This window comes from uncultured Ruminococcus sp. (assembly GCA_902785355.1).
GTDB lineage: Bacteria > Bacillota > Clostridia > Oscillospirales > Acutalibacteraceae > Ruminococcoides.
In genome coordinates this window covers 57,672-115,342 of record CACZYF010000003.1, presented here as the reverse complement: position 1 = coordinate 115,342, position 57,671 = coordinate 57,672, and the positions used below count along the sequence as shown (strand labels likewise).

Annotated in this window: 27 protein-coding genes and 1 pseudogene (2 of these 28 cut by a window edge); 22 read left to right on the top strand and 6 right to left on the bottom strand. The window is 48.9% G+C overall.

Annotated features, from left to right (window positions below):
- The 16 genes and pseudogenes from R2I50_RS01495 to R2I50_RS01425 all read left to right on the top strand — a co-directional run.
- A protein-coding gene (locus R2I50_RS01495) for an InlB B-repeat-containing protein (protein WP_316607308.1) crosses the window boundary here: on the top strand, positions 1-7,687 show its 3' portion. 365 nt of this gene lie to the left of the window's left edge; the window shows 7,687 of its 8,052 coding nt (coding positions 366-8,052); its start codon lies off the left edge, out of view; it ends in the stop codon at positions 7,685-7,687.
- 133 nt (positions 7,688-7,820) lie between these two features.
- Positions 7,821-8,549: a PrsW family glutamic-type intramembrane protease gene (locus R2I50_RS01490; protein ID WP_316607307.1), complete on the top strand. Its 729-nt coding sequence runs from the start codon at positions 7,821-7,823 to the stop codon at positions 8,547-8,549.
- 1,025 nt (positions 8,550-9,574) lie between these two features.
- The gene (locus R2I50_RS01485; protein WP_316607306.1) at positions 9,575-15,487 is read left to right on the top strand and encodes an InlB B-repeat-containing protein; all 5,913 of its coding nucleotides are present in this window, start codon (positions 9,575-9,577) and stop codon (positions 15,485-15,487) included.
- A gap of 66 nt (positions 15,488-15,553) precedes the next feature.
- Complete coding sequence (locus R2I50_RS01480; protein WP_316607305.1) at positions 15,554-15,718, top strand: hypothetical protein; 165 nt, start codon at positions 15,554-15,556, stop codon at positions 15,716-15,718.
- 13 nt (positions 15,719-15,731) lie between these two features.
- Positions 15,732-16,673 carry a leucine-rich repeat protein gene (locus tag R2I50_RS01475; protein WP_316607304.1) on the top strand — a complete coding sequence of 314 codons (942 nt, stop codon included), beginning with the start codon at positions 15,732-15,734 and terminating at the stop codon, positions 16,671-16,673.
- Positions 16,674-16,930: 257 nt separating this feature from the next.
- Positions 16,931-17,041, top strand: a pseudogene (locus R2I50_RS10110) (hypothetical protein); the annotation flags it as partial.
- Positions 17,038-17,709 (top strand): alpha/beta hydrolase-fold protein, encoded by a 672-nt coding sequence (locus tag R2I50_RS01470; RefSeq protein ID WP_316607303.1) that lies wholly within the window; start codon positions 17,038-17,040, stop codon positions 17,707-17,709. The pseudogene R2I50_RS10110 and the gene R2I50_RS01470, both read left to right, overlap by 4 nt.
- Positions 17,706-18,590, top strand: a complete 885-nt coding sequence (locus R2I50_RS01465) for a radical SAM mobile pair protein B (protein ID WP_316607302.1) — start codon at positions 17,706-17,708, stop codon at positions 18,588-18,590. Before R2I50_RS01470 ends, R2I50_RS01465 begins: the two co-directional genes overlap by 4 nt.
- A 477-nt stretch (positions 18,591-19,067) precedes the next feature.
- Positions 19,068-22,382 carry a fibro-slime domain-containing protein gene (locus tag R2I50_RS01460; protein WP_316607301.1) on the top strand — a complete coding sequence of 1,105 codons (3,315 nt, stop codon included), beginning with the start codon at positions 19,068-19,070 and terminating at the stop codon, positions 22,380-22,382.
- Between the two features lie 48 nt (positions 22,383-22,430).
- On the top strand, positions 22,431-23,867 hold the full coding sequence (locus R2I50_RS01455; protein WP_316607300.1) for a SpaH/EbpB family LPXTG-anchored major pilin: 1,437 nt from the start codon (positions 22,431-22,433) through the stop codon (positions 23,865-23,867).
- A 219-nt stretch (positions 23,868-24,086) separates the two neighbouring features.
- A complete protein-coding gene (locus R2I50_RS01450) occupies positions 24,087-24,983 on the top strand; it encodes a class C sortase (protein ID WP_316607299.1) in 897 nt (298 codons plus the stop codon).
- A gap of 1 nt (position 24,984) precedes the next feature.
- Positions 24,985-25,815 (top strand): sortase, encoded by an 831-nt coding sequence (locus tag R2I50_RS01445; RefSeq protein ID WP_316607298.1) that lies wholly within the window; start codon positions 24,985-24,987, stop codon positions 25,813-25,815.
- Between the two features lie 263 nt (positions 25,816-26,078).
- Positions 26,079-28,739, top strand: coding sequence for a hypothetical protein (locus R2I50_RS01440; protein ID WP_316607297.1), 2,661 nt, complete (start codon positions 26,079-26,081; stop codon positions 28,737-28,739).
- 234 nt (positions 28,740-28,973) lie between these two features.
- Entirely contained in the window at positions 28,974-29,264 is a 291-nt protein-coding gene (locus R2I50_RS01435; RefSeq protein ID WP_316607296.1) for a BrnT family toxin, read from the top strand.
- Between the two features lie 13 nt (positions 29,265-29,277).
- Positions 29,278-29,493, top strand: a complete 216-nt coding sequence (locus R2I50_RS01430) for a BrnA antitoxin family protein (RefSeq protein ID WP_316607295.1) — start codon at positions 29,278-29,280, stop codon at positions 29,491-29,493.
- A gap of 222 nt (positions 29,494-29,715) precedes the next feature.
- Positions 29,716-30,225 (top strand): helix-turn-helix transcriptional regulator, encoded by a 510-nt coding sequence (locus R2I50_RS01425; protein ID WP_316607294.1) that lies wholly within the window; start codon positions 29,716-29,718, stop codon positions 30,223-30,225.
- Positions 30,226-30,387: 162 nt separating this feature from the next.
- Here the strand turns inward: R2I50_RS01425 and glgB are convergent, their stop codons facing one another.
- The gene (gene glgB / locus R2I50_RS01420) at positions 30,388-32,286 is read right to left on the bottom strand and encodes a 1,4-alpha-glucan branching protein GlgB (RefSeq protein WP_316607293.1); all 1,899 of its coding nucleotides are present in this window, start codon (positions 32,284-32,286) and stop codon (positions 30,388-30,390) included.
- Positions 32,287-32,338: 52 nt separating this feature from the next.
- Positions 32,339-34,876 carry an EAL domain-containing protein gene (locus R2I50_RS01415; protein WP_316607292.1) on the bottom strand — a complete coding sequence of 846 codons (2,538 nt, stop codon included), beginning with the start codon at positions 34,874-34,876 and terminating at the stop codon, positions 32,339-32,341.
- Positions 34,877-35,242: 366 nt separating this feature from the next.
- Between R2I50_RS01415 and R2I50_RS01410 the strand changes: the two genes are divergently transcribed.
- From R2I50_RS01410 to R2I50_RS01390, 5 genes are all read left to right on the top strand, one after another.
- Entirely contained in the window at positions 35,243-38,062 is a 2,820-nt protein-coding gene (locus tag R2I50_RS01410; RefSeq protein WP_316607291.1) for a response regulator, read from the top strand.
- 59 nt (positions 38,063-38,121) lie between these two features.
- Positions 38,122-41,043 carry an amino acid permease gene (locus R2I50_RS01405; RefSeq protein WP_316607290.1) on the top strand — a complete coding sequence of 974 codons (2,922 nt, stop codon included), beginning with the start codon at positions 38,122-38,124 and terminating at the stop codon, positions 41,041-41,043.
- Position 41,044: 1 nt separating this feature from the next.
- On the top strand, positions 41,045-42,742 hold the full coding sequence (locus tag R2I50_RS01400; RefSeq protein ID WP_316607289.1) for an EAL domain-containing protein: 1,698 nt from the start codon (positions 41,045-41,047) through the stop codon (positions 42,740-42,742).
- A gap of 13 nt (positions 42,743-42,755) precedes the next feature.
- Positions 42,756-44,885, top strand: coding sequence for an HD domain-containing phosphohydrolase (locus R2I50_RS01395; protein ID WP_316607288.1), 2,130 nt, complete (start codon positions 42,756-42,758; stop codon positions 44,883-44,885).
- A 229-nt stretch (positions 44,886-45,114) separates the two neighbouring features.
- Positions 45,115-46,146, top strand: a complete 1,032-nt coding sequence (locus tag R2I50_RS01390; protein ID WP_316607287.1) for a diguanylate cyclase — start codon at positions 45,115-45,117, stop codon at positions 46,144-46,146.
- 189 nt (positions 46,147-46,335) lie between these two features.
- Here the strand turns inward: R2I50_RS01390 and R2I50_RS01385 are convergent, their stop codons facing one another.
- The 4 genes from R2I50_RS01385 to R2I50_RS01370 all read right to left on the bottom strand — a co-directional run bounded on the left by R2I50_RS01385 (position 46,336) and on the right by R2I50_RS01370 (position 55,528).
- Positions 46,336-47,994, bottom strand: a complete 1,659-nt coding sequence (locus tag R2I50_RS01385) for a recombinase family protein (RefSeq protein WP_316607286.1) — start codon at positions 47,992-47,994, stop codon at positions 46,336-46,338.
- Between the two features lie 883 nt (positions 47,995-48,877).
- Complete coding sequence (locus tag R2I50_RS01380) at positions 48,878-49,837, bottom strand: leucine-rich repeat protein (protein WP_316607285.1); 960 nt, start codon at positions 49,835-49,837, stop codon at positions 48,878-48,880.
- A gap of 108 nt (positions 49,838-49,945) precedes the next feature.
- Positions 49,946-50,104, bottom strand: coding sequence for a hypothetical protein (locus tag R2I50_RS01375; protein ID WP_316607284.1), 159 nt, complete (start codon positions 50,102-50,104; stop codon positions 49,946-49,948).
- Positions 50,105-50,122: 18 nt separating this feature from the next.
- Complete coding sequence (locus R2I50_RS01370; protein ID WP_316607283.1) at positions 50,123-55,528, bottom strand: glycogen-binding domain-containing protein; 5,406 nt, start codon at positions 55,526-55,528, stop codon at positions 50,123-50,125.
- Between the two features lie 576 nt (positions 55,529-56,104).
- On the opposite strand from R2I50_RS01370, the gene R2I50_RS01365 reads away from it, so the two are divergent.
- Positions 56,105-57,671, top strand: partial view of a hypothetical protein gene (locus tag R2I50_RS01365; RefSeq protein WP_316607282.1) — the 5' end (the start) only. The gene runs 5,684 nt beyond the window's last position; 1,567 of the gene's 7,251 nt are visible here — the first part of the coding sequence; its start codon is at positions 56,105-56,107; its stop codon lies beyond the right edge, outside the window.

Sequence of the window (57,671 nt, the reverse complement as noted above, 5' to 3'; positions counted from 1 at the left end):
GATCCAGCCGACAAGTATTTCGGGCTGGTTCAGGGATACTTGGGCGCTGGAGGAGATACAAGGGCTTGAGAACCTCGATACTTCGCAGTGTACAAATATGTCCAACGCCTTTACCGGAATGAGCAAGATGACAAGTCTCGATCTTTCGTGCCTTGACACCTCGAAGGTTGAGAATTTCACTAATTGCATCAACGCTTCCGCGCTTGAGTCCGTAAATGTTTCGGGCTTTAAATTCGATAGTTGTCAAACGGTATCAACCTTTATCAGGGGCAGTAATATCACCAGCATCAATTTGTCGAATATCGATATTACCAAGCCCAGAATGATAAAGTATTTTATCACGAGCTGTCCGCTGCTTGAGGAGTTGGACTGCACCTCCTTCAACCCGAGAAACGTCAGAGAATTACAGTACGCGTTCTACAATAACGCCTCACTGAAATCCGTTACCTTTGGTACTTTTCAGCCGGGTATTGATTATCCCGGAAACTTTAAGCCGAATGGTGATTTAGAGAATAACAACCTCTATTTTAATAATATGTTTGCCGACTGTACATCCTTGGAGGAGGTGGATTTTTCCACCTTTGAGATCCCGCCGGAAAAAACGCGTATTGAATATGCGAATATGTTTAACGGCTGTACGAGCCTCAGGGAGATCAAGAATATCGACAAGCTCTTTATCCCGAACTCCAACGCCGACAACTGGACGCACAGAATGATGTTCAAGAACTGTTCGTCCTTGGAAGAGATCGACCTAAGCAAGAACGAAATCTATATCAGAGGCGCTGAGATATTCTCAGGCTGTTCCTCGCTGAAAAGTCTGAATCTCAGCGGTATGGGAGTATCGGATAAATTTACGTCTTGGGATTATCAAAACAACAGAACCTTCAACAGCACGGTGAATACCGGACAAGCTGAGACCAATATTTTTGAAGGCTGCGATGAGCTGTCGGAGTTTACGTTCAGTCCGTATTATCCCCCGGCTAATCAGCAGGGCAGCGATCCGAAAAGAACTATGGGATACGGCAACAGCAGATCCATAGACCGCAAGTGGATAAAGATTGCGGATCCTGCCGATTATCCTTCAAAAATGAAGGATGGCAAAACGGCTATGCCCGATTTATTGCCCCTCAACACCAAATTGTCGACGGACGATTTGTTCTGCGACTTCCAGCCCCAGTACGCGGGCACTTGGGTAGCGGAATCGAAGATCACCCTGAACGCCAACGGCGGCACACCCAACCAGCAGTCGATCACCGGCGCAAGAGGCATGACGCTCAACTATGATGCCGACGATATCACCACACCGACAAGAAACGGCTATAAATTCAAGGGCTGGTATGCCGACAGAGAGAGTGACGAGAGCCAGCAGCTCGCGACCGGCGTTACCGCAGAGTCGTGGTCTTACTACGCTCACTGGGAGGACAACACCTACAACATCGTTTTGCACAATAACGAAACTCCCGAGCAAACCGAAACGAAACAAAATGTAAAGTATGCCCAATTCGTACCCCTCAGCGGAAAGACCTTCACCTCAAGCGATTCCGACAAGGTTTTAGTGGGCTGGAATACCCAGCAAAACGGCAGAGGCGTGGAATTCGCGGCGAATGAATCCGTCGATAAGCTCACCGCCGAGGACGGCGGAACGGTATATCTCTACGCGATGTGGGCTAAACCCGACGTGATCATCAACTTTGATTCTCACGGCGGCACTGCGATCGAACCCAGATACTATAAGCTCAAAGAGGAGGAGAACGTACCTTACGGAAACCTCAGTGAGCCGATGAAGGACGGCTATACCTTCATGGGATGGTACACGTTACCGAACGGTTACGGCAAAAAGGTCGTCACTCACGAGACCGATCCCAACACCGAGACCGCCTATGTTTCGCTGAGCACAACGCTCCACGCCTATTGGCAGAAAAAGCCCGACGTTACCTTTGACTTGCATGGCGGCACGATCGACAATGAGAGCACCTATGTAAAGGTCTGCGACTACGATCACGCGATCGGCACGATCCCGACCCCGGTCAACGGCAACCAGGCGTTTATGGGCTGGTTTACCAAAGCGGAAGGCGGAACGGAGATCACCTCCGCTACCAAGGTCACCGGCGACGTGACCTACCACGCTCACTGGGGCTGGCAGCCGAGGTTCGAGACCAACGGCGGCTCGTATATTAAGTACGAGGATTCTGACGGCACGCATTATGCCAATCCGAACTATCCCGTTCAAAGCAGCTCTTTATATAACCTCGGCACCCTGCCGGTGGTAGAAAGAAAGAATTATACCTTTGACGGCTGGTATATCGGCGATACCGACACGAAAAACAGTAATAACCAAGAGGTAAACTTATCTGTAAATTCTGTGTTCAAGGCGCACTGGAGTCTGAACCCGATCTGCACGATCACGCTCGACTATAACGACGGCGCTACACAGAACAAGACCATCAAGGTCTACAAGAGTAAAAGCGAAGACGATCAAAACATCATCGGCGAGCTCCCCGCCCCGACCAGAGCGGGCTACCGCTTTGACGGCTGGTATGACAGTCAGAATAATAAATACACCTATCAAAGCCGTTTGGATTCAAACGCTCCCGATACGTTGACGCTGACCGCCCACTGGACGGCGGAGAGTCATAAGGTGACCTTTGACCCCACCGACGGCGAGATGGTCGGCAGCACGACCTATACCGTCGCCGACGGCAAGACCCTGACCTATCTGCCCGGCGCGAACTATATCGAACAATCGGGCGGCGCGACCATTGTCAAGAAGTCCTTTGACGGCTGGTACACCGAGAAAAACGGCGGCGGCGACAAGCTCACGACGGCTACCCAAATCACCGGCGACGTGACCTATTACGCAAACTGGGTAGATAACCGCATATCATCCGATAACTACAATTCCATGATCCGCTGGGGTACACTGTCGGGCAACGACGTCACTAACCTCGGCGACACCCTTGTGTTCCATCCCTCGGCAAGCGGTAATATCTCGGCTCACCTGACGGTGGATTTTGCGCTGGAAAACCAGAACAACCAGCTTCCGGCAGGCTCTGTAAGAATCACTCTGCCTAAAAAGTTCTTTACCGGCTGGGACGGTTCGACCGATAAGACGACGACCGAGAGCACCTTCACGAATTTTGATGTAGAAACCTCCGATAACGGAGAATACTATATCTTGACGAACGCGACCACGTTCAAGAGCACCGTCCTCGAGCCTGTCTATACCGTCGACCCGATGGAGGTACCGGGCGGCTATGTCGATGAGAACGGCGTGTGCCAAAAATATTTCAACAAGGAATTCAATGTCAAGATCGAGCTGAAAAACGACAATAATGAATATGTCACCTTCCAAGAGAGAAATCTCAAAGTAGAGCTGCATACGGACGTGCAAACCTCCGTATATAAGGAGCAGGCGAGCGCGACCCTGAGCTGGAGCGACAGTTGGGGAGAGAGACCCTCCGACGCTGACGAGTACTTCTATGTCGTATGGACGCTGAACGCGAGCAACTTCAACAGCAATCAGCCTTATCAGCTGAAATGGACCGAGAACACCGTCCACGACGGCTCTGTCGTATATTCAAACGGTCTGGATAAATGGTCATCTGAATTTACCAAAGACGAAATTCACCGCCTTACGGTCGTTACAAAGCACCGCCGTGACGAAGCCATGGCGCAGGGCACGTGGGCTGAGGTCAAAAACGAAGCGATCCTGAATGTCAAGTGGAAATCAGGCTTTGAACAGCAGTTCAGAACGACCGGAGTTGCCAGCGCTTATGTTGGTGAGATTATTACCGGAGATGTCCGCACTCTTTCGAAAACGATTCCTGATGAGTATAATCAGGAGGCTCATTATGTGTATGGAGGTCAGGATCTGATCCTTAACAACGACGCAAATAACATTGCGCTGTTCATTTACCGCCTTTCCTATACAGAAAAAACGAATCAGGATAATCCGAATTGGACGAATGCGGGAGAAATGAGCGTTACGCCGCGAACCTATGTTCTCACAGATGGCGTAAAGGACAGAGGCGACGTCATAGTCACCGCCGAAAAGCCGACCGGCGCCAATACCCGCAGTAAATGGATCAAGGCGAATAATCAGGATACACTCGACGACGGCGACTATTACTTTACTTACCTCGATATCAACGTAACCGAGTATGATTCCGTTAATCTAAACGGCGACTGGGCAAATCCTTACGAAAACGATAACCTCTATGATTACGGAGATATCAAGGTATATTACAGAACGATGGGCTCAAGTAATTTTGAGCTGCTGAAAACCATTACCCATGATGAAATGGGCATCAGCACGGAGTCCGGCTCTGATTTTGAGAAAGGCTACGAAGCCAGAGTAGTCCTCCCCGGTGATACCGTCGGCTACAAGGTGGAATATACCTCGAGCCGCTACACCACGGATATCAAGGTCAATACCGGCCTCAAGCTGAAAAACACCAGAAAGATCCATTCTCTCGTTTCCACCCACGCCAATGCCGGCAGACATACGCTGATTAAAAACAAGAGCCTGATGACAGTTCAGCGTGAGGGCAAGACTGACATCACCGCCGATTCTACGGATCATGACGCATGGCTGAGCGCTTATGAGTTGACGCTGAGCGAGAGCGAGCTTTACGCGGCGAAGAGCTGCCTGAATGAAACAACCATCACCGATCCCCAAAAGTATTTTGTGACCGACTCCGTAGCCTCTACGGTCGAGTTCCCGGTCGCGATCACCGGCTGGGCGTACAGCAAGAACCAGCTCGGCTACATCAAGCGCGTCAAGTCCGGTATTTTCCACGATCTTCTGCCGCACGGCTTTATAGTAGACAGAAGCAAGATCATCGTCTGCGGCCGTACGGATGAACAGGCGAGAAAGCGCGGCAGCACTACGATCAACAGCCAGAAGTCGTCCGCTAACGCTACCAGCTACGGCGTGAAAGCAACAGAATTCCCCGGACAGATCTCCTCTGACTATTACTCCGTGACCTTCAAGGACAACTGGGAGGGCTCCGGCCAGACGATGATGATCATCAACATCAACTGTCCGGAGGACATGACAGCGACCGGCTTTGTCGTCTACTATAAGTGCAAGACGACGATCAACAACCTGCATATCAACGGCACAACTCCCAAGAATTATGTTGCCTTTACCGATACGACGGAGGATCAGAGCAAGCCGGAGAATAGGATCAATACAAAGAACTATCTCGATAGCGCTACCAGACGTCTCTTTGATCACGTTGATAACGAGCAGACCGCCTACAACTACAGCACGACCACGCTGAAAACCCCGAACGTTTACCAGTACGGCGCGGATTCCAACGTAATGACCGAGGGCGCGGATATCGCTAAGCACCAGGTCGTGGGTCTTAACACCGGCTATTCTTACAACATCTCTTATGAGGGCAATACGTCGACCCAGACGAAGGAGCTCGTAATTTATGACGTCATCGAAAGACAGATCGACGGCAGCGATTTCCAGTGGTTGGGTAAATTCCAATCCGTTGATATCAGCAGTATCAGAAACCAGTCCAGCGCTGATCCGAACGACGGAAAATGCGCTCCTGTCGTCTATTACGCGACAAAGCCCAAGAACGAATTCACCAAGGAGATGTTCGATCTTACACGAACGGATATCTGGTCAACGACTCCTCCCGCTGATATTACGAGCGTCACCGCGGTCGCCGTTGACTGCCGCAAGACCGACAGCGGAAAGGACTTTGTCCTCGGCGTTAAGAAGGGTGTCGATCTCACGATCAATATGCTGTCCCCCGACAACGAATCAAGGAGCGAGATCGAGACCTACAACGAGGCTGTCGTGAAGGGCTTCAATCAGGAAATCGGCAAAAATCTTGTCATGAACACCCTCACCAGCGTCACGCTCCGCTTTACAAAGCCGCAGTTCATCAAATCCGCTTTCCCGGCATCCGGCACACAGGATAAGCCCGAGAGCGTCGTTAACGGCAGCGTCATGGACTATATCCTCACCGTGACCAATCCCGACCCCGAGCTCCCGATGACAAATATCGTGATCGAGGATAAGTTCCCCATGGCGCTCTCGCCGAATAACTATTATACGGTCAAATTCAATGACGGCGCGACCATTCCGATCGACAATACCGCCCGCGTTACTTATTCCATCGAGACGGTCAAGAATGACAATAACGAGGATGTGCGCCTATTTACCGCGACGGTCGACGTGCTCAATCCCGGCGATACCGTAGAGATCACGATCCCGGTCAAGGTCGGATTGGAAAAAGGCACGCCTATCTCCAACGAGGCGAAGATCACCTCTATCAACGGCGTTCCGTATTCTAACATCGCCAGCAACAAGACCTATCATACTGTAACCGGCGTAAAGGCGAAGATTCTGAAGGTCAACGCCAAGGATGAGCCGCTTGCAGGTGCGACCCTCGAGATCTACGAGAAAAACGATACAAACTGTGATGAGCAGGGCAATCTGAAAGAAGACGGCGCAACCCCGATGACGCTTAAAAACGACGAGACTACATACGATGATACCTCGTTCACCTCTTCAACCGAGGTCAGCCACTTCGATATCGCGCCGGGTGAGTATATTCTTCACGAGTCCGCCGTCCCCGTGAACAGCGGCTACAAGCTCGCTGCGGATATCCCGTTCACCATCGACGTCGAGGGTATCATCTATGTGAACGGCGAGCCCGTCAACTACGTCAAGATGGTCGACGAGCCTGCTTATAAGGTCATCTTCCACGAGAACAAGCCCGGCGGCACGGCTGACGAAATCCAAAAGGTCTTCCGCATTTATGAGCCTATGGATCTTTCCGAAGGGAAGGTTACCCATTTCTACGATATTCCCGAGTGGGCAGGCGACGAGTACGTCTTTGCCGGATGGTATCATAACAATGATTATTCCGAATGTGATACACCCGACAGCGCTGCCGACACAGCGTCGAACTTCGAAAACGATAGTTTTGCCGAGCGAGACTCCGATTACCATCTCTACGCGAAGTGGATCAAGGTAGGAACGGTCGCGAAGTCTGACGAGGATACGAATATCATCAGCGGCTACCGCGGCTTCGGTTTAGCGGGCGTTCAGATTCGCGATCCTCAGATGTACGATGAAAACTATACGGAAGAAACTCCCGGCGGTCTGAGATTCATCACCTCGCTGAGCGAAGAACTCCTGAGCAGTATTGACGCGCTTTCATCTCAGGAGGTCATCACACCCGAGGGTAAAGTTAACGTGGAATATGGCTACGCGGTAGGTACCGAAGCCAATATCAATGCGTTTATCGCTCACTACAATATTGAGGATACCGCCGCGTACACACTGCAATATCAGGGAGAAAACGTCAACGGCAAGGATACCACGGGCATAAGTAGAGGCGCCGATACCGATTTCCGTTATATCACCAACGTCAACTGCACCAAGGGTACCGGACAAATCGCCAAGGATCACCGCAACTTTGCCGATTACAGATTATATACGCTTGTCGTTACCTATGAGGGCGATTCCGCTTCCAAAAAGGCGGAGAAGCTCGACGCAAGATCGTATATCCGCTACTATGACGCGAACGGAAAGCTGAGAGTTTTCTATAATACCTACAAGAAGAATACCTATTACGGGGGCTGTATGTGCAGCTTCAATCAGGTGAGCTCCATGGCACTGCCGGTACAGCCGCCTAAGGAAGAGCAGACGCCCTGATCCCGATACCGTGAATTATAAAGCCGGACAGACCGACGAGCCGTTCTGCCCGGCTTTTCCCTGAAAACATTGAATGATACCGAACAAAAGCCGTGTGCTTTGTTGTTCGCTAAGATAGAAAAGGAAGGTAAAAATGCTGTTATCAATTTTGTCCTTTTTACTTAGCATTGTGCCGTCGGTACTGATTTTTATTTTGCTCAGAAACAGACATAAGGATCATGTTTTATATAGAAAGAAATGTACCTTTTCCTTTGTCAGCGGGTTGATCAGCGTGCTGCCGATCATTCTCCTGTCCGCAATATTACATGTTTTGAGCTCGGTTTTGAAATATGCTTTTCTTCGTGATACCAACGTACTGGTGAATAAGGCGATCTACAATTTTATTGTATTGGCATTTGCCGAGGAGATCATCAAATATCTGGTTTTACGGTTTGTATTGAAAAGAAACCCCTGTGATTGTTCTTGGGCTGACGTCGTCGCATTTATGGTAATCATCGGTTCGGCGTTCGGACTGATCGAGGATGTTCCCTATGCTATCGGCGCGTCGCCGATCATCATGCTGGTGCGCGGCTTTACGATGGGACATGTCGGCTACGGCTTTATCATGGGATGGTTCTACGGCAAGCGGCTCAAAACCGGAAAGAAGCGCTATGGCGTGATCGCCGTTCTGCTGCCGTGGCTGATCCACGGATTGTACGATTTCTCACTGGCTCCGGAGCTTTTGGAGCTGAACGACAATTTAGCTGTTATAGGCGTTTCGCTGGCTCTGCTGGATATCATACTGCTCATTTTGATGATCCGGTTCTTTGTCCGTTCAAAAAAACAGGAGCGTTATCTTCAACCGGTCATCACCGCCGAATAAACGGATATATTCTCGCTAATCCGCCCGGATGTGTCCTGAAAGCCGAATCGGCGGAGAAAAAGAGCGGATAGTTAGGGGGTAAAAGCCTCTCTCCATGATTACAATACTTCAACAACACAGCCCGCCGCGGAAACGGCGGGCTGTTGGTATAGGCGTGATTATTTATATAACCCGACTAATCATTGATAAAAAGAATAGTGTTTATCGGCGATCAGCATGATACTGCTCTATTTTGAAATACCTGTTTTCTACATCAATAAAGGATAATCGGATTAGTATGCTTACTCAATTCCTAAAATATCAGAATACACTTGTTAACTTTTGGTTATTATGACGAATAGGGCTGTTAAGGCACCAAAATCTTCTAATATTATGTATATTGAAACGTTTTGGCAAAAGTGATAAAATATAATTGAAATATTATATACTATAGATAAAATTATAATATGAATAAGTATTACAGACTGTAGAAAAACCTAATAATTGTCATTTTGAGCGATCAGCGAAGAATCTGAAAGTATGTCATCCTGAACGAAGTGAAGGATCTTCATTTCCGTTAGATTAAACATGATAGGTGTAATATATTTAGATAGATTGCACTGTTAGATTCTTTGGGCAAGCCCTCAGAATGACAGCTTGAAAAACTTAGTTTCACTTTTTCGACAAGAATATTTTTTATGAATAAAAATTGTTTTTTCTGACATCTCCTCATTCTTCGAACGGAAAACCAAAAACGGCAAATAAAACTCTTGTCTTTTCTTCGTTATGAGGTGATAATCCGTGACAGGCAGACAGACGATAATTGTGCGCAATAACCGAATGGCGATGGCAGGATTTGCCGCGCCTAGGTTTATTGTGCATTTTTTTATTCAATAGTCATTGCGAAGCCCCTTTAGGGGCTGTGGCAATCTCAACCGCTTAAAAAGGGTAAAATACCCCGCTGCGGAAGTTTATTCATAAAAAAGGCTGTCCTTGAAAAGTATGTCCTCGAGTTTGCGGCAAAACAGGGAACAGGAGGTTTTGGAATGGATAATAACAGAACGAACCGATCGACACGGAAGTATTTGATCAAGCTGGTCAGTATCATCCTTATGGTGACGCTCTTGCTTGACCTTACCGCTGCTTATATCGGCGCCGATAGCTACTATACCGTTCGTGTCAACTATCTTTATGTAGACGGTACCCATGCGCACGATCCGTACATCGCGACCTTCCCTGCCGGTCATGCGGTCGACGTTACGGTCACGAATCCCGACGTCAGCGGCTACGACCCCATGATGCTGAACGAGGGCGAGACAGATCCCCGGGCGCTTCCCGAAAACGGAGTGTTGGCTAAAACGACAGCGGTCCATATTGATACGCTTGAGCATAATGTGACCTACACGGTCTATTATCTTGCGGGTCTGTCGCATTACAGAGCGCGCTATTATCTGCAAAACGTCTATGACGACCTCTATACGACCGACCAGACCCTCAATGCGCAGTATCAGGATCTGCTGGGCGTGACCGGCAGCTTCCCCGATCATCTTGAGAATGTAGAGGTCGAGGGCTTCACATCCCTGTTCCACGAGCCGGACGCGATCGCCGCCGACGGCTCCACCGTGTTCAGACTCTACTATGACCGCAACTACTACACCGTCGGCTTTGATCTCGGCGAGGGCGGCTACGGCGTAGAGCCGATCTACGCGAAGTACCAGACCGTCTATCATGTCGACGAGCCGAAACGGCTGGGCTACACCTTCCGCGGCTGGGCGCGTACGGATATCGACTCCGCCGTTGAGGGCGCCGACTGGCATTATATTGACGAAAACGGAAACGTCATCAGCGAGGAAGTTGCTACTGCGCCCGAAAACCTGCTGACCCTCGAGGGCGATCAGACGATTCCCGCGAAGAATACTTATTATAAAGCGATCTGGAGCGAGGACACCACCCGCTACCGTATCATTTACTGGATCGAGAATCCGGACGACGAGGATTACACCGTTATCGCGGCAAAGGAGATCAATGACGTTCCGTCAGGAACGAAGGTCTCGTATGACGATATCGTTGCGAATTACGGCTTCTTCAAGTATAATCTTGCCACAGAATTCCCCGAGATGAGCGACGACCAGATCACCGAGCTAAACGGCATGGGCAGGTACTTTGAGTTTAATGCGGAAAAGACCCAAACCTATGAAAATCAGTTCGACGAAAACCGTCAGATGGCTATCAAGGGCGATGGCACTTCACGAATCAGCATTTTCTATGACCGCAAGGAGATCACCCAGCGCTTCTACTATGCGAGACAGACTGACGACGGACTAATTCAACTCGCCGGTTCGACAAAGGCGTTTTCGTCAGGATATGGTTCTTTTGATCAACATCTTTCCACAAGCTGCGGAGGAGGCAGCACTCCTTGGACGAGAGCGACAAATTCGCTCCCGCAGATCGCTGAGAAATACGCCGATAAGCTTGAAGTCAAGACCTATTACTCTGCCTATAATCAAGCGACCTACTATTATTATGAACTAAAAACCAAATACGCCGCTAATTTGCGCAGCAACTGGTTCTTAGATGCACTTGACCCTATACTTGTCGAATATAACAGCGAAGGTGCAAACGACTACGCGCGTTTCGGTGCATGGTCGGTTGAATGGGGCACACCTTACGCAAGAAGATCTAACAAAACCGTAAAGGGTATCTACGAAAAGCTCGATACACAGCTACTCTATGAAGAACAATACCTCAAAAATCACAGCGAGGTTGATCCGTATGTACTCAACTACCTTGCGTTCTGGACAAATGTGAAGCAAGCCAGTTGGAATAAGAAAAATCAGGTATATAATTTCACGTATTTGAATTATACCGAGCTACTGCGTATTGAATACGACGAGAACGGAAACTGGAACGGTCAGGGCGGATATATCGATACCTATAAGAACGAGAACACAGGAAAGATATACGGTTTGCTCCCTAAAAATGCCATTGAAACCTTTGATGCGGGCGGCAGTTATAGTGATAAGAATACAAGAGATTCACAGGTTAAAGCGCAGCAAACCGCGACGGCACTGATCGGCTTTACACTGATGACAGACGCGCAGGCTGCGGCGGCGGGCTTCGGACCGAATCCAAAATGCGAATGGGTAGAAAAACCATTTGATTATGACGGCGACGGTGCTGCCGATTATACCTTTGACGCCAACCACCATTGCAACATCCGATACTTCTATCGAAGAAATGAGCACAACATCCGCTTCGTTAACAACAACATGACCGATAAGGTAGAAGAGAACGTATTCTACGGCAGACCGCTTGCAGATAAGGAGTATACCCCGACCTTTAACAACCCGCCCGAGCGTGCGGACTACTTCACCTTTGACGGCTGGTATTATACGCCCTATTACTTCCGCAAGGTCGATTTCTCTACTCTGAATATGCCGGATACCGACCTCACCCTCTACGCCAAATGGACGCCCAAGAAGATCAACGTCGTATTCTATAACAACTACAACGAATACTATGAGGATACAAATCGCATTGTGCTGGGCTATGATGAGGAGAATAACCCCATCACCGACTGGACGGTAGAGTACGGCTCTTATGTACCGCTAAACCACATCCCCGCCGACGTACATGACGGAGAAAGCAATAGACCCGAGCTGACCCCGATCGCCGATAAGGCTTCCTTTGCCGGCTGGTACTATATCCGAAACCGTGTTCCGCGGCGTTTTGAGCCGGAGAACGTTCCTGTCACCGCGCTGAACGCCGAGTCGACCGGCGACAACGCTAAGCTCAGGCTCTTTGCCGAATGGGTCACGCAGGACGTCGCAAAATACAAGGTCAGCTATGTCCGCGCCGACGACCCGACCGTAGAGGTCGCTCCCCCGACCGTCGGCCGAGCATACGTCTGGAAGACCCGTACCTTCCACGCGAAATCGGGCGACGAGCTGAGCGGTGATTACAAGTGGACGGAGGAGCACGAGGACGAAGGCACCAACTGGTGGCCGACCGTCAACTCTCATTCGATCATCATTAAAGCGAATGAAGAGGGCGAAGAGTACCACCCGAACGAATATACCTTTGAGTATATTCAGAAGGACAAGGTGCATTACCGCGTCCGCTATCTCGATGCGGACACAAGCAAACCGATCAACAGCGAGGGTCATGATATTGAGAAGATCACCTCCCACGCTTCCGTCAAGGAGGACGCCAGAGTCATCCCCGGATATGTCGCCGATCCCTCTTCGGCAACGCTGATCCTCTCCGCTTCGACCGCCGCGACGCCCGAAGAGCAAAAGGCGGAGGAGCTGAGGAACAACGTCATCACCTTCCTCTATCACAAGAATACTACCGAATATATCTACGAGACAGAGTATTACACACATGATCTTGACGGCGACGGCTACTCGCTCTTCGCGTCGGAATCCTTAGATATCCCGATTGCCGCGCAGGGCGACACCACCGTTGCGATCAACGATATTTTCGCGCGTCCTATCCCGCAGCAGATCATAGCCGACGGCTTTGAACGCGCGCCGGGCAAGGCGGAATATACTTATATTGCACACGACGGCTCCGTGAGCGAGAACCCGATCCCTGTCGACGATAACGGCAGTGTTACGATCGTTGATACGGATAAAAAGACGATCCGTCTGTACTTTGACCGCAGGTACTACTCCTATTCCTACGAATATGTCGACCACACCGCCGCCAAAGCCTACGAACAGGCGAGTGAGTCGGAGCGCGTGAATATGTGGAACGGTGTTCTTGCGACCTTCCCGAACGCGGGCATGGCTCCCGTAGGCGCTACCGTGACGCTGGGCGTACCCACCGATTACAGCTATACTAACCCGACTGACGGCACGGTGACGGCATATACCCGCCTGACGAACGCCGACGGAACACTGAACGACGTCAAGATCAACATCCAGCCTGCTCCCGACGGTTCGCTCGTCAATCATATCAAGATCTATTACCGCAAGGATATCGAACGCGACCTGAACTATCGAATGATCTGCGTCAACGATAACGGCGAGACGGACTATGACGAAGCGACTGGCGATCCGCTCTTCGGCAGACTGTCCGTGAACCGCCAGACGGTCGAGAGCTACGATCAGATCCAAAGCGTCACGTTCTATGATACGAATGATGATAAAATCACCGTGGGAAATCAAGAGGTCGATCTTCACCTTCATAAATATACCTTCCTCGGCTGGTATTCCTCACCGGATTATAACGAGAATAATCCCTCTGAGAATCTCCTGACTACAAATAAGACACTGTCGAAAGAGGCGCTGGGTACCAACGGCAGCCTTCCCGACAGAGATGTGAAGTATTACGCGCTCGTAAAGCAGGAAATGGTTCAGATGGACGTTGATTTCTACTTCTGCGATGATTATACGAAGACTCAGATGTACGCTCTGTCTGATGAACAGATGAAAGCGTACTTACAGCAGAAGATCGATAATAACGAGCTAAAGACGAGCGGTGAATACGGCGGAAAGGATGTTATCTTCGACAGTCCCAGCTTGTATCAAAACCATACGCAGATCGCCTGGCATAAAAACGACGGCTACTCGCTGCATATGAAGGACGTTGATAACCGCGTCTATAAATATGAGTTTGCCGAGTGGTGGGAGATCGACGAGGCGCAGAATAACGACCTGATCCCCAAGCACAACTGGAACGGCGGCGAATGGTCACCGGATTCACTGGCAAGTCAGTTATCAAGAACAAAAAATCAGCATTTGATCGCTGTCTATGCCCGCAGAGAGGTCACCGAGCTGCCCTATACGCTCAACTACAACTTCCTCTCCCGCACCGGCGAAGAAAAGACTTATGTTAAAAAAGGTACGCTGACCGGCGACGATCTGAACGAGAAGAGTGAGAACCCAAAGATCACAACGGACGGCTTCTACGCGCTGACCGACGAGTTCATTCTTGCGAACGCCCCCTATGAGAGCAACTTTGCCGAGGTGCTGAACTGGACGGATCATCCCGATTATGTTATCAAAAATTCCGTAAAGGGCGACGGTACGGAGGGCTCCGTTGACAGGATCGTTACCGACGTGAACGCGGTCCAGTCCAAGAAGAATGTCTTCGCTAATTTCCGTACGACGCCCATCGGAGAATATCAGACTATTTCGATTCCCTACGGTTCCAATTATAAGCAATCGGAGAATATGCTCGACATCGTATGTCCCGAGACGTATGAAGGCATGTCCTTCGCGTATTGGGAGGTTCGAAAGACCGAGGCCGGCTCCGTTGTAGCCAAAAGCTACGATACGCTGTTTGATCTGTGCATGATGGATACCTACTGGATCACGCCGGTTTACAGCGCGTCCGAGACAGCCGACCATGAAGCGGAGCCCGTCATCAAGCTGACCCATATCGACGATACGCGCAACACATGGACGAATGAAAACAACGAAGTGCCGCAAAGCGGCTCTACCGACATTCTCTACACCGACTTCGAGATCGCGTTTGACGAAGGTACCGAGGATTTTATTTACAATGCTGCCGAAGGCACCTACCGTACCGGCGTAGTCTTTGAGTTGTGCGCGACGCTTCCGGCGGGAAAAACCTTTGAACCCGGGAAGGATTACGGTCTGGTGTCGAACGAGAATAACCTCAAGGAAGCGATCCTGAGTAACGCTGCGACCTACAATTATAATCCCGATAAACCGAATAAGCTGCGCAGCCTGCAAATCAGCGAGATCCCACAGTCGTCGCTGACGAATCACGACCGCGTGCAGTACGGCAAGAGCTACCGCAACACCTATAAGTATGTGAACGAGGAAAAGACATATATCAACGCCCGATACCTGCTGAAGGCGACCGCCTATCTTGTCAAGAACGGCGAGGTCACGCTGAGCAACGCGGTGTACATATGTCTTGCGGCGGAGGCTGACAAAAATCTGGCGATCGATAACGGAATCGTATCGAGAACAAATAACGGATAAAAAAGCGCCGCTCCGAACGGCTTGTCACAGCGGCAAAGAAATCTAAGAGAAAGCGAGGGGTTTCCGATGGACAAAAAAGAATACTGTGTTCCTGACCTGGAATTGGTTTCTTTCAGATTGCAGGATGTGATCTTGGGCAGCCCCGAGAATCTCAACAACTATCTGGACGGCGGCAACGATGACTGGGGTGATCTGGATCCCACCGATCCCGATGATGATATCGAATGGTAACGGAGGCAATTTGATGAAACACTTGAAAAAGCTCTGTTCTTTCATTCTTGTCGGCATTCTGCTTTGCGCTGTGATGCAGGTTGCTAAAGCAGCTGAAAACTATATTGTGCTCTACGGTTTTGCTTTCGATATCAATACGGATGGGGAAGCGGTCATCCACAGCTATGACGACCGCTCGCCGGATGTAGTGATACCGCAGAAGCTGATGGGCGCTGACGTCACAGCGATAGACGACTATGCGTTCTTTAATGACGCAATCATCTCGTCAGTATCCTTTGATGAAGCGGCGGCATTGAAAACCATCGGAGTCAACGCCTTTTACGGCTGCCGCAATCTGACTTCTCTGACGATACCGGAGCAGATTGAAGCCTTATCGTTCGGCGCTTTTCAGAATTGTACTTCTTTGGAAGAACTGGAGATCAAAGGCGGAATCACACAAATTCCCGATCAATGCTTTTGGGGATGTACTTCTCTGAAACAGATTGCTCTGCCGGAGTCGATCGTCGAGATCGGAGAGAGGGCATTTATGAACTGCTCCGGACTGACCGCCATCGAGATTCCCGATACGGTGGAGAAAATCGCCGCCAATGCTTTTGACGGCTGTGATGATCTTGTGATCTATTGTACAACGAAAAGCTACGCTTTATCATATGCGCTGGATAATGATATTTCATTTGTTCTCACCGACGCGGAACCGATCACGGTCACCTATATGATCGGAGACGCCGACTGCGATGAAGCAGTGTCGATACTCGATGTGACGCTGATTCAGAGACGGCTTGCCGATATCCCTGTATTTGTATTTAATGAGACGGCCGCAGATGTTGATAAGGATGGCTTGAATATAACCGACGCAACAATGATTCAACGGTATCTGGCCGACTTCTATGACCGGTACCATATTGGTGAAACTGAGAGCTACAGCTACTATTTGCTGCCGACTAATCAAATTTGAATATTTAGAGATCATGGGTTGCCGTAAAGAATGGATTTACGGCAACCTTTTTCTATGATGCAGGTTTACGGTATCACTGAGCGTACTATGTAACAAAAAACTGCGTACTTGAAACAATATTTGGATATGGTATAATAACCGTATAAATCCGGTTATTATACAAATTTATATGCCCGCCCAGTTTGTCGCTTCGCGACAACGGGCGATGGCTGATTATACCAAAAGGAAAACATGAGCTATGAGGAGTACCTCCTCACGTCGAATACTCCTTAACGCAGATGGGCAAAGACCTGATCCCCGTATTCTATTCCATTATGAACCGGGGCTTTCAGCACGAGAACGAGTTATATAAAGAGGAGCAGTCATGAAAATCCAAGGAAAGACAGTAGATGTTTTTAAAGCAGAGAATCTAAGCGCACCGCTGGTCATTCTCAATAACTATATGAAAAGCAACGGCGAGATCTATAAAAAGTGCAAGGAGCTCGGCTGTCCCGATTTTACACTTGTTGAGATCAGCGGCTTGAATTGGGACGACGATATGTCGCCGTGGGCGATCCCGCCCATCAGCGAGAACGACACGCCCTGCGGCGGCAAGGCGGACGCGTATCTCGAGCTGTTGCTAAACGAAATCATTCCCGCCGTAAAAGCCGAGTTGAACGCTGAGCCGAGGTCAATTATGCTCGCGGGCTATTCTCTCGCCGGTTTGTTCGCGTTATACGCCGTTACAAAATGCGATCTGTTCACAGCAGTCGCCTCCTGCTCGGGCTCCATGTGGTTCCCCGATTTCAAGGAATACATCACGAAGTTCGACACGACAAAGCTGCCGCGAGCCATTTACTTTTCTCTCGGTGACAGAGAAGCGCGTACAAAAAATAAAACCCTCCAAACCGTGGAGGATCACACAAGAGCCATCGAAAAGCACCTTGCCGAGAGTGGGATCAACACTGTTTTCGAGCTGAACAAGGGCAATCATTTTCAGCAGGGGACGCTTAGAACGGCAAAGGGCATCAAATGGATATTGGAGGAATCGAAATGAGTGTCGTGATCAAGGAGATCGAAACAAAGGGCGTGATGACAAAGTCCAATCTGCCCGTGTCGGATTATTCCGTCAATCCTTATGTCGGCTGCGTTCACGGCTGTAAATACTGCTACGCGAGCTTTATGAAGCGCTTTACCAATCACCCCGAGCCGTGGGGCGACTTTGTGGACGTCAAATACTGGACGCCCATCAAGAATCCGAAAAAGTACGCGGGTAAAGAGGCGTTCATCGGCTCCGTTACCGATCCTTACCAGCCTTGCGAAAAAGAGTATGGCCGCACCCGCGAATTACTCGAACAGCTTCGGGGCAGCGGCGTGAATATCAGTATCGCTACCCGCTCCGACTTGGTGCTGAGAGATTTGGATTTGATCAAAACCTTCCCGAACGCGCGCGTATCGTGGTCGATCAATACGCTGGACGAGGGCTTCCGCAAGCAGATGGACAGAGCCGTCAGCATTGAGCGCAGGCTGAACGCGATGAAGCAGTTTTATGAGGCGGGCGTGCAGACGACACTATTTATCTCCCCGATCTTTCCGGGCATTACCGACCCGAAGGAGATCATTTCAGCGGCAAAGGATTTCTGCAATCTGGTGTGGCTGGAAAACCTGAATCTGCGCGGCGACTACCGCGTAAAGATCCTCAACTGGATCCATGAGAATCGCCCCGAGCTGGACGGCTTATATAAGGAGATCTACACCTACAAGGATCGCTCCTACTGGTATGCTCTCGATGAAGAGATGAAGGAGTTCACCGAAAAGAACCATCTGCCATACCTCCGCGACGACGATTCCAGGCGCTCCGATTTCGGCGAGCCGCCGGTCGTGGTCAATTACTTCTTCCATGAGGAAGTAAAGAAATCTGCAAAGAAAAATAAATGACCATGAGAGAAAGAGCTTTTCGATTGCGTAAATCTCCGCAAATAATTTTTAAAGTGTTTATCAGAGATCAGTAGCCGGATATGTCACGGTTGGTTTGTACATTTTGCGCAAATCGACCGACGAAAATACCCCCTGTTTTCAGCCTCCTGTCAAAGAGGGGAGAGGGCGTTCAGGAAAACAAGAAAAAATATATGATTCTTTTTCTTAATTTTGAATCAGAACTAAAAATAATATATAATCTACTATAATATATCTGGATATTTGTTGATTATCCCTAAAGTTATTTGAATCTTTTTGAGAATATCAACAAATATACGCAACAATTTCCGTAAAGCGAAGTAAATCGGCGTAGTGTGCTTGCGCTGTTCGTTTGAGGGATAATCTATAGAAAGGAAGATGGTAATTATAAACAAACCCAATGCAAAAAGGTTTCGTCAAGAGAGAAGTAAGCGACCGTTTGCAAAGGTGCTGGCTGTTGTGCTGACGCTCATGATTCTGGTTTCGACCTTTATGCTCGTGATCCCTACCATTTCTGCGCTGCAGTGTTCACCCTTCACGCATAATGAAGAGATCTATATCGACATGACCGGTCTTACCGGCTGGGATGAGAGCGGCGCCAACATCAGGGTATATACCTATTACAGCGACAGTAATGAGAACTGGAACGTTCAGAATAATAAAAATGATTCCGAATGTTACAACTATTCTTGTTATCAGAACGCGATCACCCCGACGAAGTTCGCCGATCATGTCTATACCTTCAGGATTACCGGCGAAAAGGTCGGTTATGTAAAGGTACTGCGCCTGAGCTCTGATATGAACACCTGCTGGAACTCTACCGGTTTTATGTATCACAAGGATCGTCAGGGCTCCGCAAACTGTATCAAGATCACAGGTTGGAACAACAGCGCTCAGTGGTCGACCTATGCGGGCACCGGCGGCACAGGCGGATACCAGGAGGTAAATGCCAGCCCTGATGCTGACAGCATTACGAACAACGCGAATATTTTCCCGATTGATGCAACATTTTATGATTACTACACCGATGACGAGGTTCAGAGCGGTTGGGGAGCGATTCGTTACGAATCGAGCCATGGCTACTGGGAGCCTTACCAGCATCTGAACAACAAGATTGCGGCTGCGAGCAGCGACGTCAGCGTCAGATACCCGATGTATTTCGGTAACTTCTTTGATAAGAACGACGGTTACACCGGTGAAGGAATCTCCCAAATGGTGAAATTCTCCAACTGGGTCAACAACTCTGCTCGTCTGGACGGTACGCACAAGGCGGTTATCGGTCTGACCGGTACCGAGCTTGTGGACGGCAATCTTAAGTACGCGACGTCCGGCGGCGGAACCAGCACGGTCAACGTGCCGTTCTTTGATAAGTCGTTCCTGGAGAATAACGACATCGGCGCCGTTGTTAACACGAAGTTCCCGATGCGTAAGGTGACCTCCAACGGTATCACTACCTACAAGTTCGACAGCTCGGGAGCAGGAGATAACGCCTGGTTCAGCGCCGACCATAAGACCATGTATTACGGTCAGGGACCTACAAACGGCGCAAAGGACGCACTCTACTACTATTCGAATCCAAAGGCAAGCAGCGGTTACGGTTTCTTCCCGTTTGACTCTGTCAGAGGATCGGATAAGGAAGCTTTAGACTTCGGCTTCGGTATGCGTGTAGACATTCCGTTCAACCTCGGCGGTGACACCGGTCACTACGGCCAGATCAAGGGTACCAACGGTACTTATGTAGACCAGAAGTTCACCTTTACCGGTGACGACGACGTATGGGTCTATATCGACGGTAAGCTCGTTCTCGACCTCGGCGGCGATCACCAGAAGGCGAAGGGATCCATTAACTTTGCCGGCGGCAGAGGAAACGGTACAGTCACCATCGAGACAGGCTATCAGAATCCGAATAACGCCACCAGAAATACCAACTTTACGATCAACAACTACGACCCGACAGTGGAGCACACGCTGACGATGTTCTATGTTGAGAGAGGTATGGTTGAGTCGAACCTCAGCTTCGACTTCAACTTTGCACCGATCGGCAACGAGCTGATCGTTGACAAAACCGTAAATACCGAAAGTGTTAACAACAGCGCCTCTTTCAAGGCAGCTGTAGCTGCTGTGAATACCTTTAGCTTTAATCAGCCTACCGCTAACGGTAAGGTGAGCAGCAAGGGGACGATCAGCAACAGCACTTATACATTAAAGAACGCGGAGTACATCAGCTTCAAGGACCAGTTTGCGGTTCCGACCGAGATGAAGGTTACCGAGAGCTTTACGAGCAACTTCAGCTATACCACCTCCTGGAAGGCGATCGACCTGGTGCTCAAGGGTAAGGGACAGCTCGAGTCCGCGTACACCATTGCTTCAGGTAACGATAAGTATGCTGAATTTAAATATCAGACAAAGGATACTTCCTCTGATTTTGTAATGACGCGTGTTCAGCTTTCTTATGTTAATAAGCCTGCAGTTGCGCCCGTCACCATCAAAAAGGACGTTAGAAATCTCGGCGGCGCAACCGATACCACCGAGTTCGGCGGTACCGTTAAGGTCGATCTGCGAGACGGCAGGGGCTTCAAGCCCTACAACCTCGCATATACTACGAGCGACGGCGGAAGCTATACGCTCAGCGATCAGGGTAAGCTCGCGACAGGCGGTAAGCTGAAAAACGGCAGAACCCTGAGATTTGAGGGTATTCCGCAGGGCGCGAAGGTTATGATCTCTGAGGATACATCCGCAGGTTACAGCTTAGTCAGCGTAACAGGCGGCGAAAGCGGCATCACCGTACGCGCTTCCGGCAACGCGATCACCGTTACCAACGAGAAGCTTTCCGGCCGCGGCAGCCTCTATGTCAAAAAGACCCTCGACGGAGAGAATTACAACGGCGGCCAGTTCAGCTTCAAGGCTGAGGGCGTTTCGAAAACCGGTTATGTAACGGGCGCCGACGCAACCGCTGACAGTGTTACTGACGGTAAGGTTACCTTTAACCTTACCTTTACCCAGCCCGGTGATTACATTTATAAGATCACCGAAAACGATCTGTCCGCGGATCTGGCTCAAGCGGGTTATTACAAGGACAGAAGCACCATTTATGCAAAGTTTACCGTTGCGGCGGGTGCTACCGGCCTCGCGATCTCGGGTGATCCTCAGTATTATTCCGACGAGAATTGTACCCAAACGACTGCGGCGGAGTTTAAAAACACGACCGAACATGCGTCCATTACCGTGAAGAAGAAAGCAAATACCGAAGATCCGCTGAATGATACCGTATTTGCCGTTGTTAAGGTGAAGGACGAGACTCCGCTTAGCAAGGCGCAGATCAATGATCTGATCAACAACTATTCGACCTCTTACAGCAGAGGTGCAACACAGACTGACGGTACTGTATTATTTGATGATCTGCCGATCTATCAGAACGGCGATAATGTGTATGACCATGAATCCTCACAGTGGGTCGGCGGCAGCAACTACTTTGAAGGCGTTGTGGCGCCTCAGACCTACATGGTATTCGAGTATTCACCGAAGAATGGCTACAATACCAACAATACCGTGAAGTATGTCACCTTCCCGTATGAGAGTAAGTACAACGTCACCTTCGACTATGTCAACGTGGCGGTCGTCACTCCTCAGAGCGGCTTCGGCGGCACACTGAGATTCATCCTGATCGGCTTCGGTATCCTGGGTACTGCCGCGCTGCTCGCGATGGCTTATGTCATCTATGACAAGCGTTGCCGCGCAGCCCGCAGATATATGCCCAGACACGGAAGAAAGTAATTAATTATTTATATCATTTTATCTTTAGCACAAAGGAGAAAAGTAAAAATGAAAGCAACCAAAAGAATTCTTGCTGTTGTAATGGCAGTAATGATGCTTGCGCTGATGGTTCCCTTCGCAGCAAGCGCAGCAGACACCTACACCGCAACCATCAAAGCTAAAGAGGGCTATACCATCAGCATGTATAAGCTCGCGGCTTACGACGGTACAAGCGACCACTACACCGCTGTAGCAGGCGTTGCCGACGGCATCAAGACTGCTGTTGAGGCGAAGCCTGTTGTTGCTCAGACAGTCCTGACCGCTGCTGAGACTGCCAAGAAGGCAGGCCAGAACACCGGTACTCAGGTAGGTACCGCTCAAAAGGCCGGCACCGACGGTAAGGTAACCTTCACCACCACCGAGCCCGGTCTGTATTATGCTACCGTTACCGGTACTCCTGTCGGCGTTAACGTCAAGAGCACCGGCGGCGCAGTCTTCTATCTGTCCGACGCGAAGGATGGAAACAATAAATCTATGACCACTGCTGAGGTTAATATCTCATCCAAGATCTCTGACGGCGACGTTACTGTCAGCAAGAAGATCCTCAGCTCCGATATGGGCAACGATTATCAGGCTACCGCTAAGATCGGCGAGGAAGTTAAGTTCCAGCTTACCGCTTCCGTTACCGGTACCAAGGACGAGTATCTGAACTCCTATGTCATCCATGACTCCATGGCTGAAGGTCTCGACTTTGTCAAAGTTGATTCCGTTGTAGTTGATTTCGCTGCAGATGAAGATGCTACTCTGACTGAAACCGACGATTACACTGTAACTTCCACCAATAAGTCCGACATCCAGATCGCTCTTACCGCTGATTATCTGAACGATGCTAAGGCAGGCACCAACCGCTTCTATGATGCTGCCAACGTAACCGTTACCCTGGTCGGCAAGCTCAACGATAACGCTGTTGTCGGCAGAAAGAACAGCGACGATGCTACCTTGTATGATAACATTGTAGCTAACTACAACAAGGACAGCCTTTCTTACAAGAACAAGTACAACGCTGAGAGCACTAAGAATGGTAACACTGTTCACGTTTACACCTTCAGCCTGCCCGTAGAGAAGGTTGACGCTACCAACAACAACAAGATCACTGATGAAGCCGCGACCTTCCTGCTGACCGGTACTAAATATTCTAAGAGTTCTGATACCGTTAACGGCGTAGTTACCTTCAGCGGCCTGAAGGCGGGTACCTACACCCTGAAGGAGACTGCTGCTCCTAAGGGCTACAACATCAACAACACCGAGTACACCGTTGTTATCGCTAGCGATGGCACCATCACCATGGGCAACGACACCATCACCAAGGTAACCGTCGGCGATACTCCCATCATCGTTCCCGCTACCGGCGGCCAGGGCACTATGATCTTCACCATCATCGGCGCTTCTCTGATCGCTTGCGCAGGTATCTTCTTCATCATCTTCAAGAGAAGAACCTCGAAGTAATTCAGCTTTTAAATCTGATTGAACCAACTGTCGGGGACGTGTTCTCACGTCCCCGACTCTTTCAAATATTGCGATAAAAGCTGGTACTGTTATCTAATAAAACGGCTTAACATCTGTTGCGTCTAACTGCTTTTTAATTCGTTTTATTAGAAAATAGTATGAGAACCGAAACCCGTCGGCGGCTTTCGCTTTGAGTTATTTTAAGAAGGTATTTATTGCATGAAAAAGAATTTACCCGTCATCGGTATCCTACTGATCTTTTTAGTTGGCTTGGGTATCCTGTCCTATCCGCTTATCAGCGCCGCGATCAATAATTTCGCCGCCCGCAATCAGGCGGAGGAGTACACCAAGGTCACTAAGGAGATGCCCTCCGCAAGGCAGCAGGAGCTGATGGAAAGCGCCAGAAAATACAATGACAGTCTCACCAATAATATCATCATCACCGACCCGTTCGACGTGGAAGCGTTCAAGAAGATCGGTAAGGAGTATGAAGCGGCGCTGAACGTAGACGGTCAGGGCTTGATCGGTTATATCGATATTCCTAAGATCAACGTCTACCTGCCGATCATGCACTCCACCACCGAGGAGGTCCTCGCTCACGCGGCGGGTCATCTGCAGAACACCTCGCTGCCCATCGGCGGCGTGAGTACCCACTCCGTTATCTCGGCTCATTCGGCTTATCCCACACAAACCTTCTTTGACTATCTGACCGAGCTCAAGGAGGGGGACGAGTTTTTCATCCACGTACTCAACCGAACGCTGAAATATGAGGTCGATCAGATCACGGTGGTATTGCCCGACAACACCGATAATCTACGGGTGATCCGCGGAGAGGATCACGTGACGCTGATTACCTGTACGCCTTATTCCGTCAACACGCACCGTCTGCTTGTACGCGGCAAGCGCGTCGAGTATGATGATACAAAGTATATTGTCACCGGCGCTCAGCCCGTGAAGGCAAGCGGAGGCTATCTGTTCTTCCTCGGCTACCGCGTTCCGTTCTGGGCAGCGGCGCTCATCATCGTTGCGATCGTCGGCGTAACCGCTTTCTTTGTCATATTCTTCGTACACCGCGGTAAGAAGAAGGATGCCCGACACAGTAAGGAGGATGGCTGATTTGCGTAAGAAAGTGATTCTTATCATTGCGATCGTTCTGCTTGTGGCGGGATTGGGATTCTTGCTCTTTCCGCCTGTCTCCAACTGGATCGGCAAGCAGGTTTCCCACAGTCAGGCGGAGAGCTTCGACCGGTTGCTCGAGAACGTCGTCCCCGCCGAAGAAGGCGAAGATACCGTTCCCGGCGTGACGGAAAAAACCTTCGCCGCCGCTCTTGAAAAGAAACAGATCGACGAGCAGGGTTATCCGATCGATGAAAACGGCGTTCGTACGAGCAGCACGCGGGTCGTGTTCCGACTCGATCTGGATCGCCTGTATCGTGACAGCGTCGCTTATAATGAGGACTTAAAGCTCCACCAGGGCAGCAAATTTGTCGAGGGCGAAAGCTACAACCATCCCGCGCTTGACCTGACCCAATACGGTATCTATAACGATATTTACGGTTATGTTTCGGCACCGACGATAGGGATGGAGCTGCCGATCTATCTCGGTACCTCCGACCTGAATATGAGCTACGGCGCGGCTCATATGACCTATACCTCTCTGCCGCTCGGCGGTACGGATACGAACTGCACGGTAGCGGGTCACACCGGATACATCGGCAGAATCTTCTTCGATAATATCCGATACCTCAGTAAGGGCGACAGAATCTATGTGACCACGTTCTGGGATACGCTGACCTACGAGGTTATCGAAACCGATATCGTGCGTCCTAACCAGTCGCAGAGTATCTTTATCGACAAGGGAAGGGATCTGTTTACTATGTTTACCTGTACGCCGCTGGACGCTTACAGCTTCGGAAGATACTATGTTGTATGCGAGAGAGTAAAATGATCCGGTCAGAAGGATCTATGTGTGTTTTTGCAAAACAAAAGTTTGTATTTTGACTTGCATATCCGGCTGTATTGCGGTACAATTGCCTTGCGCCGGATCTGTTTAGCCTTCTCCGGAATAGCTGAGGATTTGTGTCGCGGCAATTGGAGCAGTGTGTTTTTCGTGCGCGGTTCGTGATTGCGGGCTGCGCATTTTGTTTTGTACGGAAACATTTACAGTTCATGAACTGTATCGGTATAAAGATAATTGATCGGAGGATGATAATGATGAAGAGGATCGTGTCGTTGTGTTTGTCGCTGATCGTTATGATGTCATGCGTGTCATTCGGCACTGACGCACAGGATATTTCGGAAACTGAGAGTTCACCGTATTTGACTTACGCTTATTGTCCGGTAACGTTCTCCGCTTACGGTTTGCCGAAGCTTATCAGAGCAACTTTCACTTATGACGCCGAGCATATTGAACTTTTGCCCGATTATCCCGGCTATAACGGTACGGGTGTAAGTTGCCCGCTGACGCAGGGTGCATTTGGTGAATTATTTGATTTCAGCTGCACGGTTGAAGAAAACAAGATTTTATGCGTGCTTACTCTTAAGGACGGCTACGAGCTGGACGATTACCTCGATATCCTCGACAGAAATGTTGTCGAGAGCGGCTACACCGGCTTTACCTCCCGTGCGAAGGATAAGCGCCGTACCTTTACAGTAATGGAAATGGCATTCGGATACAAGGACAATTATGCGGGCTTATTAGTCAGAAATCAACCGCTCGACGTGGTTCTGGAGGACGGCACGGTGCTTTGTCGCGACGGTGTTGAAACAGGGTCTTTCTCATTATACTCCGGAAGCCTGAGAGAGATGCCTGCTCCCGAGCCTCCGGCTCCCGTGTACAAGTACCAGGATAAGCTGGTCAGCCAATACGGAATAGATCAAGCCGTTCTGACAAGTTACGATGAAATCTATGAACACACGGCTGACGACGGTACGGTCGACTGGGCGCTGGTGAAGGCTGAGACAACCCCTGTTTCGACTCCCTTTTATCACGAGTTCGGCAACCGCGTTATCAGTACGGAATCGTCCGGCGCTCCCTTTGCCTGCGGGATCGGCGTTTACAGTGCGGCTTATGACCGTTTCTTTGATTTGGACGCCCCCGAGCTGTATGAATTTGACGGACTGGAGCGCGTATGGACTCAGATGGGCACGGGCAGACTGATCGGGGATATGAACGGCGATGACAGTTTGGATGTTGATGATGCCGCGCTGATCCAACGCTGTCAGGCTCAGATGGATGATTATCCCGAGAATGACAGGAACGATGCCGTCGATAGTTTCAGCGGCACGGTCGAGTGGTTCTCGGACTTTGATCGGGACGGTGATCGCGATATCACCGACACGTCTGCAATTCAGCGTTTCCTGGCTGAGCTTCCATACCGTCCGGAGGGATGGAAGCCCTATGTTCCGATAGAGCCTACCGAACCCAGTGAGCCTGAACCCACTGAGCCTGAACCCACTGAGCCTGAACCTACTGAGCTTGAACCTACTGAGTGTGACAGCAGTATCCCACGTATTATCGGTTTCAAGAGTACCGGCAGAGGTGTAGAGATGAACCTGAGTACCGTAGCCGGTGCTGAGAAATACCGCGTCTATTATAAAGACGAGACCGGCAGCTGGACAAAGATAGGGGAGACTGATGACAATACCTTTATCCACAGCAGCGTTAAGACCGGGACAACTTATTGTTATACCGTCCGCTGTATCAAAGCTGACCTGAGCGCGTTTACCTCCGACTTCTACCGTCCGGGATGGTCATATACCTACGCTCCTCAGCTCGATACCCCGCAGATCACCCGTATCGAAGCAGTGAACGAGGGCGCGAAGATCACTTGGGCGCCTGTAGAAGGTGCCGACCTGTACCGCGTATATCGCTCCAGTAACAACAGATGGGTCAAAATCGCGGATACTCGTGATACGAGCTGTATTTACACGACCGTTGATTATACAATGATGACCTTTACCGTTCGCTGTCTGAGTCCGGACGGCACGGGCTTTGCGAGCGATTATGATCGAGACGGCGAAAGCTTCAATCTGTTGAGCACTCCCTATATAAATAATCTGGAAGCCCATCTGGACGGTGTGAGTTTCTATGTGGGCGGTGAACAGAATGTTGACGTAGCGGTTTACCGAATGGAGAATAAGAAGTGGAAGCGTATCGATGTTGTTCCGTCACAGTCCCGGTACATCGATACCGACGTTGTTCCGGGTAACTCCTATACCTATACTGTTCGGTGCCTGAGCGACGACGGCAGTCGCTTTACCAGTAGATTCAACACGAAGGGTTGGACCCAGAGTTTTACTGTCGAAGAATGTATCCCCGAGCTGGAGTTTGTGATCTTCAACGGAGAGAACATGGCGCTGGTTCAGGCGAAGGAGGGGAATCTGTTTGATATACCCTATTTTGCGATCAACTTTGAGTTTGCCGGAGACTATCTGGGAACCTTTATCATCAACGGCGACGAGCCGATGTATATCCGCGATGATAATATTATCAAGCAGAACAAAAGCTACCGCATCTATGTGATCGGCCTGGATGAAAACAAAGAGCCGATCACCGAGTATCACGAGAGCGGTTACGATATTTCATTCCCCGCGTTACCTGTCAATTTCAGGGTGAAGAAGATAGGGGATAGGCGGTATCGCTTCCGTTGGGACGGCGACCACAATAAATATCAGTACATGTTCTGCTTGAGCGATGATGATACAATAGACGTAGAAGAAAAAACGCCGTACCTGTCCTATGATATCGATCTGAGCGATTACCCCGAGAATATGGAGCTGAACGCTTATGTTTACGCAGTTTCAAAGGACGAGCTGTCCGCTTCACTGCCTGTTTCTTTGAAATTCCGTGAGTCGGATTATTCCGATTAGCCTTTCTGAGAGACAGCAATATCGCATAACGAATCTGTTGCCGGTAAATACAGGTTTAGATATCCCGACAATGAAAAGCCTTAGATAAGTAACTCTGCAAAAACACAGTGTTTATGTGGCTTCCGAGCCTTCCGATGTCTCGGATTTACGCCATTTACACCAAACTTACGCCAAACGGTGCAGAAAAACAAAAAAACCTATTGACAAAACTTATTTTATAATTATAATATAATTATGGATACAATACAATTTGAATGGGATAATAATAAAAATACTATCAATAAAAAGAAGCATAAAATATCCTTTGAGGAAGCAAGTACGGTGTTTTACGATGATAGAGCAATTCTCTTTGATGATCCGGAACACTCTTATGAAGAGGACAGATTTTTAATTATCGGAACAACAACGTCATCAAAGATATGTATTGTCAGTCATTGTTATCGTGGAAATGATGAAATCATCAGGATTATCTCCGCAAGGAAAGCAACGAAAACAGAGCAAAATGTATATGAGAAAAATCTGTAAAGGAGGAGTCGAAATGTTAGATAATTATGATATTGAAAAACTGAATCCGAGAAAAAATCCTTACGCTAAAAAGCTCAAAAAACAAATTACAATTAATATCGACAGTTCGATTATAGATTATTTTAAGGAGCAGGCTCAGACTACGGGTATTCCTTACCAAACACTAATCAATCTTTACCTGATCGATTGTGTTGAGCATAAGAAAAAACTAAATATTACGTGGGCATGAATAAATATCATGACACAAAACAGTGCGGAAAAAGATTTTACAGACAACCTTTCTTCTACGGGGTTGTCTGTTTTTGCTTTATAGATAGACAGAATCAAGCTGAAATGATATAATCATAGAAAGATAAATCATGATTTACCCTGAATTGCGCATTGTTAATTTGCGTTGCTTGCGTCAATGGACCTATTGATGGTACTATGACTGCGAAAGGAGGCTTTGGCCATGTTAAGTGAGAACATAAAAACAATCAGAAAAGCAAAAGGTCTTACCCAACAGGAACTCGCACTCAAGCTGAATGTGGTTCGGCAAACAATTTCAAAATGGGAGCAGGGCTTGTCTGTTCCGGATTCCGAATTGCTGCTCGCGCTGTCCGAAGCACTTGAAACTCCGGTCAGCACCTTGCTGGGGGAGGCAAGTACAGAACCGGAGGCAAATGATCTTAAAGCAATATCCCAAAAACTGGAGGTGCTCAACCTTCAGCTTTCCCGGAAGCAACAATCGCGTAGGAAGATAGCACATTGGCTATTTATCTCATTGGCAATTGTGATCGTGCTTATCACAGCGGTATTATTTTTCCTGGACAGTCCGTACTTGGGATGGAATTTTAACGATCCTGAAACGGCAGTTCTCGGAACTGCTTTCCATATCTTTGAGTGGGCATTTGTCAGAGTTGCACCGATCGTCCTGATTGGGGCGATTGTCGGAATCATCATGACGAGGAGAAAATGCTAATTGCCGCATTTTTAGCAATTTACGCCACTTACGCCTAAATTTACGCCATTTACGCCACTTACGCCAAAACTTACGCTAATTGGTGCAGAATAACGCTTCACCCCTCAGAATGATCGATCATTCTGAGGGGTGAGTTCATTTTTATACTATAAATATGTACGGTTATTCGGGCAGCTTGATGATAACGACCTCGAACGGTCTCAGACCGTAGCTCAGGCGGAAGGGCTTACCGTCGCACCAATTATGCTCGCTGTGCATAACGGGATAGCCACCGAGCTCTTCGGGACCTCCCTGTCCGGGAACGGTATCATAAGTGCTGAATACGCGCGTATAATCGCCGTCGATCGGAACGCCGCAGCCGTAGCCGTTGTGATGCCACGGGGAGAAGTTGCAGATCACCAGCACGGCGCCGCTGTAGTTCCACGGATTCTTACGAATATAGGAGATCACGTTTGCGTCGGCAAAGTTCTTCGTTATCCACTCGAAGGTTGCGCTGTCCTTGGAGTCGTGGTGCAGAACGGGTATCTCTTTGTAAACGGACAAAAGATTTCTGAGCGTCAGCATCACATCGCGGTGGGCGGGATCCTCGGTGAGGTTCCAATCGAGCGGCTTGCTGTAGTCCCATTCGCTGTCCTGAGCAAAGTCCAGACCCATAAACAGCAGCTTCTTGCCCGGGAAGGTGAACTGGAAGGCGTACAGCGCCTTGACGGAATTGATACGGTCCTCATAGCTGCCGCAGAGCCGATCGGGAATAGAACCCTTACCGACGTTTACCTCGTCATGTGACAGGACTAAGATGAAATTCTCCGTATAGGCATAATCGGCGATATGCGTCAGCTCTCCGTGATGGTGACGGCGATCATAAAAGTCGTATGAGAGATACTTCAGTGTATCGTACATCCAGCCCATATTCCATTTGAGCGTAAAGCCCAGACCGCCGATATGGATATCATTGGTGATACCCTGTTCGATAGAGGAATCCTCAGCTATCAGGTAACCCTTCGTCCGCTGGGTCAGCTCGCTGTTGAGCTGCTTTAAGAAATCGGTACTCTCAAGGTTGATGTGACCGCCGTGAATGTTCGGGCGCCATTCTGTACGGCTGAAATCGGCGTATTGCATCGCGGCGACCGCGTCAACGCGCAGCGCGTCGATATGGAATTCGTTGATCCAGTAGAAGGCGCTGGAGATCAAAAAGGAGCGAACCTCGGGCTTTCCGTGATCAAAGGCGTAGGTACCCCAGATCGGGAATTCCGCTCTCAGCGGATCGGCTGACTCATACAGCGGCGTACCGTCAAAACGACCCAGCGCAAAGTCATCCTTAGGAAAATGTGCGGGTACCCAGTCGAGGATGACCGCGATCCCGCTGCGGTGCAGTCGGTCGATCATGTAGCGGAAATCGTCCGGCGTACCGTAACGGGCGGTGGGGGCGAAGTAACCCGTCACCTGATAGCCCCAGGAGGGATCAAAGGGATATTCACAAATACCCATCAGCTCAACATGCGTGTAGCCCATATAGCCGAGGTAATCCGCCAGCTGATCGCCCAGCTCGCGATAGTTCAGGAATCCGTCGGGATCGTCCTCGCTCTTGTAAGCTTTTTTCCACGAGCCGAGATGCACCTCATAGATCGCCATCGGATTTTCAATGACGGCTGTGTTGTCGACCTTTGCCATGTAACTTGAGTCATTCCATTTGTAGCCGTTCAAAGGGCAAATGACGGATGCATTATCGGGACGGAGCTGATAGCGGAAGGAGTACGGATCGCTCTTGAGGCGCTTCACTCCGTCCGGACCGGTGATCGCGTAGCGGTAGACGTCCCCGCTTCCCGCCTCCGGCACAAAGACCTCCCATATTCCGTCGGCGGTTCGTTTCATTTCATGATGGCTTTCATTACCGTCCGGATCAATTATGACGTCTACCGACTGCGCGTTAGGCGCCCATAGCACGAAGCGCGTCCCTTTGACGCCGTTTTCGGTAACGATGTGGGCGCCCATCTTCTTATATACCTCATAGCTTGTTCCCTGATGGAACAGATAACTGTCTGTCTGTGTAAAATAACCCATTAATACCTCTCTGTTGTCGATTCAGCCGATTAGGCTGAAAGGTCTTTGATCCTTAATCCTTATGCTTGCTCAGGATGACGATGTAATTCATCACATCGGTCTCGTCAGGCATATATGTCCCTTTGACGTCCAGCGTGATTTGGGCGCCGTCCGGTTTATTTATGTTTATCTGAGCTGTAAAGTTCTCAGAGTTTTTAATACTCTGCAAAACCATCTCATATGTTGCGGAGTTTTTTCTCGTGCTTAGCTGTGAGATAAACGCTTCGTTGTTCAGTAGTTCTTCAAGCTCAAACTGTGCCTTTTCAAGCTCGCTCTCCAAACCGTTGAACAGTACGGTGAAGCGGATCTCGCCGTCATGTGTACGGGAGAGAAACAGAACCGTTTCCTTCGAGATGTGTGACAGCAGGGACATCTGTTTCTCAAGGTTGCTGAGCTTGGTGGTGTTACGAACCGAACCATAAAAGATCTTGTTTTCACCATCGGAATGTAGATAGTAGAAATGCATGTAGAAGGTAGTCAGCGAACCGTCTGTCTTGTAAAAATGCAGAGTACCTTCGGACCCGTTCAGACGGTCGTGCAAGGCTTTTTGCAGCAGTGACGTCAGCCGGGGCACATCAACGCTCGGCATGAATCGGGAGATACAGGTCACTCTCTCCGCGAAATCCGGCACATCGACAGCCTGATAGAACTGCTCGTTGTATCGGATGATATCCACAATATCATCATGCCATGAGTACAGTGCGCAGGGTCCGAGGATACAGTTGAACATGGAATCGCTGTAGATATTGCTGTCGAGCATCTCTCTTAAGCGAAACTGCCTGTTCGTCTTGAATACTATGCCCGAGGTATCGATTACATCGTCGTCTGCGATCAGCGCTTCGTAGTCGGAGACCTTCATCGGGCGATAGAAGAAGTATCCCTGTATATAGTCGCATCCCAGATCCTGCAGAAAGGCCTTTTGCGCCGCTGTTTCGACGCCTTCGACAATGATCGGAACGCCGATTGTTTTTGTCATATTGGCGATGGATTCAAGGATGCCGATGCTCTTTTCTTCGTTAATATTATCTGTATTCATGAATTGCGCGTCGAGCTTGATGATATCGACATTCAGATCCTTAAGCATATTCAGCGAGGAGTAACCGCTGCCGAAGTCATCCATCAGTACCGTAAATCCTTTTTGCTGCAGGGAATAGACGGTGTTCCTCACCGGCTCCGAGTTGCTGATAAAGGAGGATTCCGTGATCTCGATCTTGATAAGCCTGCGTTCCAGGCCATATTGTTCCGCGAGGTTGTCAAATACGGCGGGAAGGTCGTTATGCAGTATGTCTGCTACGGAAACGTTTACCGAGACGGGCAGAGGCGTGTTGCCGTGATCGATCCACTGCTTCTGCCAGCGGCAGACCTCATCCCAGATATAAAAGTCGAGGTCATAGATCAAGCCGCGCTTTTCCAGTACGGGTATAAATACGTCGGGGGGAACGATCGTGCCGTCGGGCTTGACCCATCGCGCCAGCGCTTCGGCGCCGACGATTTTCCCTGTGGACGCGTTGCACTGAGGCTGAAGGTAGAAGGTGACTTCCCTGCGCTTGAGAGCATGTAGGAAATCGGACAGAACATGATATTCCTCATCCGTGCGCTTGTACATGCCCTCTTCAAAAACGCGGATACGGCTGTGATAGCCTTTCTTTGCAACCTGACAGGCTAAGAACGCACGGTCGAGCAGATCTCTGAACTCGCATTTCGGGTCGACGTCACATATACCGAACGCGGGCAAGAATCCGGCGCCGCTGCCGCGGGCGGTCACCAGATCGGCGATCTCGTCGTACAGCCTTTTTATGCGCTCCATATCTCGGGGGATCATCAGACAAAAGTCGTCCTGACCGAAGTAGCCCGCGGTGCCTTTGGTGTGTTCCGAGATCTTGTGTAACGCAACGCCGATCTGTACCATCAGCAGATCGCCCTCGCTGTGTCCGTACCACTCGTTAAAGAGCTTGAAATTATCGATGTCGATTGAAACCAGACACCAGTTGACGTCGGCGTTTTTTATCAGCTGTTGAGCCTCTCGTACAAAGGCGCGTTTCCTGAGCAGACCGGTCATCTCGTTACGGTTATTGTCGGTATAGTCGGCAATATCCGACAGTCCCAGCTCGCGCGACTTGCGGCTTTGACAGTCAAATATGTACATGCGCAGGATGTTGTCTTTCAACATGTACTCTCTGCCCGTAATGATCGTCAGCTCGATCCAGTGCCAACCGCCGTTGACCATCCGAAAGCGGAAATCCTCGCTCCATAGCCCCGGGATTTCCGACGCCTTGAGCTTATGGATCAGGGTCTCGGGGTTCATCAGTTCGATGAGACGTTCGCGCTCGTCGGGATGAACCACATCCTCAGATAATCCGATGAACAGATTCTTATAGCTGCCCTGCAGCATCGGCATTGCGTATTTATTTTCAACATGGTTGATACTCCTGAATCGGTAATTATTCAGGTCGATCTCAATTAACTCGTCATATGAAGAGTTGTTATAAAACCGTATTATTTTTTCAGGTTGTTTTACCTCTTTCATCAGCTCGAACAAACCCGTGCTCATACGTTTTACCGTTCCTTATTATTTGATATGCTAAAAACTCATAATAATGATAATATCATTGTCGTCTATTTTCAATATCAGCAGGGTAAAATCGGAATTATTTATATAATTCTGTTATTGATTTTATGTAATCTATACAAGAGATTTGTCGCTGTTTGTTTTGCGTTCAAGGTGAATGAAACAAGTTGCCTGTATTTACCGTGGGGAAAAGAATAATAAGCATTTTTCATATATTTTTCGTGATTAGATTGTTTTTTTAGTGAAGATGGTTTATAATATAGACTAGATTGGTATAACAAATATTGACCCCGGATAGTATAAGTCAGCGTTTATCGGAGGGTTGTTATAAGAGAATGGATGTAGAGAATGAACGAGCTTTTTCAGAGTGGTTATATGACCTCTGCCATAGAGTGGTTTGGCGAGCAGATCCCCGGCGGTTTTTTTATCTATCGCGCAGATGAAGGGATGGAGCTGTTGTATGTCAACAGCGCTGTACATCATATGTACGGCTGTGAGACGGACGACCAGTTTCGAGCGCTTACGGGCTATACCTTCAGAGGTATGGTGCATCCGCTGGATTATGATAATGTCAACCAGTCTATCGTAGAACAGACGCAGAGCGTAGATTCACTGAACAGGGACCATGTTGAGTATCGTATCATCCGCAGAGACGGCAGTATCCGCTGGGTAGACGACTACGGTCATTTTGCGCAGTTTCCGGGCTACGGCGATGTTTTTTATGTGTTTATCAGCGATATAACCGAGCAGTACCTGGCTCGTGAGGAGAGCTATCGCAGGGCGGGGGTCTACACCTCTATGGTCGAACAACTCCACACAGCCGCCGATTCAAGTCTGACGGTCATGCGCTGCAATTTGTCGACAGGATTGATAGAAGAAGCCGACGGAAATGACCTTTACGATACCGACAGGGCAGGGGAGAGCGTGGAGGCTGCCGGAAAAATTCGCCGCGAAAGCCTGCTGGTAGAGAGAGACAGAGAGCGTTTCGACGAATGTTTTCGTATTGAACGGTTGATGGATCGCTTCTATAAGGGCGCTCCGCCCGCAACCTTTGTTGCTTACTGTCGCCGTCAGTCCGGCAGACACTGCTTTGTGCGGTTTACCCGATCGGTTGCCCATGCCCCGACAAGCGGAGAACTGATCCTCTTCGGTACCGAGACAGAATATAATGACGAGAAGGTTTCCGAGGTGCTGAACGAAAAGGTACTCGTTCAGCAGTATGATATGGTCACCTATATCGTTGACAATAATTACAGCGTCGTTATCGGCGACGCTTCAAAGATAGGGAAGGGAAGTATTTTTCCGAAATACCACAGCGGTATATATACCGACTATATTCACGACCAGGTGCTTCCCGCCGCTTCCGCCGTTACGCATGACATTGCCGAGCTTGAACACGCGCTTGCTCCCGAGACTATCGCCGAGCAGCTGGAGGACAATGAGTCCTACACGATTAATGTGACCTGTGAGATCGACGGTGTAACGTACTACAAGCGTTTCACCTACTATGTCGTTGATAGGGATATGCGCTTCTTCCTACTTTTAAAATCCGATGTGACAGACGTGTTGAAACAGGAACGCGAACAAAATGAGATGTTGGCGCTCGCCTTGAAGGAGGCGGAGCATGCCAACGTCGCCAAAACCTCCTTTCTCTCCAGCATGAGCCATGAGATCCGTACTCCCATGAACGCGATCATCGGACTGAACAGCATCGCGCTAAAAGATACCTCTCTGAGCGATCGGACAAGGAGCTATCTGCAGAAAATCGGAGAGAGCGCCGGACATCTTTTGAATCTGATCAACGATATCCTCGATATGAGCCGTATCGAGTCCGGCCGTATGACCCTTCACAAGGAAGAGTTCAGCATGGCTGATATGCTTGAACAGATCAATATCATGATCCAGTCCCAGTGTAATGACAAGGGACTCGACTATGAATGTCATATCATCGGAGAGATCAACGAATGGTATTTCGGAGATGATACTAAGCTCAAGCAGATCATCATCAACATCCTGAGCAATGCGATCAAGTTTACCGAGGCTCCCGGCTCGGTGACCTTCACCGTAGAGAAGATCGCGAGCTACGAACGCCAGACGACGCTTCGATTCATCATCAAGGATACAGGTATCGGCATGGATGAAGAATTTCTACCGCGTATATTTGACGCCTTCACGCAGGAGGACGCCAGCCGCAGAAATAAATACGGTAGTACGGGTCTGGGAATGGCGATCACCAAGAGAATCGTTGAGATGATGAACGGTACGATCGATGTAAAGTCGAAGAAAGGTGAAGGCTCTACCTTCGTTGTATCGATTACGCTGAAAAACTGTGATAATAATCATCGGGATGTCATGGGCTTTGACTTCTCCGAGGTAAAGGCGCTGGTGGTGGACGACGACGAGGTCGCTCTGGAGCATGCGGGTATCGTACTCGAGGATATCGGCGTAGCGGTGGATACTTCCTCTTCGGGAACTGAAGCGCTTCTCGCAATTGAGATCCGACACGCCAAACAGGATCCCTATAATCTGGTTCTGGTGGATTGGAAGATGCCCGAAAGAGGCGGCGTGGACGTCACCCGCGAGATCCGCCGTCGTTACCGGAACGAAACGCGCATTATCGCCTTGACCGCTTATGACACCGAGGATATTATGCAGGAGGCAGTCGCTGCAGGTGTAGACAGCTTTATCTCTAAATCAGATTTCCCCACTGTGATACGTCGTGAGATCGAGCGCGTGATGCAGATGCCTGTAAAGGAATCCCGTCATCATATCTCGCTTGAAGGAAGAAGGATCCTGCTTGCGGAAGATATGCCGATTAACGCCGAGATCATCAAGCAGCTTTTGTCTATCAAGGGGATGGAGACCGATCACGCCGAGAACGGCGAAAAGGCGCTCGCGCTGTTCCGTGACAGCGCGCCGGGTACCTATGACGCAGTGTTGATGGATGTACGTATGCCGGTCATGGACGGTCTTGAGACCGCTGAGGCGATCCGTGCGCTCCCGCGTGAGGACGCAAGGCCTGTTCCGATCATCGCGTTGACGGCGAACGCCTTTGACGAGGACGTTCAGCGTTCGCTCCAGGCAGGTATGAACGCACATCTGTCTAAGCCCGTCGAGCCGGATCAGCTGTTCAACACGCTCGAAGAGCTGATAGCTGCTAATAATTGACTTAGATAAAACTATTTGGGATGATTCATCCTCAAAATTACCGTTATATGGAGTAAACTATGATTCGTATAGAGCATCAGCAGAACAGCACTTCGCTGTCGCCATATCTTTCCCCGCTTGCGGTATGGGCGCTTGCTTTCGGCAGCGCTGTCGGGTGGGGCGCCTTTGTCATGCCCGGCACGACCTTTCTGCCGATAGCGGGACCGTGGGGCTCGGTAATCGGGCTTTTGATCGGCGCTGTGGTTATGCTGATTATCGGATTTAGCTACCGTTTCCTGATGGTCAGATATCCCGATGCGGGCGGATCCTATACTTATGCCGCCAAGGTACTCGGCAGCGATCACGGATTTTTGTGCGCGTGGATGCTGATGTTGACCTATACGGCGATCATTTGGGCTAACAGTACGGCGCTCTCGCTGATTGTCCGCTATTTGTTCGGAGACATTTTCTGCTTTGGCTTTTCCTATAAGATCGCAGGCTACACTGTCTACATGGGCGAGGTGCTGCTTTCCGTGGCGATCCTTGCCGTGACAAGTCTGGTATGCGTCCTCGGTAAGCGACTCGCGGTTGTTGTACAGATCATCGGAGCGGTGCTCCTGTTCGGCGGTATCACAACTTGCTTTATTGCCGTAACGGTACATAGAGGCGGTCTCGAAAACATTGTTCCCGCGTTTACTGCGGGCGGCGATCCGGCGTCGCAGATCATGACGATTGTTATTCTGGCGCCGTGGGCGTTTATCGGCTTCGAGTCGGTTTCTCACTCGTCGGGTGAGTTTAAATTCAAACAGAAAAAAGTGCTTGCGATCCTTGCTATCGCGCTTGTCGCGGGAGCTTTGGCATATGCGATGCTGACGCTCTGCGCGTCTATGCTGATACCGGACGGCTTTCGCAGTTGGACCGAGTATATCGGTTCTCTGTCGCATTTTGAAGGTATCCGAGGATTGCCGACCTTCCACGCCGCACAGGAGGCGATGGGGAATATCGGCCCGGTGATTCTGGGCGTTGCCGCTTTTTGCGGAATAATTACAGGATTGATCGGTAACATGATCGCCCTGAGCCGCCTGATTTATCGCTTATCATCGGATAAGATGCTTCCGGGGTGGATCGGTTCGCTCAATTCTCGCGGGATACCCGCCCGAGCGATCGGCTGTGTAGCGGCGATATCCGTTGTGATACCGCTTTTAGGCAGAACCGCTATCGGATGGATCGTTGATGTTACTACCATCGGCGCAACCGTTGTCTATGCTTATGTTTCGATCTGTGCCTGTTTACTGGGGTATCGAGAGAAGAAACGTCCGACCTTCGTTTACGGCTTGATCGGCGCCGTGATCGCTGTTATCTTTGCTGTTTTCTATCTTCTGCCGACTATTCGTTCAAAGAGCGCGCTTGCCGCAGAATCCTACATGATCCTGATTTTGTGGAGCGTTATCGGAATGATCGTATTCCGCATCCTGATGAAGCGGGATCAATCGCGTCGTATCGGTAAGAGTACGGTGGTATGGATCATTCTGTTCTGTCTGATCTTGTTGGTAGCTGTTTCATGGGTGAACCGTATCACGCTGGACGAGGCAGGTGAAGCTACGGCTGCCACCCGCGCCACGCACATCGAGCTTGCAGAGAGAGCGGGACTTGACGCTGAAAACGACAGCGTTAGGGAGACAAATCGTTATATAGCGAATATGTTTAGCGAATTTGCATTTTCCGTCAGACGTAATATCTATGTATTCGCCGCTTTGCTGCTGGGCTCTCTCGCGCTGATCCTGAGTATATTTTCAATCATCAATAAAAGGGAACAGCAGATTGAAGCCGAACGTATTCTTGCTGAGGAAAACAGCCGCGCAAAGAGTACCTTCCTCTCCAATATGAGCCATGATATCAGAACGCCCATGAACGCCATCACCGGCTATACGGCGCTTGCCCTGAAGGAGAACGATATTCCCGAGACGATCCGCGATTACCTCGACAAGATCGACACCTCGGGTAAACAGCTGCTTTCTTTAATCAACGATATCCTCGATATGAGTCGTATCGAAAGCGGAAAAATGGAGCTGGATCCTACACCCGGCGACTTGGTGGAGGTGCTCGAAGAAACCTGTCATATCTTTGATATACAGATGGAATCCAAGCCACTGACATATACCGTCGATCACAGTAATATAACGCATCGTTATGTTGTCTGTGACAAGAACCGTTTGAACCGTATTCTGCTCAACCTGATCTCGAATGCATATAAATTTACGCCCGCAAACGGTAAAGTCAGCGTTAAACTGACCGAAAAAACGGCGAGCTCCGAGAACGCGACTTATGAGCTGAGCGTCAGCGATAACGGTATCGGTATGAGTCCGGAGTTTGCGGAGCATATTTTCGACGCATTTGAGCGTGAACGAAGCCGAACGGTCAGCTCGATCCAGGGCACGGGTCTGGGCATGGCGATCACCAAAAACCTGGTAGAGCTGATGGGCGGCAGAATTTTGGTTGAGACCGCTCAAGATCAGGGTACGACCTTTACTATCAGTCTGACGTTCCCGATTTCAAGTAAGGAAGAGGTTCATGCACCTGTTGATTCCTCGGCTGATGAAAAGATCGATTTCAGCAATTTCCGAATTCTTCTTACAGAAGATAATCCGATCAACAGTGAGATCGCGACAATGATCCTGACGCAGGAGGGCTTCATGGTAGAGGCTGCCGAAAACGGTAGGATCGCAGTCGATATGATAGAAAAAGCGGACGCAGGCTATTATAACGCAGTTTTGATGGATGTTCAGATGCCGGTGATGAACGGCTTTGACGCGACCCGTGCGATCCGCGCGATGGGCGGAGAGCGTTCCCGCGTTCCCATCATCGCCCTTACGGCTAATACCTTTGAGGACGACCGCCGCGAGGCTCAGGAGGCCGGAATGAACGCGCACATTTCAAAGCCGTTCAATCCCGACGAGCTGATCGCTACACTGACGGAATGTATTAAGAATATGGGAGAATAGAATGAAACAGTTTATGACGGCAGGCGGTGTGAAGCGCCGCGTACTGATAGTAGATGACGAGATAATCAACCTGGAGCTGCTCGGCGCGATGCTTTCAGAGAGCTTTGACGCGGATTTTGCTTCGAACGGTGAAGAGGCGATGGCAGCGCTCACCGCACCCGGAGCAGATTATTCGCTGATCTTGCTCGATTTGATGATGCCTGTGATGGACGGCTTTGAGGTTATCGAACGCTGTCAGGCGAATGAACAACTTCGACGCATTCCGATCATTGTCATGACGGCTGAAAAATCCGCCGAGGTACGCAGTATCCGAATGGGCGCGGCGGATTTTATCACTAAGCCATATGATATGCCCGAGATCATCCTCGCCCGATGCGAGAGGATCATCGAACTGAGTGAGGACAAGAGCATTATCCGTTCGACCGAACGGGATAAGGTATCGGGATTATATACGAGAGAATACTTTTTTGCCTATCTTGATCGTCTGCTTACAAGGCTTGATGTGCCCGCCGACGCTTTAGTGCTGAATATTGATCGCTTCCACCTTATCAACGAACTGTTCGGAAGAGAAGAGGGGGATCGAGTTCTGAGGCGTGCGGGTGAGCTGATTACGGAGGAGCTGTCCCGATCCAGAGGTATCGCCTGTCGGAGCGAAAGCGACACCTTCTTTATTTTCAGCGAGCACAGGGAGGATTACGAGCCTCTTGCAGAACGCTTACAGGAGGAGCTGAGCCGCTCCACCCAGGCGCGTCAGCTTCGGTTGAGGATCGGTATATTTGCGCTCGGCGATGACCCGGATCCCGAGAGCTGGTTCAGCCGTGCTAAGGCGGCGTGCGACCGAATCCGCGGAAAGTTCGGCGTTCTGACAGCGCGCTACAATCATGAGCTTTATGAGCAGACGGTCTTTCATGAGCGGTTGATCGGTGACGTACAGGACGCGATCGAAAACCGTCAGTTTGTTGTATATTATCAACCGAAATACCATATACAAGGGGAACGCCCTGTCCTCGGCAGCGCCGAAGCGCTGATCCGCTGGATCCATCCCGAGCTCGGCTTCATCAGCCCGGGTGAGTTTATCCCGCTTTTTGAACAGAACGGCCTGATTCGCAGGGTGGATCACTTTGTCTGGCGTGAAGCGGCGTCACAGATCAGGCGTTGGCGAGACATGTATGGTGTGAACATCCGCGTCTCGGTGAACGTTTCCCGCGTCGATATCGCTGATCCCGAGCTTGAAACTAAGCTATTGAATATCCTGGATGAGTTTTCGCTGAGTCCCGATGATCTGCTGTTGGAGATCACCGAATCGGCTTATTCGGATAACGGAGACCGCCTGATTGAAATCGTTAACGCCCTCCGGAATCGCGGCTTCAAAATCGAGATGGATGACTTCGGCTCGGGATATTCCTCGCTGAATATGCTGACTGAGATACCGATCGATGTACTCAAGCTCGACATGCAGTTTATACGCCGTATGCTGAATGATGAGAGAAATCTGAAGCTTGTGGAGCTGGTGATGGATATCGCCGGATTCCTCGGGGTTCCCGTCGTCGCGGAGGGAGTCGAGGAGGAAGAGCAGCTCAAGGTGCTGCGTGATATGGGCTGTCAGGTTGTACAGGGCTACTATTTTTCACCGCCTTTGCCGGCGGATCGTTTCAGTGAATTAGTTGAGAAGGAATGTCAGAGCCTGAACGATGAATAAACGGAGGATCATTATGTCTTCTAATATGAAATCGAAATCTGCATGGAAATCCGGCGCTTCATTGCTGGGCGTTATCTTTTTCGGGGTGCTGTTGAATATCCTCGGTACAAGGTTGAACCAAATGCTGGGTCTGCCGTTGTATATCGATGATATCGGTACGATCCTTTCCGCCATGCTGGGCGGTTATATCCCGTGTATTACGGTCGGATTTTTCTCGAATATCATCAACAGCCTTTCGGATTCATACAGTATGTATTACTGCGTTATCAGCGTTCTGATCGCAGTATCGGCGGTAGCTTTTGCCGAAAAAATGCGCCGGATCAAAATCCACGCGATTTTGACCGCTGTCCTGAGCTTTGCGTTTTGGGGAGGCATCGCGGGAGGTCTGCTGACGTGGCTTATCAACGGGTTGAGCTTCGGCGAGGGATATGCTGTCGAAATGGCGGAGAGAATCAATCGCATGGTTCCTATGGGATATTTTCTCTCTAATCTGCTTGCCTCTTTTCTGATTGATCTCGTCGATAAGACGCTTGTAACTGTGATCGCGGTGGTTTTATATAAGCTGCTTCCTCTCAAGCTGCTGGATTACATTCATACCCGCAACTGGTACTATATCACTATCTTTGAGGAACCGAATCGACATAACAGAAAACGGATTTCTCTACGCATAAAGACTACGCTGGTGGTAGCGCTGTCACTGACGCTGGTCGCGTCGGCGGCGATCGGCATCAGTATTCTGCAGTATCATAATTCCACCGTTAAGGAGTATGAGGAGAACGGGCGTTACGCCGCCGAAATGATCGCCGAGCAGTTGGACGCCGACCGGATAGATGAATATTTGGAGAAAGGCCGAGCGGCAGATGGTTACGCCGATACCGAGGAGCTTCTCAGTACGGTTATCAATCTTTCTCCCGATATCAAATTTGCTTATATCTATCGAATAGCCGAGGATGGCACTCATGTCGTTTTTGATATCGACACCGCAGACGTTAAGGCTGACGAGCCCGGAGCGGTGATCGATTACGACTCTTCGATCGAGAAATATCGTGATCTTTTCTTTGCCGGTAAAGAAATCCCTGTCGATATCACGGATGACGAGTACGGATGGCTTTTGTCGGTATATAAGCCTGTTGCCGACAGTGTCGGAAAGGTGCAGTGTTATGTCGGAGTCGATTTGGAGATGAATCGTCTGCGATCAGAAGAGTTTGCGTTTTTGGCGAGGATCATCTCGCTGTTCCTCGGATTTTTGCTTTTGATTCGAACCTACGCAGTCTGGATTGCGGAGAAGCATATCATCAAGCCGATCAACTCGATCGCGCATGTATCTCGTCATTCGAGCTATGACACACCCGATGCAAGGGAAAAGTGGATTCATATGCTCGATATGCTGAATATTCGTACCGGCGACGAGATCGAGACCCTCTATGAGGAATATAAGAAAGCGGCTCATAACACCGTTCGGTATATCGAGGAGATCCAACACAAGAGCGAACAGCTCACAAAGCTGCAGAACGGTCTGATTATGGTGCTCGCTGATATGGTTGAGAGCCGCGACCAATGCACCGGCGATCATGTTTTCAAGACTGCCGCTTATACTGAGATCATCCTCCGTCAGATGCAGAAGGAAGGCGTCTACGCCGATCAACTGTCGGAGCAGTTTATCAGCGAGGTCGTCAATTCCGCTCCGCTCCATGATGTGGGCAAGATCACCGTATCCGATGTGATCCTCAACAAGCCCGGCAGGCTTACTGATGAGGAGTTCCGTATCATGCAGAGTCATACCACAGAGGGCGGCAAGATCATCGACAAGGCGATAGCTGTCGTTGATGAAGATTCCGGATATTTGCGCGAAGCAAAGAATCTTGCGATGTATCATCATGAGAAATGGAACGGTAAGGGTTATCCCATCGGTCTCAGCGGCGAGGATATCCCGCTTTCGGCGCGTGTGATGGCGGTTGCGGATGTGTTTGATGCGTTGGTTTCCCGCCGTAGTTATAAGGAACCGTTCACAATCGAAAAAGCGCTTGATATCATTCGCGAGGAAGCCGGAAACCACTTTGATCCGTATGTCGTGCAAGCTTTTTTGGATGCTGAGGATGAGGTGAGGCGCGTCGCAAAACTCAATATGGAGCCTTCGGTTTAATATACAGGTCAATATTTGGTGATTCTGACCATTGATTTTTTTGCGAAATACCGTTAAAATGCCATATGTAGAGGTGTATTCGCCGCAAAGAAAAGACCACGTTTATTGAAACGTGATAATCATATTATTTTGTTAATTAAAAGGTGATCCAATGAGGAAGGTTTTAGAATGGATCAAACCATGGTTTTTTCCGGATGCAGATAAGAAAACGAGATTAGAAATAGATACGTTGAACACGAAGAATATCCACTATGTCTCGCTTGTGGTGGGTATCGTCCAGATCCTTTCGCTTGTGATGTTTTTCATCATCAATTCAGGCAGCCTCGACAGCAGCGAGGTAACATCCGTCATAATTCGAGTGGGTCTGAGCGTTGTCCTGTGTATTTTTGGATTCTTTGTTTCCGGTGCGTTGCTGAAGGATTCTCGGACCGTGGGTAAACACCCTACCGGCACCCGTGTATTCATCGGCGTATTTATCATTCTGTTGATGATCTGGAGTATCTATGTTTCGATTTATAACTATGTAAACCATCAACAGCTTCTTACCTTTTATACCGTTGAATTGACGGCTGTATTGTTCGTTAAGCTGAAGCCCGCCTTTCTAACTCCGCTGATCCTTTGTTCTTATATTGTGAACTACCTGATACTCAGCTGCGGGTACTATCAGGGCGGAATCAATCTCTATAATTATCTGATGCTTGCGGTGCTTTCTGCAGCGGGTTCGATGCTGAACTATCGCCTGACGGTCAATTATATTTCCGAAAAGAATAAGGCGGGGATGTTGAATGAATCTCTTGAGATCATTGCAAACCATGACAGCAATACCCGATTACAGAATCGCTACGCGCTGAATCAACGGATTCCCGATTATGTTGACCGGGATATCTGTATCGCGATGGGGGATATCAACAGCTTCAAAGCGATCAACGATACCTGCGGTCACCGTGCCGACGACGACGTTCTTAAGCTCTTTTCCGATATTCTGCTCGAGGTTTTTCCTTCCGAGTGCATATACCGTTACGGCGGCGATGAGTTTTTGATCATCGAAGAGACTGACGATCTTGACGGCTTTCTGCAAAAGTTCGATCAGATCAATGATCGTTTTTCATCGGCTCAGTTAGCGGGAATACAGATGCGCTTGGGATGCAGCTTTGGCTGCGTCAGGCTCCATCCGATGGATATCGCGGAGTTCTTTGACGGTTTGACGCTGGCAGATAAGTATCTGTATGATGAGAAGAGTAAGCTCGGTCTGAGACGTTAATACAAACAAGAAGAAAAGGGTGCTGTCGCATTAAGCGTTGCGACAGCACCCTTTTGCGTATGTAGAAATGATACTACTAATTAAGCCCTTTAACATCTATTGCGTAAATATCCGCTATATCTTGTTAAAGTGTTTTAATGATACTTAGTATCAGTATGAATGCTCCGGAAGGAGAAATGAATGCTATCATCAGCCGTTACCCTTGCTGCTTTGCGTCAAACATGCCGGGCAAACAAATTCACCGATATACTTCCAAATGATCCTGATTCTGTTTGCGATATCTTTCGACGAACTTTTTTTATCGCTGATCTCGATTCTTTCAATCAATTCATGGAGCAGTTCGGCATTAAGCTCGTTGACTTCATGATGGTTCCGAACCGCCTTGATGAATTCGGCAGTATTATTCGCCGTGTTTCTTGCGGCTGATATTGACTTCTTGAGGCAGGTTACCTTCTGCTCCAGCTCCTTTTGCTCGTTCTCATAGTCTTGCGACAGCTTCTGAAAACGTTGATCGGTGATCTTTCCTTTGAGATTGTCCTCGTATAACTGACGGATGATTTGGTCGAGGCTGAGGATTCGTTCTTCGATTAGAGATAAGCTGCGCTTGTTTTGTTTCAGATCCTTTTCGGCGGATGATTTTGACTGCGCGGCAACCCGGTTGATAAAGCTGTTTTCATCTGCTTTAACGAAACGAGAGACAGCCTGTATCTGATCGAGCAGAGCAGCTATAGCTTCGGTGTTTTTGATATGATGTGATGAACAGCCTCTGCCTTTGCGATAGGTTGAGCATTCAAAGTATTCCTGATCGTGTGAACGACTCTTGCTTCTGATCTGGTACATCCTTTTGCCGCAGTCAGCACAGAAAAGCAGCCCCGACAGCATCGGTCTATCGCCGAGTTCACGTACCCTGTGCTTTTCACTGCGAATACGTTGAACCTCGTCAAATAATTCCCGATCAATAATCGGTTCGTGAATGTTCTCAAACACTACCCATTCGGAAGGATCGTTCCATATTTGTTTTTTGATTTTATATGATTTTCTATGTGTTTTAAAATTCACTACACTACCCAGATACTCCTGCCGCGTCAGCATCCGCGCGATCGTTCCGCTGTTCCAGGCGTAGTCGTCAGAGTATATGCGTTTGTCCGGTTTACCGATTCCCATCGCTTTTGCGTGAGCGGTGGGATTTTTGATTTTTCGGCGGGTGAATTCGTTGGCAATCTGCGTCGGTCCGTATCCTGCGACACACAGCTGATATGCTGCTCGTACCGTCTCGGCAGCTTCTTTGTCGATGATCCATCTGTATTTGTCGTTCGGTGATTTGATGTAACCGTATGGGGGATTGACACTCAGCGGTTTGCCGGATTGTCCTTTCGCTTTAAAGACGGCGCGGATCTTCTTGCTGGTATCCTTGGCGTACCATTCGTTGATAATGTTCAGAAACGGCGTGAAATCGCTGTCAAGCTGACTGGCGCTGTCGACGCCGTTGTTGATCGCAATGAAGCGGATATCAAGCCGCGGAAACAGCTCCTCGGTATAATAGCCGACTCTTAGATAATCTCTGCCGAGCCGAGACATATCCTTTACGATAACAGTGCCGATCTGATTTGACTCGGCGAGTTTCATCAGACGCTTCCATTCAGGCCTATCAAAGTTTGTTCCCGAATATCCGTCGTCGACAAAGAACTGTGTGTTCAAAAAACCGTTATCTTCGGCATATTTTTTCAGGATTTCTTTTTGGTTACGGATGCTGTTGCTGTCACCCTCCAGATCGTCGTCTCGGGATAATCGACAGTATAGAGCGGTGATTTTGTTGAGTTTTGCAGATTTAGTGGTATTGTAAGACATGCTACGTCCTCTCGTTTTCGCTGATGTTGTAGAATTAATGCCGTTTTTGCGAAAATATTTAGGATACATTCTATATAAATAAATCATAATACGGAGGAAGTCAAGAAAATTTTTTCATATTCATGTAAAATATTGAATATTTTTGCTGGATTCAGGCATAAAAAAAGCCGAGATACGGCAGAGCCGTCCTCGATGTTGATAACGAGGTCAGTATATAACTAACCCTCGTCCTGTAAAGCATCATGGTTGTTTTGCATAGAGCAAACGATGATTGATGCTGTGGTAATGAGTTGAAGGGTGGGTAATACAATATTATCTGATAGATTATACATAATAGAACTGTGCATAAACGCAGACATCGCGAGGGTTTATACTAATCCTTAATAAAAACCTTTATCATGTATTGCGCTATATTTCGTATAGCTCTGTTGTTGTCGTCGTTCGCTGTACACAGTGGCGCTTAGCCAATCGCTACGCTCTTGGAGCGCTGTTGCATGGGAGTTGTAAACCAAATCACAGATTTGGACAACTCCTCATCTGAAGGCTACTCCGGTAGGTATGCCTTGACCTCGTGCCGCGACTCCTCCTCTCCCCACAACGCGCCGGAAGTGACAGGCGCCAGCCTGTCTGCGTCTCCCGTCGCGCTATCCGAAATATATCACTAATATCTGATTAAATCTTTTTATCAAGGATTAGTATTACACGTAGTAATTCTGCCAAGGTAAGATAAAACCTAAGAGGATAGCCGTTTCGCTGCGCTCCTCGCAATGTTTAAGACATATTTCACGGTTCCGCTCAAAATGCCGCGCTTGCATAATGCAAACGCGGCATTTTTGTTTTGAAATCATAATAGTAGTTTATGGCAAACAAATATTATAGGGGATCAGATCCATTCGCCGATGGGGTAGGGGACAGTGAGCAGAGCGGAGTACCGCATGATGTAGGTCGCGTCGATGATCTCAACATCACCGCTGCGGTTTACATCGGCGGCGTTCTCATTATAGGAAGAAACGTCGATGTAATTCAGTACGCGCTGGATGACAGTCGCGTCGGTAACGTCCACCATCCCGTCGCCGTCAGCATCACCGAGAAGGAGCCTCACGGCCTCCGTCGGCTGTTCCGTAACAGCTTCGGTCGGCTCGGGGGTCTCGGTCACAGGCTCGGTAGGCGCTTCGGTCGGCTCCGTTACCGGCTCCGTCGGCTCGGGAGCGTCGATCAACACATATTCGATCCCGTTACTCTCAGCAAATTGATGCGCCGCAGAATCGGTGTAGCAGTAGATGACGAGATTGGGGCAATCCTCAAACGCAACAGATGATATCGAAGTTACCGTATCGGGGATCCTGAAGATCGTAAGGCTGTCACAGCTTGAAAACGCGTGATTTTCAATGGTAGTAACGCCATCTGTCAAATATACTTCTCTGAGTGAATCACAGTCATAGAAGCATTGTGACGAAACCACAGGCGCCATTGCGTTATAATACAAAACCTCGATACTATCACAGTTCTCAAAAGCGCCGGACGCTACGGTTTTGATTTGCGCAGGAACGCTCAACTCACCTGAAAGAGCAGAACCCTTGAATGCATTCAAGCCGATACGATTCAGGTAATTTGCCTTTTCCAAGTCCAGTGAAGTAAAATCATTACGATTGATAAAGCATCTGTTTCTGATTTCTCTGACATAATAATAATCAAGAGAGTTAGGTATCGTCAAAGTGTCGGAACCGCCCTCCCAATCATACAACGAGATATAGTTGTCGTTCATTAATGTGTAGGAGAAATCGCCGGATGTGAAGATCGTTTCCGCGAAAAAGGTCGTCGCCGTCACTGTTAATAAAGACAATACTAATATCAGAGATACTAAGAGTTTAATCGATATTTTCATATTGCTGAGTCCTTATATAGGCGCAGGCGGTAAAGAATACCGCCTGCGAAGTTGAATAATGTTAATTTAAGGAATAAGATCACCGAAGGGATCGGATCCAGGATTGGCAGGGTTAACGCCTTCACCCACAGGTGTCGTCTCCATGGGATCGCTGACAGCCAAAACATCCTTAGAGATAGCTAAATTGATCAATTCCAGTTCAGGTGAAGAATAGTTTTTTTTCATTTTCATCAACCCTTTCTGTTATTCGCTGTATTTGAGGTTAGCAGTATATCTCATACAGAAGTAAGCAGGATCACTGATACACCATGTATCAAGCGTACCGTCCTTATTTGAGTCATACTTCATTACCGCGTAAGCTCTGTAAACATAATTGTCGATTGCACTGTCATTCTTAAACTCAATCGAGTTATCGCCGACAGTCTGACCGTACGCGCTGTATACCGGATAATTTTCCTCAAGATTGTTCTTGTTGTTCAATTTAGAGGTATTCCAGTCAAAGCCGATACAACCGCCGCGGCTGATTGCTGCAGCTGAATCTTTACCATTCAAAGCAGTCAGTATAGCGTTCTTGACAGATGATACATTTTCACCGTAATTAACGGTCTCGTAGTAGCTCATATCAGATACATCGGCAGAGCCCATAGCCCATTTTGCAGGAGACGAACTTCTATCTGCAACACGCTCGATGATCATACCGATCTTGACATTGCTGCTGTTCTTCAGCTCAGCGCCGTTATTTCTGTAATTGAAGATAAAGTCGTTATAAAGCATATCCGCAGCTTTAGTTGCATCATCATCGGTGGTGCCTGCACCATCGTTCCACTGGTTGCGGCTGTCGCCGACGTACAGGATGGAGCAACCGCTGTTGTTGGTATCGGAATAGGTATTATGCCAGCTATTCGTATCTTCATCAGAGAATACAGCCTCAACATAATAGTCGCCGTAAATACGATAATGGAAGTCGGGGTAGTAGATCCGGGCGACCTCGGGAGCGGTAGCCTGCTCATCAGCGGTATCCGCGAGACGCTTGATCGACCAGTATGCAAAGTTCATGTTGCCGACCTGATCGGGCGCCGTAATGAAGTCGTTGTCTTTATGATTGGTTTCAGTCGACTTGCTGACGTTTGTTGAAGTACCGGGAGTTGTCACACTCGCGTCAGTAGTAACGAACTGATCATACCGGGCAGCCAGATCGAAGGTAGCCTTGTCGGCATTATAAGAACTTTCGATTGCCGTGTATATCTTATGATCGCCGGATTTGACGGTATAATAATCATAGGGCAGCTTGAATCTTACTGTATACACCGGAAGATCAACCGTTTCGGCAAAATCAGACGTTGCGGTAAATGTATGATCAAGATCGCTATAAGTAGCATTGCCGACATTCAGCGTATTCTTTTTCAGGAAGTTACTCTCGAAGGGAGCTTTCGCCTTGATATACGATGCTGCAAGTTCGTGACCAGTGTCGCCGACATACTGCTTATATTCCTTCAGTAAGATCTCACCCTTGGCGGTGTAGCTCTTAGATGCGCCGCTTCTGTCAGTGAAGTTATAGGTGAAGTTGTAGTAATGAGGCGTTTCAGCAATCGTCGAATAATACGTAAGCTCAGAGGTAGAGAGCGTAGTACCCGCATACAAATCACCTACAGTAAAGGTGAAGTGTGATGTAGTCAGAGCCCCCTCATTACCGGGCAAGGACTCAGGAGATGTCGTAGCGGCAATACTCTTAGAGGTATTGAACTTGTCATAGCCGAAGGCGGTCACAGTACCGTCATACTTAGGCGTCGTCTTTAAGGTCACATCGATGGTGTAAGTAGCATAGGTATTGGAGATATAGGTTCCGTCGATGTAAATATGAGAGCCATTGTAAGTCGCTTTTGTAGTAGTACCATCCTTTACAAGAACCTGCATATCAACGGTTCCCTCACCGGTGCTGGAACCAGTCAGCTTATGATCGATGGTCAGCGAGCCGGTGACGATCGGCACAAAGCGCGCGATCAGCTCATAGTTTGCGGTCGCCTTGATGCTGGCAGCTTCTGCCGCGCCTTCGATCTTATCGTAGGAGGTTGCACTGTACTTGATGTACCAGCCGTCAAAGAGGTAGCCCGTACCGGCGGTTGCGGTGAAGTTCAAGGTGGTGTTGGTGTTGATGACAGCTTCCTTTGAAGTCGTTACGTGAGTATCATCTTTGTAAGAATTGCTGTTGAATTTAACGTTATTCTTATTTATCGATCCGGATGCACCGTCACCGGTAGATTCCGATACAGTATCCGGTAGCCATTTGTTCTGAGCCTTATCAAAGTACTCGATACCGACAGTCGATTTAACTGTATCATTAGAGTGAGTATAATACCATCTGCCGTCCAGACGATACGCGCCGGTACCGGCGGCGTTATCACGGGTATCCTGTGCGTCCTTCTCGTAGGTGATATAGACGGGCTTGCCTTTTACCGAGCTATCAGCGTAAGCAGCTTTATAAATACCCTCATACTTCTTGATGCTGTCGGTATAAGTGCCGACGCCCGTGACGCTGTGGTTAGCTTCCGGATAGGTTATAGTGGTGGAATAACCGGATGCGTTACCTCTGAGCAGGAAGATGGAGGGCGGTGCGGCGTATCTGCCGTTGGTGGCGTCTGAGATCAGAGAGTAGGAGCTGCCATTCTTCTTATATACCATCCAAGCGGTACCGTAGTCGCCGGCGATATTCGCGTTGTAACCGGTTGATACGATGCGGACATTGTCGCCTACAGCAGAAGGATCAGAAGGCTCGGTTTGAAGAACGTTACCAAACAGGTCGATAGGCTGATTGTAACGGTTTCTGAGAACCTCCCAGCCGTTGCCGCTATTGATATTTGTGAGGTCTTCTGTTGTGAGAGAGCTCTTAGTTCCCACCACACGCGCGCCGGAGACAGAACTGCCGTAAGTATTGCGGTTGTAGGTGTCGGTTTCATCAATAATACGGAAGATGATGGAGTTGGGATGACCTGCCGATTCTCCGGCGGCATTGGTCAAGCATTCCTCATAGATCTTGTAGAAGTCGTCATAGTCATAGGTCTGCTTATGCTCCTGATCATTATCGTGATCCGTCCACTTATAGATCATATTGCGATGAACATGATCCGCGTAACCGTTGTTGATGGTGATACCCTTGATCGGGGTGTTGGTCGAAGCACCTATGATCGGGATATCCTTCAACGGGATCTGGGTCGAATACTTACCCTCTGCGTAAACCATCGGCTGACCGGGATATACGCCAAAGGAGTTAGAGACGTTGTTCAGGTTGCCGTAGAACGGATAGATATACGGCGTGTTGCCCCACTTTTCGACAACAGTGTTGTAACCCTCAAGGTAGAAGGTGATAGTACCGGTAGTATTTCTGAGATAGTAGATCGGGGTGATCTCGAGGTAATCTACCGTGGGCTCAGCCGGGAGGGTGTAGGTCAGTGTACATTCACCGTTTTCTGTTGAAGTATCAGAAGCCTCGTTCACACCGGGAGTACCGTCGGTCTTATAGGTAACGCCGTTGATACACCAACCAACTACGTAATACTTGCTTCGGTAGTCTGACGCAATTGTTGTCTTGACGGTGATGCTCTTGCCCGCGTCGACCGTCGCTACCTGATATTTACTGCTCTCGTCGCCGCATGCTACGCTGGAAACAACGCCGCTTTCCGGGGTCGCGCCATCGATCTGTGTGATCGTAGTGGTCGCGATAGCGGCATAGTTATACGCTGTACCGGTAGTAGCGCTGGCGCCGCCTGCGCCCTTATTGTCCCAGTTGATAGGAGCCGCGCCATCCTTGGCGTAAACATTAACGGTCGTGATCTGATCGTCGCCGGAGCTGACGGTCTTATAGTAGTATTTGTAGTTTACCTTACCTGAGTCGGAATACTCGGCGAGTACGCCAATAGCGGAAATCTTTGTGAAATCAACATTTCTGATCAATTGGAAATAAGCAGTTCCGGTAACGGTGCTTTTTTCTTTCATCTCAGCGACAAATCCGCCACCGGAGATTGTACCGGTTGAACCCGGCGCTATGGCTTCACCGTTAATTTGTTCTTGCTTATTACCGCGGATACCACCATTGTTGTCATTATTAGCTAACGCAAAGTAGAATTGTGAGTTTGATTTAACATAAGACGTGATATCAGCCCAATAAGCGTTTGTACCCACCTTAGTAGCGATCGCAGTGGTACCGGATTTACCGGGACCGTCATCATTTGTCGACCAAACAAAGCGGAAGGTGCCCTCAGATGTTGTCGGAGGGGTAAACTTCGTTGTGCCGTCTTTGGAATACAGCCAGTCGGACGAAACGGTACCACCGGAGACTGTCCAAGACAGGGTCGGGTTTGTGCCTCTTGTATCCCACGTAAAGGTGACGGTTTGACCAGCTACCGCGCCGACCTTCCATTTTGCGTCATCACCGGGATCTGAGTCAGTATCAGTCGCCGCAGCTCCGTTCGCGCCGGGGTGAGAGCCGGGGTGATAAGCAGTAGAGCCGGTATAAATGGTAGCATACTGATACCCCTCGTGATCAGATTCCGGCGCCCATGTAAGCGTATACACGCCGCTGCCGCTTGATGTCTCAGTAAACTTCCTGCTGTTGTCAGTGGTATTTACAGATGCACCGTTCAAATAACCGGTTAGGTAGTAGGAGGTTGTGGGTTGAGATACCAACACCGCATATGCTTTTTTTGCTGATGGATCGAAATGTAATATATAATCACCGTCAGTTGATGGAGCTTTTATGTTTTTTCCTCCGTTAGCATTGTTAAGATCAGAACCCCATTCTGATTCGCTGATCCGATATCCTTCTGAACCATGACCCCAGTATTTTTGATCATAACCATTAACGTAAAACTTAAACGTGTCAGAAGAAGTTAAGGAAACTGTAGCCGTGTAATCATTTTTACCTACAGCAGTCATTTTAGTTGTATTGGTGCTCCAACTATTAAACGTACCAGTTACATAAACATCATCACGATCCCATACAGGTGTATCCCAGTGATGAGCACTATCATAATAGCCGTTATAGATTTTGCCGTCTACATATGAACCATAAAGCCAAAAAGAGCCATCATCAGCTTTATAAGTTTCGGCAATACTTCCATCATTACTATTGATTGCCCAAAATTGAAAATGTCTCCAACCGCCATCGTCTTCATAAACAGTTAATGAATAAACATCATGACCATTAATAGTTTTTGAATATTTGCTCATGGAAGCAGAATAGTCCTTACCTTTATCATCATCTTGAACAAAAATTTTAAAACTGGTATATGAATCCCAGCCTAAATTATGCGGACACATATAAACAGTATGACCAGTTTCACCGGTAGCCGCCAAATCGGCTTTCGCACCAGTAGAAACTAAATCATCCTGCATGCCGCGGAGGGAAGCGTTGGCATAGGCGGGCAGGGTCGGCTTGAGCTGAGTCGCCGTATCGGCGATGCCTGTGCCCAGGTCAGCTGCAGCGGACAGCGAGGCAGCCTGATTGCCCGAGCCATCGTTCGTTAACGCGAACGCCGACAGGGTGGAGCCTACGCCGACTGCGGACAACAGCATGACAAGTCCCATCACCAGCGCTAAGGTGCGCAGACTGACAGACTTGGCACGAGTTTTTATTCGTACAAAGTTTTGTTTCATAAAGTTTCCTCCCTTATGAGATTTTGTTGTTTTGCTATCTATATAAATCTGTAAAGAGTACAGAATTGATGCCGGGATCACTGACCTATTACCGTATGAAAACAGAGGGATGAACGCGAATTTTCATGTTTTTCAAAAATAATATTTGAAACCGGGAAAACTATGCACGATGAACAGAATCAACGGTGAATATTGTGCCATTCCCATAAAATGTGATGGAAAAACATGTCGATTTAAGTCCAAAAGGGCATACTTCGCCTTATCATCCAATTATTATCAATAGCATTTTATCAAAACGCTGTCAAATAGTCAATAAATTATTACAGTTTTTTTATAAGCTCGTAAATTTTTGTTTATCATAGACAAGTATTAGGGGCTCTGTTCGTTCAAAAGTACAAAATATGGTACGCCGCCCGAATAAGATGGTTACAAGTCGGTTTGGCGGCGCGTAAGCGATAAATCACGCGGTTTTTCATGCCGAAACGTCGGTATTATTATATAAATAGTATGCAGAAAAGTTTTTGCTCCTCTGAGGTCGGGTTGTCACAAGGTTATCCTACTAAGGGAGGAAACTTTATGAAACAAAACTTTGTACGATTATCAACTCGTGCCAAGACCGTCAGCCTGCGCACCTTAGCGCTGGTGATGGGACTTGTCATGCTGTTGTCCGCAGTCGGCGTAGGCTCCACCCTGTCGGCGTTCGCGTTAACGAACAATTCCGCCGGCTCGGGCGATCAGGCTGCCTCGCTGTCCGCTGCGGCTGACCTGGGCACAGGCATCGCCGATACGGCGACTCAGCTCAAGCCGACCCTGCCCGCCTATGCCAACGCTTCCCTGCGCGGCGATAAAGAGGATTTAGCCGCTACAGGCGCAACATATTATATTTGGAAATCAGAATCCGGCGGCAACAGTGCAAGTCAGTACACCTGCTTAGGTACTTCTCCTCAGACTTTCTCTGCTACTACCGGTAGAAACTACTATATCGCAGTCAGTACATCCGGTACGGATATCTCTTCTGGTACTGTATGGCTGGATGGCGCCAATGTCTCCGGCGTCAGCACATCTACTACCGGCACACAGGGCTTTGACGGCAAGCAGGCTGTGTACTTTGCTATGGCTTCTGCCGATACAGTCAAGGTATCCTACAGCTCCGGCAGTAAGATCAAGATCGAGAAGGGCACTGCTTCAACGGGGTGTTCCACAGACAAAAAATACATTGTAACCGGTAATGAACAGCTTACCAATACCAAAAACTGGCAGAATTCTTGGGACGGTGCGGGCACTCGTAACCAGTTTACCTATAACAGCGCGATCGGTAAGTACGAGCTTAAGTATACCAACATTGCCGCTAATAAGTCCGCTTCCGATACCTTTATGTTCAGAATCCTTGATGTAACCGATGGTCCTGATACGAATTGGGGCAAGACCAAGGGTTATAACCAGGGTTCCGGAGCGATCTCTGATGTTTCTAATCTCCTTCAGACTAAGACGTATAACAATGATAATAACTTCAAATTCTCCTTAAGCGCTAAGGCGAACATCACCATTTATCTGGATGACTCCAAGGCACAGACCGATGACGATATGATCGAGGTCATCGTGAATCCCGCGGCTTCTACCGTTACGGCAGGCACCAGCACCGGCGGTACTGTCAAGGTAAACGGCGCTACATCCGCCTCAAACGTCACTTACGGCGGTACCGTTACATTGACCGCTACCGCGGGCACTGACTACGTTTTCAGCCAGTGGGAAGACAACAGCAGCCTTTCTTATGCGAACAAGAACGCTGCTTCCACTACCGCGACCGTTACCGGTTCCACCACCGTAAACGCGATCTTTGTACCCAAGAGCTATATGCTGACCAGAGGAACCGGTGAGGGTTATACCATCACAGCTCCCGCGACAGCAAGCAGCTCCAAACAGTGGGGTTCCGAAATCACTGTTACTGCAAACGCTGATGATATGCACTATATCGACTACCTCTATTACAAGGTCAACAATGAGGGCGATGAGGTCAAGATTGGTGACAACGCCGCCTCCAACGCTACTACTTTAACCAGAACTCTGTCTATGCCGAAGAGCAATGTGACGGTTTATGCAAAAGTTCATGAGAGAGCAAGCAACACCATCACCTACGGTTACT

Excerpts from the sequence above, each read along its gene's own strand:
- R2I50_RS01370 (WP_316607283.1), bottom strand. The coding sequence starts at position 55,528 with ATGAAACAAAACTTTGTACGAATAAAAACTCGTGCCAAGTCTGTCAGT.
- R2I50_RS01395 (WP_316607288.1), top strand. The coding sequence starts at position 42,756 with ATGTCTTCTAATATGAAATCGAAATCTGCATGGAAATCCGGCGCTTCA.
- R2I50_RS01470 (WP_316607303.1), top strand. The coding sequence starts at position 17,038 with ATGAAAATCCAAGGAAAGACAGTAGATGTTTTTAAAGCAGAGAATCTA.
- glgB (WP_316607293.1), bottom strand. The coding sequence starts at position 32,286 with ATGGGTTATTTTACACAGACAGACAGTTATCTGTTCCATCAGGGAACA.
- R2I50_RS01480 (WP_316607305.1), top strand. The coding sequence starts at position 15,554 with ATGGACAAAAAAGAATACTGTGTTCCTGACCTGGAATTGGTTTCTTTC.
- R2I50_RS01425 (WP_316607294.1), top strand. The coding sequence starts at position 29,716 with ATGTTAAGTGAGAACATAAAAACAATCAGAAAAGCAAAAGGTCTTACC.
- R2I50_RS01375 (WP_316607284.1), bottom strand. The coding sequence starts at position 50,104 with ATGAAAAAAAACTATTCTTCACCTGAACTGGAATTGATCAATTTAGCT.
- R2I50_RS01385 (WP_316607286.1), bottom strand. The coding sequence starts at position 47,994 with ATGTCTTACAATACCACTAAATCTGCAAAACTCAACAAAATCACCGCT.
- R2I50_RS01410 (WP_316607291.1), top strand. The coding sequence starts at position 35,243 with ATGAACGAGCTTTTTCAGAGTGGTTATATGACCTCTGCCATAGAGTGG.
- R2I50_RS01435 (WP_316607296.1), top strand. The coding sequence starts at position 28,974 with ATGGATACAATACAATTTGAATGGGATAATAATAAAAATACTATCAAT.
- R2I50_RS01430 (WP_316607295.1), top strand. The coding sequence starts at position 29,278 with ATGTTAGATAATTATGATATTGAAAAACTGAATCCGAGAAAAAATCCT.
- R2I50_RS01450 (WP_316607299.1), top strand. The coding sequence starts at position 24,087 with ATGAAAAAGAATTTACCCGTCATCGGTATCCTACTGATCTTTTTAGTT.
- R2I50_RS01490 (WP_316607307.1), top strand. The coding sequence starts at position 7,821 with ATGCTGTTATCAATTTTGTCCTTTTTACTTAGCATTGTGCCGTCGGTA.
- R2I50_RS01415 (WP_316607292.1), bottom strand. The coding sequence starts at position 34,876 with ATGAGCACGGGTTTGTTCGAGCTGATGAAAGAGGTAAAACAACCTGAA.
- R2I50_RS01455 (WP_316607300.1), top strand. The coding sequence starts at position 22,431 with ATGAAAGCAACCAAAAGAATTCTTGCTGTTGTAATGGCAGTAATGATG.
- R2I50_RS01475 (WP_316607304.1), top strand. The coding sequence starts at position 15,732 with ATGAAACACTTGAAAAAGCTCTGTTCTTTCATTCTTGTCGGCATTCTG.
- R2I50_RS01400 (WP_316607289.1), top strand. The coding sequence starts at position 41,045 with ATGAAACAGTTTATGACGGCAGGCGGTGTGAAGCGCCGCGTACTGATA.
- R2I50_RS01465 (WP_316607302.1), top strand. The coding sequence starts at position 17,706 with ATGAGTGTCGTGATCAAGGAGATCGAAACAAAGGGCGTGATGACAAAG.
- R2I50_RS01405 (WP_316607290.1), top strand. The coding sequence starts at position 38,122 with ATGATTCGTATAGAGCATCAGCAGAACAGCACTTCGCTGTCGCCATAT.
- R2I50_RS01440 (WP_316607297.1), top strand. The coding sequence starts at position 26,079 with ATGATGAAGAGGATCGTGTCGTTGTGTTTGTCGCTGATCGTTATGATG.
- R2I50_RS01485 (WP_316607306.1), top strand. The coding sequence starts at position 9,575 with ATGGATAATAACAGAACGAACCGATCGACACGGAAGTATTTGATCAAG.